Origin of the sequence: Nesterenkonia rhizosphaerae (genome assembly GCF_039544555.1) — a bacterium.
GTDB lineage: Bacteria > Actinomycetota > Actinomycetes > Actinomycetales > Micrococcaceae > Nesterenkonia > Nesterenkonia rhizosphaerae.
The window spans coordinates 684,836-740,908 of the sequence record NZ_BAABLW010000007.1 but is presented as its reverse complement, the minus strand read 5'-3'; the positions used below and the strand labels follow the sequence as shown (position 1 = coordinate 740,908).

Annotated in this window: 55 protein-coding genes, 2 tRNA genes and 1 other RNA gene (2 of these 58 only partly in view); 35 read left to right on the top strand and 23 right to left on the bottom strand. The window is 62.8% G+C overall.

Annotated features, from left to right (window positions below):
• Positions 1-818 carry the beginning of a phosphoenolpyruvate carboxykinase (GTP) gene (locus ABEA23_RS09095; protein WP_425577156.1) on the bottom strand. It extends 1,051 nt beyond the left edge of the window, so the window shows 818 of its 1,869 coding nt (coding positions 1-818); it begins with the start codon at positions 816-818; the stop codon falls past the left edge of the window.
• 359 nt (positions 819-1,177) lie between these two features.
• On the opposite strand from ABEA23_RS09095, the gene ABEA23_RS09090 reads away from it, so the two are divergent.
• Positions 1,178-1,254: transfer RNA gene (locus tag ABEA23_RS09090), tRNA-Arg, on the top strand.
• A gap of 94 nt (positions 1,255-1,348) precedes the next feature.
• Here the strand turns inward: ABEA23_RS09090 and ABEA23_RS09085 are convergent.
• The 3 genes from ABEA23_RS09085 to upp all read right to left on the bottom strand — a co-directional run bounded on the left by ABEA23_RS09085 (position 1,349) and on the right by upp (position 3,427).
• The gene (locus tag ABEA23_RS09085; RefSeq protein ID WP_345477718.1) at positions 1,349-1,855 is read right to left on the bottom strand and encodes a SixA phosphatase family protein; all 507 of its coding nucleotides are present in this window, start codon (positions 1,853-1,855) and stop codon (positions 1,349-1,351) included.
• Positions 1,856-1,871: 16 nt separating this feature from the next.
• The gene (locus ABEA23_RS09080) at positions 1,872-2,651 is read right to left on the bottom strand and encodes a winged helix-turn-helix domain-containing protein (RefSeq protein WP_044493144.1); all 780 of its coding nucleotides are present in this window, start codon (positions 2,649-2,651) and stop codon (positions 1,872-1,874) included.
• A 140-nt stretch (positions 2,652-2,791) separates the two neighbouring features.
• Positions 2,792-3,427, bottom strand: coding sequence for a uracil phosphoribosyltransferase (gene upp, locus ABEA23_RS09075; RefSeq protein WP_260072716.1), 636 nt, complete (start codon positions 3,425-3,427; stop codon positions 2,792-2,794).
• 87 nt (positions 3,428-3,514) lie between these two features.
• Between upp and ABEA23_RS09070 the strand changes: the two genes are divergently transcribed.
• Positions 3,515-3,952 carry a nucleoside deaminase gene (locus tag ABEA23_RS09070; protein ID WP_345478659.1) on the top strand — a complete coding sequence of 146 codons (438 nt, stop codon included), beginning with the start codon at positions 3,515-3,517 and terminating at the stop codon, positions 3,950-3,952.
• Between the two features lie 49 nt (positions 3,953-4,001).
• A tRNA-Ser gene (locus ABEA23_RS09065) sits at positions 4,002-4,092 on the top strand.
• A gap of 76 nt (positions 4,093-4,168) precedes the next feature.
• Here the strand turns inward: ABEA23_RS09065 and ABEA23_RS09060 are convergent.
• Positions 4,169-4,603 (bottom strand): HIT family protein, encoded by a 435-nt coding sequence (locus ABEA23_RS09060; RefSeq protein WP_345477717.1) that lies wholly within the window; start codon positions 4,601-4,603, stop codon positions 4,169-4,171.
• A gap of 49 nt (positions 4,604-4,652) precedes the next feature.
• Between ABEA23_RS09060 and ABEA23_RS09055 the strand changes: the two genes are divergently transcribed.
• Entirely contained in the window at positions 4,653-5,075 is a 423-nt protein-coding gene (locus tag ABEA23_RS09055; protein ID WP_044493149.1) for a Fur family transcriptional regulator, read from the top strand.
• Between the two features lie 23 nt (positions 5,076-5,098).
• Here the strand turns inward: ABEA23_RS09055 and ABEA23_RS09050 are convergent, their stop codons facing one another.
• From ABEA23_RS09050 to guaB1, 6 genes are all read right to left on the bottom strand, one after another.
• Complete coding sequence (locus tag ABEA23_RS09050) at positions 5,099-5,989, bottom strand: metal ABC transporter permease (protein ID WP_260072713.1); 891 nt, start codon at positions 5,987-5,989, stop codon at positions 5,099-5,101.
• Complete coding sequence (locus ABEA23_RS09045; protein WP_260072712.1) at positions 5,982-6,791, bottom strand: metal ABC transporter ATP-binding protein; 810 nt, start codon at positions 6,789-6,791, stop codon at positions 5,982-5,984. The genes ABEA23_RS09050 and ABEA23_RS09045 overlap by 8 nt, the downstream gene beginning before the upstream one ends.
• Positions 6,784-7,734: a metal ABC transporter solute-binding protein, Zn/Mn family gene (locus ABEA23_RS09040; RefSeq protein ID WP_345477716.1), complete on the bottom strand. Its 951-nt coding sequence runs from the start codon at positions 7,732-7,734 to the stop codon at positions 6,784-6,786. The genes ABEA23_RS09045 and ABEA23_RS09040 overlap by 8 nt, the downstream gene beginning before the upstream one ends.
• Before the next feature lie 54 nt (positions 7,735-7,788).
• Positions 7,789-8,862 carry a hemolysin family protein gene (locus tag ABEA23_RS09035; RefSeq protein WP_345477715.1) on the bottom strand — a complete coding sequence of 358 codons (1,074 nt, stop codon included), beginning with the start codon at positions 8,860-8,862 and terminating at the stop codon, positions 7,789-7,791.
• Positions 8,859-10,274 (bottom strand): hemolysin family protein, encoded by a 1,416-nt coding sequence (locus tag ABEA23_RS09030; protein ID WP_345477714.1) that lies wholly within the window; start codon positions 10,272-10,274, stop codon positions 8,859-8,861. Before ABEA23_RS09030 ends, ABEA23_RS09035 begins: the two co-directional genes overlap by 4 nt.
• Positions 10,275-10,428: 154 nt before the next feature.
• Positions 10,429-11,901 carry a GMP reductase gene (guaB1, locus tag ABEA23_RS09025; RefSeq protein WP_345477713.1) on the bottom strand — a complete coding sequence of 491 codons (1,473 nt, stop codon included), beginning with the start codon at positions 11,899-11,901 and terminating at the stop codon, positions 10,429-10,431.
• Between the two features lie 133 nt (positions 11,902-12,034).
• On the opposite strand from guaB1, the gene ABEA23_RS09020 reads away from it, so the two are divergent.
• The 3 genes from ABEA23_RS09020 to ABEA23_RS14245 are packed head-to-tail and all read left to right on the top strand — an operon-like array spanning position 12,035 to position 16,650.
• On the top strand, positions 12,035-15,898 hold the full coding sequence (locus ABEA23_RS09020; RefSeq protein WP_345477712.1) for a multifunctional oxoglutarate decarboxylase/oxoglutarate dehydrogenase thiamine pyrophosphate-binding subunit/dihydrolipoyllysine-residue succinyltransferase subunit: 3,864 nt from the start codon (positions 12,035-12,037) through the stop codon (positions 15,896-15,898).
• 19 nt (positions 15,899-15,917) lie between these two features.
• The gene (locus ABEA23_RS09015) at positions 15,918-16,532 is read left to right on the top strand and encodes a GDSL-type esterase/lipase family protein (protein ID WP_345477711.1); all 615 of its coding nucleotides are present in this window, start codon (positions 15,918-15,920) and stop codon (positions 16,530-16,532) included.
• A gap of 43 nt (positions 16,533-16,575) precedes the next feature.
• On the top strand, positions 16,576-16,650 hold the full coding sequence (locus tag ABEA23_RS14245) for a 50S ribosomal protein bL37 (RefSeq protein WP_014300525.1): 75 nt from the start codon (positions 16,576-16,578) through the stop codon (positions 16,648-16,650).
• Between the two features lie 81 nt (positions 16,651-16,731).
• On the opposite strand, the gene rsrA is transcribed toward ABEA23_RS14245, so the two are convergent.
• Together rsrA and ABEA23_RS09005 are read right to left on the bottom strand one after the other, a co-directional pair.
• Positions 16,732-17,010, bottom strand: coding sequence for a mycothiol system anti-sigma-R factor (gene rsrA / locus ABEA23_RS09010; protein WP_044493162.1), 279 nt, complete (start codon positions 17,008-17,010; stop codon positions 16,732-16,734).
• Positions 17,010-17,645, bottom strand: coding sequence for a sigma-70 family RNA polymerase sigma factor (locus ABEA23_RS09005; protein ID WP_345477710.1), 636 nt, complete (start codon positions 17,643-17,645; stop codon positions 17,010-17,012). The genes rsrA and ABEA23_RS09005 overlap by 1 nt, the downstream gene beginning before the upstream one ends.
• 163 nt (positions 17,646-17,808) lie before the next feature.
• Here ABEA23_RS09005 and ABEA23_RS09000 point away from each other — a divergent pair, with 163 nt between their 5' ends.
• The 11 genes from ABEA23_RS09000 (at position 17,809) to ssrA (ending at position 26,831) form a co-directional block, all read left to right on the top strand.
• On the top strand, positions 17,809-18,447 hold the full coding sequence (locus ABEA23_RS09000) for a DoxX family membrane protein (protein ID WP_044493164.1): 639 nt from the start codon (positions 17,809-17,811) through the stop codon (positions 18,445-18,447).
• A 5-nt stretch (positions 18,448-18,452) separates the two neighbouring features.
• Positions 18,453-19,868, top strand: coding sequence for a 3-phosphoshikimate 1-carboxyvinyltransferase (aroA, locus tag ABEA23_RS08995; protein ID WP_345477709.1), 1,416 nt, complete (start codon positions 18,453-18,455; stop codon positions 19,866-19,868).
• Positions 19,865-20,992, top strand: coding sequence for a ribosome small subunit-dependent GTPase A (rsgA, locus tag ABEA23_RS08990; protein ID WP_260072705.1), 1,128 nt, complete (start codon positions 19,865-19,867; stop codon positions 20,990-20,992). Before aroA ends, rsgA begins: the two co-directional genes overlap by 4 nt.
• Positions 20,993-21,113: 121 nt before the next feature.
• Positions 21,114-21,932 carry a histidinol-phosphatase gene (hisN, locus tag ABEA23_RS08985; protein ID WP_044493172.1) on the top strand — a complete coding sequence of 273 codons (819 nt, stop codon included), beginning with the start codon at positions 21,114-21,116 and terminating at the stop codon, positions 21,930-21,932.
• Positions 21,933-22,066: 134 nt separating this feature from the next.
• On the top strand, positions 22,067-23,023 hold the full coding sequence (locus tag ABEA23_RS08980; RefSeq protein WP_345477708.1) for a metal ABC transporter solute-binding protein, Zn/Mn family: 957 nt from the start codon (positions 22,067-22,069) through the stop codon (positions 23,021-23,023).
• Positions 23,016-23,801 carry a metal ABC transporter ATP-binding protein gene (locus ABEA23_RS08975; protein ID WP_345477707.1) on the top strand — a complete coding sequence of 262 codons (786 nt, stop codon included), beginning with the start codon at positions 23,016-23,018 and terminating at the stop codon, positions 23,799-23,801. Before ABEA23_RS08980 ends, ABEA23_RS08975 begins: the two co-directional genes overlap by 8 nt.
• Positions 23,798-24,664, top strand: coding sequence for a metal ABC transporter permease (locus ABEA23_RS08970; RefSeq protein WP_345477706.1), 867 nt, complete (start codon positions 23,798-23,800; stop codon positions 24,662-24,664). Before ABEA23_RS08975 ends, ABEA23_RS08970 begins: the two co-directional genes overlap by 4 nt.
• 10 nt (positions 24,665-24,674) lie before the next feature.
• Positions 24,675-25,373 (top strand): metal-dependent transcriptional regulator, encoded by a 699-nt coding sequence (locus ABEA23_RS08965; RefSeq protein ID WP_345477705.1) that lies wholly within the window; start codon positions 24,675-24,677, stop codon positions 25,371-25,373.
• Positions 25,373-25,963 carry a fluoride efflux transporter FluC gene (locus ABEA23_RS08960; RefSeq protein ID WP_345477704.1) on the top strand — a complete coding sequence of 197 codons (591 nt, stop codon included), beginning with the start codon at positions 25,373-25,375 and terminating at the stop codon, positions 25,961-25,963. Before ABEA23_RS08965 ends, ABEA23_RS08960 begins: the two co-directional genes overlap by 1 nt.
• Positions 25,960-26,352 (top strand): fluoride efflux transporter FluC, encoded by a 393-nt coding sequence (locus ABEA23_RS08955; RefSeq protein WP_345477703.1) that lies wholly within the window; start codon positions 25,960-25,962, stop codon positions 26,350-26,352. The genes ABEA23_RS08960 and ABEA23_RS08955 overlap by 4 nt, the downstream gene beginning before the upstream one ends.
• Positions 26,353-26,456: 104 nt before the next feature.
• Positions 26,457-26,831: a transfer-messenger RNA gene (gene ssrA, locus ABEA23_RS08950) on the top strand.
• A 78-nt stretch (positions 26,832-26,909) separates the two neighbouring features.
• Here ssrA and ABEA23_RS08945 read toward each other — a convergent pair.
• Positions 26,910-27,113, bottom strand: coding sequence for a DUF6199 family natural product biosynthesis protein (locus ABEA23_RS08945; protein WP_345477702.1), 204 nt, complete (start codon positions 27,111-27,113; stop codon positions 26,910-26,912).
• Positions 27,114-27,326: 213 nt separating this feature from the next.
• Between ABEA23_RS08945 and ABEA23_RS08940 the strand changes: the two genes are divergently transcribed.
• From ABEA23_RS08940 to ABEA23_RS08915, 6 genes are all read left to right on the top strand, one after another.
• Positions 27,327-27,458 (top strand): hypothetical protein, encoded by a 132-nt coding sequence (locus ABEA23_RS08940; RefSeq protein WP_345477701.1) that lies wholly within the window; start codon positions 27,327-27,329, stop codon positions 27,456-27,458.
• Positions 27,459-27,560: 102 nt separating this feature from the next.
• The gene (locus ABEA23_RS08935) at positions 27,561-29,213 is read left to right on the top strand and encodes an AlkA N-terminal domain-containing protein (RefSeq protein WP_345477700.1); all 1,653 of its coding nucleotides are present in this window, start codon (positions 27,561-27,563) and stop codon (positions 29,211-29,213) included.
• Complete coding sequence (locus ABEA23_RS08930; protein ID WP_345477699.1) at positions 29,210-29,776, top strand: methylated-DNA--[protein]-cysteine S-methyltransferase; 567 nt, start codon at positions 29,210-29,212, stop codon at positions 29,774-29,776. The genes ABEA23_RS08935 and ABEA23_RS08930 overlap by 4 nt, the downstream gene beginning before the upstream one ends.
• A gap of 151 nt (positions 29,777-29,927) precedes the next feature.
• Positions 29,928-32,513, top strand: coding sequence for a bifunctional metallophosphatase/5'-nucleotidase (locus ABEA23_RS08925; protein ID WP_345477698.1), 2,586 nt, complete (start codon positions 29,928-29,930; stop codon positions 32,511-32,513).
• A gap of 230 nt (positions 32,514-32,743) precedes the next feature.
• Entirely contained in the window at positions 32,744-36,400 is a 3,657-nt protein-coding gene (locus ABEA23_RS08920; protein WP_345477697.1) for an ExeM/NucH family extracellular endonuclease, read from the top strand.
• A 106-nt stretch (positions 36,401-36,506) separates the two neighbouring features.
• Positions 36,507-37,445, top strand: a complete 939-nt coding sequence (locus ABEA23_RS08915) for a DNA-methyltransferase (RefSeq protein ID WP_345477696.1) — start codon at positions 36,507-36,509, stop codon at positions 37,443-37,445.
• A gap of 40 nt (positions 37,446-37,485) precedes the next feature.
• On the opposite strand, the gene ABEA23_RS08910 is transcribed toward ABEA23_RS08915, so the two are convergent.
• Positions 37,486-38,625: a GuaB3 family IMP dehydrogenase-related protein gene (locus tag ABEA23_RS08910; RefSeq protein WP_345478658.1), complete on the bottom strand. Its 1,140-nt coding sequence runs from the start codon at positions 38,623-38,625 to the stop codon at positions 37,486-37,488.
• A 7-nt stretch (positions 38,626-38,632) separates the two neighbouring features.
• The gene (guaB, locus tag ABEA23_RS08905; protein WP_345477695.1) at positions 38,633-40,153 is read right to left on the bottom strand and encodes an IMP dehydrogenase; all 1,521 of its coding nucleotides are present in this window, start codon (positions 40,151-40,153) and stop codon (positions 38,633-38,635) included.
• A gap of 395 nt (positions 40,154-40,548) precedes the next feature.
• Here guaB and groES point away from each other — a divergent pair, with 395 nt between their 5' ends.
• From groES to ABEA23_RS08890, 3 genes are all read left to right on the top strand, one after another.
• Positions 40,549-40,845 (top strand): co-chaperone GroES, encoded by a 297-nt coding sequence (gene groES / locus ABEA23_RS08900; protein WP_044493193.1) that lies wholly within the window; start codon positions 40,549-40,551, stop codon positions 40,843-40,845.
• Positions 40,846-40,883: 38 nt separating this feature from the next.
• The gene (groL, locus tag ABEA23_RS08895) at positions 40,884-42,488 is read left to right on the top strand and encodes a chaperonin GroEL (RefSeq protein WP_345477694.1); all 1,605 of its coding nucleotides are present in this window, start codon (positions 40,884-40,886) and stop codon (positions 42,486-42,488) included.
• 127 nt (positions 42,489-42,615) lie between these two features.
• The gene (locus ABEA23_RS08890; protein WP_345477693.1) at positions 42,616-43,398 is read left to right on the top strand and encodes a CPBP family intramembrane glutamic endopeptidase; all 783 of its coding nucleotides are present in this window, start codon (positions 42,616-42,618) and stop codon (positions 43,396-43,398) included.
• A gap of 4 nt (positions 43,399-43,402) precedes the next feature.
• Here the strand turns inward: ABEA23_RS08890 and ABEA23_RS08885 are convergent, their stop codons facing one another.
• Together ABEA23_RS08885 and ABEA23_RS08880 are read right to left on the bottom strand one after the other, a co-directional pair.
• A complete protein-coding gene (locus tag ABEA23_RS08885; protein WP_345477692.1) occupies positions 43,403-43,957 on the bottom strand; it encodes an arsenate reductase/protein-tyrosine-phosphatase family protein in 555 nt (184 codons plus the stop codon).
• Position 43,958: 1 nt separating this feature from the next.
• The gene (locus tag ABEA23_RS08880; protein WP_345477691.1) at positions 43,959-44,516 is read right to left on the bottom strand and encodes a GNAT family N-acetyltransferase; all 558 of its coding nucleotides are present in this window, start codon (positions 44,514-44,516) and stop codon (positions 43,959-43,961) included.
• A gap of 109 nt (positions 44,517-44,625) precedes the next feature.
• On the opposite strand from ABEA23_RS08880, the gene ABEA23_RS08875 reads away from it, so the two are divergent.
• Genes ABEA23_RS08875 through ABEA23_RS08860 form a run of 4 tightly spaced genes read left to right on the top strand, consistent with a single transcriptional unit; the run spans position 44,626 to position 47,776 of the window.
• Positions 44,626-45,489 carry an ABC transporter ATP-binding protein gene (locus ABEA23_RS08875; RefSeq protein ID WP_345477690.1) on the top strand — a complete coding sequence of 288 codons (864 nt, stop codon included), beginning with the start codon at positions 44,626-44,628 and terminating at the stop codon, positions 45,487-45,489.
• A gap of 5 nt (positions 45,490-45,494) precedes the next feature.
• Positions 45,495-46,139: an ABC transporter permease gene (locus ABEA23_RS08870; RefSeq protein WP_345477689.1), complete on the top strand. Its 645-nt coding sequence runs from the start codon at positions 45,495-45,497 to the stop codon at positions 46,137-46,139.
• Complete coding sequence (locus ABEA23_RS08865) at positions 46,136-46,795, top strand: ABC transporter permease (RefSeq protein WP_345477688.1); 660 nt, start codon at positions 46,136-46,138, stop codon at positions 46,793-46,795. The genes ABEA23_RS08870 and ABEA23_RS08865 overlap by 4 nt, the downstream gene beginning before the upstream one ends.
• A 57-nt stretch (positions 46,796-46,852) precedes the next feature.
• On the top strand, positions 46,853-47,776 hold the full coding sequence (locus tag ABEA23_RS08860) for an ABC transporter substrate-binding protein (RefSeq protein ID WP_345477687.1): 924 nt from the start codon (positions 46,853-46,855) through the stop codon (positions 47,774-47,776).
• Positions 47,777-47,793: 17 nt separating this feature from the next.
• Here ABEA23_RS08860 and ABEA23_RS08855 read toward each other — a convergent pair whose 3' ends face one another.
• From ABEA23_RS08855 to ABEA23_RS08840, 4 genes are all read right to left on the bottom strand, one after another.
• Complete coding sequence (locus tag ABEA23_RS08855; RefSeq protein WP_345477686.1) at positions 47,794-49,389, bottom strand: DEAD/DEAH box helicase; 1,596 nt, start codon at positions 49,387-49,389, stop codon at positions 47,794-47,796.
• Between the two features lie 17 nt (positions 49,390-49,406).
• On the bottom strand, positions 49,407-49,640 hold the full coding sequence (locus ABEA23_RS08850; RefSeq protein WP_345477685.1) for a DUF3107 domain-containing protein: 234 nt from the start codon (positions 49,638-49,640) through the stop codon (positions 49,407-49,409).
• Between the two features lie 100 nt (positions 49,641-49,740).
• Complete coding sequence (locus ABEA23_RS08845; RefSeq protein ID WP_345477684.1) at positions 49,741-50,367, bottom strand: TetR/AcrR family transcriptional regulator; 627 nt, start codon at positions 50,365-50,367, stop codon at positions 49,741-49,743.
• 22 nt (positions 50,368-50,389) lie between these two features.
• A complete protein-coding gene (locus tag ABEA23_RS08840; protein WP_345477683.1) occupies positions 50,390-51,241 on the bottom strand; it encodes a PHP domain-containing protein in 852 nt (283 codons plus the stop codon).
• 22 nt (positions 51,242-51,263) lie between these two features.
• On the opposite strand from ABEA23_RS08840, the gene ABEA23_RS08835 reads away from it, so the two are divergent.
• Together ABEA23_RS08835 and ABEA23_RS08830 are read left to right on the top strand one after the other, a co-directional pair.
• Positions 51,264-52,805 (top strand): aminopeptidase P family protein, encoded by a 1,542-nt coding sequence (locus ABEA23_RS08835; protein WP_345477682.1) that lies wholly within the window; start codon positions 51,264-51,266, stop codon positions 52,803-52,805.
• Positions 52,806-52,919: 114 nt separating this feature from the next.
• Positions 52,920-53,192 carry a GlsB/YeaQ/YmgE family stress response membrane protein gene (locus tag ABEA23_RS08830; protein ID WP_345477681.1) on the top strand — a complete coding sequence of 91 codons (273 nt, stop codon included), beginning with the start codon at positions 52,920-52,922 and terminating at the stop codon, positions 53,190-53,192.
• Positions 53,193-53,399: 207 nt separating this feature from the next.
• Here the strand turns inward: ABEA23_RS08830 and ABEA23_RS08825 are convergent, their stop codons facing one another.
• On the bottom strand, positions 53,400-54,260 hold the full coding sequence (locus ABEA23_RS08825) for a YflT domain-containing protein (protein ID WP_345477680.1): 861 nt from the start codon (positions 54,258-54,260) through the stop codon (positions 53,400-53,402).
• A gap of 77 nt (positions 54,261-54,337) precedes the next feature.
• Here ABEA23_RS08825 and ABEA23_RS08820 point away from each other — a divergent pair, with 77 nt between their 5' ends.
• Both ABEA23_RS08820 and ABEA23_RS08815 read left to right on the top strand, forming a co-directional pair.
• Entirely contained in the window at positions 54,338-55,468 is a 1,131-nt protein-coding gene (locus tag ABEA23_RS08820) for an Mrp/NBP35 family ATP-binding protein (RefSeq protein WP_345477679.1), read from the top strand.
• 205 nt (positions 55,469-55,673) lie between these two features.
• Positions 55,674-56,073, top strand: the start of a protein-coding gene (locus ABEA23_RS08815) for a TAXI family TRAP transporter solute-binding subunit (protein ID WP_345477678.1). The gene runs 611 nt beyond the window's last position; the window shows 400 of its 1,011 coding nt (coding positions 1-400); its start codon is at positions 55,674-55,676; its stop codon lies off the right edge, out of view.

Below are 56,073 nucleotides of genomic sequence, written 5' to 3'. Positions count from 1 at the left end.
GGGCTGGTGAGCTTGAGGATGAGCATATGCTCGGCCAGCCAGCCTTCATCCCGGGCCATCACCGAGGCGATGCGCAGCGCATAGCACTTCTTTCCCAGCAGCGCGTTGCCTCCGTAGCCGGAGCCGTAGGACCAGATTTCCCGCTCTGAAGGGAAGTGGACGATGTACTTCTCCTCATTGCAGGGCCAGGGCACATCCTGCTCTCCGGGCTCCAGCGGTGCACCCACGGAGTGCACTGCGGGTACGAAGAAGGCGTCGAGCTCTTCGATCTTGCGCAGGACGTCTGTGCCGATACGCGCCATGATGCGCATGCTGGCCACCACATAGGCCGAGTCGGTGATCTCGACACCGAACTTCGGGTCATCAGCCTCAAGGTGCCCCATGACGAAGGGGATCACGTACATCGTGCGTCCGCTCATCGCGCCGTCGAAGACACCCTTGAGGGTCTGCCGCATTTCTGTTGGGTCCACCCAGTTATTGGTGAAGCCAGCATCGCGCTCACGCTCGGAGCAGATGAACGTTCGGGACTCCACTCGGGCGACGTCGGCGGGATCCGAAAACGCCGCGAAGGAGTTCGGGAAATCTGGGCTGGTCAGACGGGTAAGAGTTCCCGCTTCCACTAGCTCATCGGTGAGCTTGGTGTATTCGGCCTCGGAGCCATCCACCCAGTGGATATTCTCCGGCCGAGTCAGCTGGGCGATCTGGGCGACGAAATCGATAAGTGGCTGGTGCGTGGTTGGAGCATCTGCAGCGATGTTCTGGGCCAGCTTGTCAGCACCGGGCGCCGTTGCAACGGTGGTCACTGTTTTTCCCTCCATTGGGTACAGGTTCTGATTGCTGCCTCTCCCGATGTGCCGACATATCGAAGGGTTTCGGCACCGGCTGGAGTCGAAGTACGGACCGCACTGTTCGCACTTACCCCTTCTCTATTTCGCTGTGCACAGCAGGAGAAGCAGTTGTTCCAACTGTAACGGCAGAAGATCACACTCCTGCGAATGCGAGCAGAAATGTGGCTGGATTCACACGATGGCAGCCGACAGGGTGAGCCCAGAAATCGCCACAGTCCCGCGACGCTGAGCGGGCTAGAGCCCTCCAAACCAACGATTTGGCAGACGAGAGAAAACCCGTGTATAGTCTTCTAGGTCCGGGGCGCGGAAACGCGAACCACACAGGACATGCGCCTATAGCTCAGCTGGATAGAGCGTCGGTCTACGGAACCGAAGGTCAGGGGTTCGAATCCCTTTGGGCGCACCACTAGAGAAAGCCTCGCAACTCCCATGACATGGGGCGCGAGGCTTTCTTGCTATTTCCTCACTTTGCCTGGCAGATACGGGCGGCCTGCAGCAGCTCAGCTGCGGAACTGTGTCAACACAGCGTCCCGGCCGTCGAGCTCTGCCCAGGGCTTGTGCACCTCAAGAATAGCCATCCCGGCCGTAGGCCAGTGCTGGGCCATATCCAGCACGGCGCGCTCATCGGATTCAACGCTGGCCAGCTCCATGGTCAGCTCCTGCACCCCCGGCATATGCGCGATGATCAAGAGCGTCTCCACTGTTTCCGGAGTCTCGTTGATCACCGAGAGCATGCGGCGCGGCGCCGCCAGGTACAGCCGAGAGTCCAGGTAGGCGGTGGCGGCCTTCTCCCCCAGCTCATGCCCGATCCAGATGCAGGTCTGCCGGGTGCGCATCGCATCGGAGACCACCGTGGACTCAGGCCAGTGTCCGCTATCGAGCAGCAAGCGCCCCATCTGACGCGCCTGAGCCTGGCCACGCTGGGTCAGAGTCCGGGAATGGTCATCCCCGGTGAAACTGTGCCCGGCTTCTGCATGACGGAGGATGAGCAGTCGTTTAGGCGCCACGAATCTGTTGCCTGGATCAGATGGAGTATTCCGGGGCGGCCCACACGGTGACCTCGGGATGCTCGTAGAACCGGTATCCCTGACCGCGTACGGTGCGCACAGTGTTCGCTAACCGCCCCAGCTTGGACCGCAGCCGCCGGATATGCACGTCAATCGTGCGCTCATTGGGCATCTGCGCCTGATCCACATTGCGCCACAGTGTCTTCAGCAGTTCAGTGCGACCCACGGTGCGTGAAGCATTGTCCACTAAGTAGTTGAGCAGCTCGAACTCTTTATAGGTGAGGTTGAGGTTCTCGCCGTCGAGTTTGACCTCTCGTCGCGCCAAATCGATGAGCACCCCAGAGCTCGACGGCGCCGGAGAACTGTGCACCGGCGATTCAGATACGCGGTGGGTCACTGTGGGATCACCCAGCGCCTGGCGCACCACCTCGAGGTCAGAACCCTCGGCTGCGGCCGAGGCCATCGCCATTGCAATATGAACCTGGGACTCTGGAGCAATGTGCTCCACATAGTCACGCAGCTCAGTGGCGATCTTGTGCAGCGAGGTGCCCGCGGCACTGGCAGTGTCTTCATCCAGTCCCACATAGATGACGAACCCACGGGCCACCACATCAGGGGGCACTACCTGGGTGCCGCCGGAGGGCGCAATCACCGGCACCGGAGCGGTGCGCGGATAGCCGGCGGCAGCCCCTGTCCCGTTTCGCATGCGCCGCGCGATCTCGGCTCGACGGGCTGCGTTTCTCACGGAGACGTGGACGTAGCCTGGATTATGGGCCGGATTAAGCGGTGCGGACATCGGGATCGTTACTCTTCCTGGCTTGCGGCCGGACGATTGGCCCTCTCATCGTCCCCGTAATATTTCAGAAACGCAAGTAATAAAACCCGAAAAATTCCACTATTTGAGACCTGGACCCCCAATAGTGACGCAACACACGTTTATTCGGCGAGACCGTAGAGTCGGTCGCCTGCATCGCCGAGTCCCGGGACGATGTAGGACTTCTCGTTGAGCTTCTCGTCGATGGCTGCCAAGTAGAGCTCGATGTCCAGATCGCCCACTTCGCCGCGCAGCCTCTCGATACCTTCCGGTGCAGCCAGCAGACAGATGCAGGTCACCTTCGCTGCGCCCGCCTTCTTCAGGAACCGAACGGCTTCGGCGAGGGTTCCGCCGGTGGCCAGCATCGGGTCCAGAACAAAGACATGGCGTCCAGTGAGGTCATCTGGGAGCCGTTCAGCGTAGGTGACGATGTCCAGGGTTTCCTCATTGCGCGCCATGCCTAGGAATCCGACTTCCGCGGTGGGAATCATGGCGGTCATGCCATCGAGCATCCCCAGTCCGGCACGGAGAATCGGCACCACAAGAGGCTTGGGGCCGGCCAGCCGAGTCCCGGTCATCTGAGCCACCGGGGTCTGGATCTCCACCGGCTCGGTGGCGATGGAGCCGCTGGCCTCGTACGAGAGCAGGGTCACCAGTTCTTTGGTCAGCTCACGGAAGACGTTAGATGTGGTCTCGACCCGCCGCAGGTGGGTGAGTTTGTGGGCAATAAGCGGGTGTTCGACAACCTGTACGCGCATGGACTCAAGGTATCAGCACGATCCGCCCCCACGTAGGCTGTAGGCGTGTCATTTTCCCCACGTGATCCGCAGATTCAGCGCAATCTGATGGAACAGTGTCTGCAGTTGGCCGCGCGAGCTCCGCTTTCCGGAGACGTGCCGGTGGGCGCCGTCGTCCTCTCCCCCACCGGAGAGGTTCTGGGCGAAGGCTTCAACACCCGGGAGCGCGACGACGACCCAGCAGGTCATGCAGAGATGAACGCCCTGGGCGCCGCGGCGGCACAGCTGGGCAGCTGGCGTTTGGATGGCTGCGTGTTGGCGGTGACCCTGGAGCCGTGCCCGATGTGCGCTGGGGCGATCAGCCAGACCCGCATCGGTCAACTGATCTTCGGCGCCTGGGATGAGAAGGCTGGTGCTGCTGGCAGTGTGTTTGACGTGCTGCGCGAGCCGCGCCTGAACCACTGGGTGGAAGTGCATGCTGGAGTGCGCGCGGAGGAATGCGCCGCTGTGCTGCGAGAATTCTTCGAGCAGTTCCGCGGGTCATGATGACGCGCTTTGAGCCCAGCGCTGTCTCTCCCGTATAGTGGTCAGGCCTGGTGACGTGTCCGAGCGGCCGAAGGTGCAGCACTCGAAATGCTGTGTACGGTAACCCCGTACCGTGGGTTCAAATCCCACCGTCACCGCCAGAGCACTAAGGGGCGCCCCGCATGATTGCGGTGGCGCCCCTTAGTTTTTGCTCGTGCTACCTGGCTGCGGACCGGCTCAGCCCTCCTCAGCAGGGACGTAGTCGCTCTCTCCCATCAGGCGCAGCGCCACCCGCAGTTTCTCAGCGGCTTCTTCCATCTGCTCCTGATCCGGGTTGTCCATGGTCTTCGCGAAATCGAAGTCGGCCATGGAGTTCGAGGGCCAGACGTGAATATGCATATGCGGCACCTCATAGCCGGCGATCGCCACTCCAGCACGCTGGGAGCCGAAAGCCTCCACCTGGGCTTTGCCGATGCGCTGGGCCACATGGCTCATATGCGCCAGCAGCTCGCCGTCGGCGTCGGTCCACTTATCCACCTCGGTGCGTGGAACTACCAGCGTGTGTCCGTAGGCCAGCGGGGCAATCGAGAGGAATGCCACACAGGTCTCGTCCTGCCAGATGAATCGGCCCGGGAGTTCGCCGTTGATGATCTTGGTGAAGACGGTGCTCATGGCCACCACTCTAACCCCTGAAATCCCGCGGTGTTAGGCTTGAGCAAGCATGAATGAGACCCCTTCCGCCCCCGTTATCCGCGGCCGCTCCACACGACAGAAGCGCGCTGTGTGGTCTGCGCTGAATTCACTGGACGACTTCGTCTCGGCGCAGGACCTGCATCGGCTGCTTTCTGACCGCGGCGAGAAAGTCTCTTTGGCCACGGTGTACCGCGTGCTGCAGGCTCACCAGGAGGACGGCCTGGTGGATGTGCTGCGTCCCGACGACGGTGAAGCGATCTTCCGGCTCTGTGCCCGCGAGGAGCACCACCATCACTTGGTGTGCCGCTCTTGCGGCCTGACGGTGGAGTTCGAGGCCCCGGACATCGAGTCCTGGGCGGGCGAGCTGGCTTCCAAGAACGGCTTTACCGAGGTACGCCACACTCTCGAGATCTTCGGGCTCTGCGCTTCCTGCTCGGCCGCGGCAGACTAACTCCTGCCCTCCCCCGGGCCGCTCTAGGAGACAGTCATCACCTGGGCTGCTTCAGCACGACGACGGCGCCTACGCCCGCGCCCGATCAGCAAGCAGATCAGGTAGATCAGGAAGCTGATAGTGGTGATGTAGGGACTGATTGGCACAGTGCCGGTAATGGCCAACATGATCCCGCCCACCGCAGCAATCAGCGCGAAGGACATAGACAGCAGCACCACGCTCAGCGGGCTGACGCTGACTTTCAGCGCGGCCGCTGAGGGGACCACCAGCAGCGAGAGCACCAGCAGCGCACCCACCACCTGCACGGACATGGCCACGGCCACACCCAGCAGGATCATGAACACGATAGCGAGCGTCCCGACGCGCACACCACGGGCCGCCGCTAGCTGGGGATCCACTGAAGCGAACATCAGCGGGCGCCAGATCAGCACCAGCACGATGGTGATCAGCACGGCACCGGTGACCAGGGTGCGGGTCTGCATGTCATCAACGCCCACGATCTGACCGGTCAGCAGGCCGAATCGGTTGGCGCTGCGCCCCTGATAGAGCGAGAGAAACAGGATGCCCAGGCCCAGGCCGAAGGGCATGAGCACGGCGGTCACCCCGCCGACATCCTTATCCTTCAGTGAGAGCACGCCGATCAGCAGTGCGGCTGCCACCGCTCCCAGCGCCGAGCCAGCCACCACGTCCACACCGGCCAGCAGCGCCAGGGCCGCTCCGGCGAAGGAGATTTCGGCGATGCCGTGGACCACCAGTGCGGTGCGGCGCAGCATGATGAACACGCCGATGACACCGCCCATCAGCCCAAGCACCGCGGCGGTGATGACGGAGTTGCGCACCAGAGAGAACAGCTCCCAGTAGCCGTCAAGGGTGAAGGAGTCGGTGATCTGCTGGATGAGTCCAAGCTCAGTCATGATCGTGATACCCCTCCAGGTGGTGGGACATGACAACAAGTTTGCCCTGGTGCTCGATGACATCCACCGGGGCCTGGTACAGCTCCGAGAGCACCTCTGAGCGCATCACGTCATGGACCGAGCCGATCCGGTACTGACCGCGGGCGAAGTAGAGCACCCGGTCGACGTGTTCGATCACCGGATTTATTTCGTGAGTGACGAAGACGACGGCAGAGCCCCGCTCCACTGCTTGCCTGCGGATGAGCTCGGTGACTGCCTGCTGGTGGTGCAGGTCCAGGGAATGCAGCGGCTCATCGCAGAGCAGCAGCGCGGGATTCGAAGCCAGGGCCTGAGCGGCACGCAGGCGCTGCTGCTCACCGCCGGAGAGCAGCCCCACCGGCATCTCGGCGTAATCTGCAGCACCGACTTCCTCCAGCAGCTCATCAACCCGGGTGCGCAGTGCGCGCGGTTTCAGCCGCAGTCCGAATCGGTGTCCGTCCAGGCCCAGCGCCACAAGGTCCCGTGCGCGCAGCGGGGTCTCCTCCGGCAGTGTCTGCTGCTGGGGGATGTAGCCGACGGCGGCGGATCCGCGGCGCACTGGGTGTCCGGCGATCTCCACCGAGCCGCTGGTGAGCTTCTGCAGCCCCAGCAGCACCTTCAGCAGTGTGGATTTTCCGGCCCCGTTGGGACCCAGCACCGCCAGGAACTCTCCGGGCTGGAGGTCCAGGTCCAGGTCCTGCCACAGGGTACGACCGTCAAATCCCACCGCGGCTTGCTTCAGGGAGGCAGCGGGAGCGCCGGTACTGCGGGCGGGCTCAGCCACGCAGGTCCTCCACCAGGGCTTCGACTGTCGAGATGTTCTCGCTCATCCATTCAGTGTAGGAGTCGAAGCCATCGGGGAAGGTCTCGCTGAACTCCAGTACCGAGACTCCGGAGTCTTCGGCTGCCTGCCGAATCCGGGCGGACTGGTTGGTCTCGGTCTGCGGGTTGTAAGCCAGAAGATCGATCTCGTCTCCGGTGGCAACGTTCAATGCCTGCTGGTACAGCCGGGGGGAGACATCATCGCCGTGTTCCACCGCGGAGAGGAACTGCAGTTCGGTGAGGTCCTCGAATCCGGCGTCCTGAAGCAGGAAACCAGATACAGCCTCGGTGGCCAGATAGCTCATGCCCTCAGCCTCGATCGCGCGGTTCCGCTCGTCCAACTCATCGATCTCTCCGGCAAGTGCCTGGGCGTTCTCGGTGTAGAGCTCGGCATTCTCTGGAACCAGCTCCCCCATGTACTCGCCAAAATCGGTGACGAAGGCGCTCATGTACTCCAGGTCATACCAGATGTGCTCGTTCTCGTAGCTGCCGTCCCATTCGTGGGAATGGTGGTTTTCTCCGTCGATGAGCTGGTAGACACTGTCATCAGCGTCAGCAGCCGAAGCGAGCAGCGTAATGAAGGAGTCGTAGCCGCCGCCATTGGCGATGATCACATCGGCCTGGTTCACCACCAGCCGGTCCTGCGGAGTCGCCTCGTAGGAGTGGGGATCCACCGCAGGGTTATCCACCAGTGCCTGGACTTCAGCCGTATCGCCGACCACTTCAGTGGCAAGGTCTGCGTAGACGTCAATAGAGGTCACGATCAGCAGGTCGGTCTCCACGCCGTCCTGAGGCTCAGATGCGGGCGCATCCTCTGCACCGCAGGAAGCAGCCAGCAGTACGACGACGCCGCCCAGGCCCAGTGAACGCAGGGCACGTGAAGGGGCAGAGGTGTTTTTTCGCATGCATGCCAGCGTACTGCTATTGCAAACAGTTCTCAAAATCAGCGTTGCTTAGCTCTACACTTCTGCCACTGTGTGCCGACGCCGGGAGTCACGAGCCTGCGTGGCGTCATGAATCTCCCCCACCAGCACCTCCAGCACGTCCTCGAGGAAGAGGATGCCGCGGGTCACCCCGTCCGCATCGAGCACTCGGGCCAGATGGGACCCGGTCTGCTGCATCCGCTCCAGACAATCATCAAGGGCATCACCGGGACCCATATTCCCCAGCGAACGCACCACTGTGACCGGAATGGGTTCCCGGGCAGCACGCTCCGGAAGGGCCATGACGTCCTTCAGGTGGATATAGCCGGTGTGGGCGCCGTCGTTCTCCGCCACAATGAAACGGGAGAAGCCAGTTTTGCCCACCGCCTTCTCCACCTGCGCCGGAGTGACACCGGAGGGGACGGTCACCAGCTCGTCCACCGGCACCATGATCTCCTCAGCGGTGTGCTCACTGAACTCCAAAGCTCCGGTGATGATCCCGGCGTCATCGCGCACAGTGCCGCCACGTTTGGACTCGGCCACGATCGATTCCATCTCCTCCAGGGTGAAGGTGGAGATCACCTCATCGCGCGGGGTGACGCCGAAGGCGCGCAGCACGAGGTTGGCGGACATATTCAGGACCCAGATCAGCGGCATCAGTATGCGGTAGAGGAACACCATGGGCGGAGCTAGCAGCAGCACAGCTTTGTCAGCCACAGAGACCGCGAAGTTCTTCGGCACCATCTCGCCGATGGTCACATGCAAGAAGCTCACAAAGGCCAGGGCGATGATGAATGCAATCACCGAAGCCGCAGCGTAGCTCAGGCCCAGTGCCGTGAGCGGGGTGGTGAGCAGATGGTGAATCGCCGGCTCGGAGACTAACAAGATCAGCAGCGAACAAACGGTGATGCCCAGCTGAGCGATAGCCAGCATCTGGGAGACGTGCTCCATGGCGTAGAGCGCTGTCTTGGCCCGCGCTGATCCAGCTTCGGCTTTCGGTTCAATCTGGCTGCGCCGAGCACTCATCACCGCGAACTCCCCGGCGACGAAGAAGGCGTTACCGGCCAGCAGAACAATCAGCCACAGGATGCCTAAGAGATCGGAGCTCATCGAGGGCCACCTTTCTCTGCGCTGACCCGCAGCACAGTGCGCTCATGCTCAGCGCGTTCCTCCGCGAGCCTGGCCGCGCGCTCGGCAGCGGCTTCTTGAGCCGCCCGGCGGGCTTCGGGGTCTGGAATAAAGCGCAGCCGGTCTATGCGGCGACCATCCACCCCGGCCACCAGCAGCCGTCCGCCCGGTACCTGAACTTCGTCTCCGATACCAGCGACTCGGCCCAGTTCGAAAAGGACGTAGCCTGCGGAGGTTTCATACGCAGGATCCTCAGGGATCTGCAGTTCAAGAATCTGGGAGTTGATCTCATCCGGGCGGAGCAGGCCAGGAAAGTACCACTCACCATTTGCCGCCTGCAGGACGCCCGGGGTCAGCCGGTCGTGCTCATCGGCCACATCACCGACGATCTCCTCAATCAGATCTTCCAAGGTCACCATGCCAGAGGTACCCCCGTACTCATCCTCCACAATGGCCGCCTGAAGCGGTGCCGCACGCAGCACCGAAAGCAGCGCGTCAAGATGAATGGTCTCCGGCACCCGGGTGACCTCGCTCATCAATGTTGCGGCCACCAGCCCCTCGCGCTTGTCGCGCGGGACCGCCACCGCCTTTTTGACATGGATCAGGCCACGCACCTCGTCAATCCCGGCTTCACCCAGCACAGGGAAGCGGGAGTAGCCGGTACGGCGGGCAAGATCGATCACTTCCTCCAAGGAAGCCCCGGCATCTACGGTGAGCATCCGTGGACGCGGGGTCATCACATCAGCTGCGCTCTGCTCCGAAAAATGCAGAGTGCGGTCAAGGAAGGTCGCGGTTCCTTCATCGAGGGTGCCCAGCATGGCCGAGCGCCGCACCATAGAAGACAGTTCCTCCGGAGTCCTCGCACCGGAGAGCTCCTCCTTGACCTCAAGGCCGAAACGATGCAGGACCTTATTGGAGAAACCGTTGAGCACCACAATCAGCGGACGGAAAAGCGCAGTGAAGAACAGCTGTGCCGGGGCCAGGAAGCGCGCGACGACGAATGCCTCGGCGATCGCCAGGTTCTTCGGCACTAGCTCGCCGATGAGCATGGTGACCATAGTGGCGATGAGCATAGCCAGTGTCAGCGAAATGGCGCCTGCGGCCGCATCTGGCACCCCGAGAGCTTCAATGGGTCGCTCCAGCAGGGCGCCAAGTGCAGGTTCAGCCACATAACCGGTCAGCAACGTGGTCAGGGTGATGCCCAACTGACATGCGCTGAGCTGAGTGGAGAGGGACTTCAGGCACTTCAGAACTGATTCAGCCCGCGTATCTCCGCGGGCAATAGCACGCTGGACCGTCGGCTGGTCAAGAGCGACTAGTGAGAATTCGACGGCGACAAAGAAGCCAGTACCAAGAATCAGCAGGAAACCAAGACCCAGGAGCAGCCATTCCACCTAGGCTCTGCACCCCCGAATAGCGGGCAGACCTGTGAAGGCCGGATAAGAGACAGAAATCAAAAGCTGGCTCAAGCCAGGTTGTCGATACTCCATAAGATCTCGGATTCTACAGCAAGGACTCAGCTCTGCGGGCGGGGACCCCCGCCCCCGGCTACCAGGTCTGTGAGACCGGCTTGCCTTCTTCATAGCCGGCAGCTGATTGCACACCGGCCACAGCACGCTGGCGGAACTCCGCCTGAGTCGCCGCGCCCGCATAGGCGAAGGATGAACGGACTCCAGCAGTGATGGAGTCAATGAGGTCCTCCACACCGGGCCGCTCCAGGTCCAGGAACATCCTCGAGGTGGAAATGCCTTCCTCGAAGAGGCCTTTGCGGGCCCGGGCGAAAGCACCCTCGCTGGCTGTACGATGCTGCACCGCCCGAGCTGAGGCCATCCCGTAGCTCTCCTTGTACCTGCGGCCATCGGCGGCGGTGAGCAGATCCCCGGGCGACTCGTAGGTTCCGGCGAACCAGGATCCGATCATCACCTGCGAAGCGCCGGCTGCCAGCGCGAGCGCAATATCCCGCGGGTAGCGGGCTCCGCCGTCGGCCCATACGTGTTTACCCAGCTCGCGCGCGGCGGCAGCGGACTCCAGCACCGCGGAGAATTGCGGGCGGCCCACCGCGGTCATCATTCGGGTGGTGCACATCGCACCTGGTCCTACACCGACCTTGACGATATCCGCGCCGCCTTCAATCAGCTCGCGGGTTCCATCGGCTGTCACCACGTTTCCGGCGACCACCGGAATCTCAAGTCCTGAGGCGTCCACCACCCTGCGCACCACGGCCAAGGCCTGGAACATCTTCTCCTGGTGTCCATGGGCGGTGTCTACCACCAGGACGTCCACTCCGGCCTCCAACAGCGCCTCAGCTTTGCCCTGGACATCACCGTTGATGCCCACTGCAGCAGCTACCTTCAGCTGGCCGTCGGCGTCGGTGTTCGGAGTGTAGATCGTAGAGCGCAGCGCGCCTTTGCGAGTCAGCACCCCAGTGAGCAGCCCATCAGCAGAGGTCACCGGCGCGTAGTCGGAACCTGCGGCATCCATGGTCTCGAAGGCGCGCTGCAGCGCCTCGGCGCGAGAGCTTTCTTCTTCGAACTCTTCAGCAGCCAGCTGCACCTGAGGCATGCGCATCACTGCACCCACTGATGAGAACCGGTCAACGCCTTCGCCATCGGCCTGAGTCACCACTCCCGCCAGGCGGCGATCCTCGTCAACAACGCAGACCGCTTCGTGATTGCGCTTATCCAGCAGATGCAGCACATCAAGAACCGTGTGCGAGGGTGTGACTTTCAGCGGCGTCTCCATCACCGGGTGACGCTGTTTGACCCAGTGCGCCACTTCGCGGATGACTTCGACCGGGATGTCCTGCGGCAGCACCCCGAGACCACCGCGGCGCGCCATGGTCTCCACCATGCGCCGTCCGGTCACCGCTGTCATATTGGCCGCCACCAGTGGTGTGGTCGAGCCGGTGCCGTCTTCGGCAGAGAGGTCTACGTCGAAGCGCGAAGCTGTCGCAGAGCGCGAAGGAACCAGGAAGACGTCGGAATACGTCAGCTCGTGGGTGAGGTCATTGAGAAAGCGCATCACTGACACGATACCGCCTGCGCTGGCACCACGGGTAGGAAAGTCACTATGCTGGAGCGGAGGTGACACAAGCAGAGCACAATGCAGTGCCAGCAGACCGCTACAGATCACATATGGAAGAGGCGTATCCACAGTGCCAGAGCTAACGTCCAGCCGTCTCGCGGAGGAATTTCCCGGAAACGAATGGTTGGTCGCCGACATATATGACAAGTACAGGGAGAACCCCGATTCCGTAGATCGGAAGTGGGCCGACATCTTCAAGCGGCTGGAGTCTGATTCGCCGTCGGGAAGCGACGGTGCTTCTAAGAAAAACGACGCATCCTCCGCCTCGTCAGCGAAGCCGGCAACCCAGAAGCCGAAAGAGACCGCTGCCAAAGAGGCTCCGAAGTCTCAGGTGGACTCCCCTAACGCTTCGAACCAGAGCAGCAAGGAGCAGACCACTCCTTCCACCGCCAAGCCAGCTGAGCCTGAGTCGGCGCAGAAGGCCCGGAGCGAGAAGCCCGTGGCACCGAAGTCTCCGGTGACTCGCAAGTCTGACAACGCCGGGGCAGCGATCCCGTCGGAGCCGGCTAAGCCTGAGCTGGGAGACAAGACCAGCGAGCGCGAGGATGAGGTCACCCCGCTGCGCGGTATCTCCAAGGCCATTGCGGCCAATATGGATGCCTCCCTCGAGGTGCCCACTGCCACCACCGTGCGTGCAGTGCCTGCCAAGCTGCTGATCGATAACCGTACGGTCATCAACAACCATCTCAAGCGCACCCGCGGTGGCAAGGTCTCCTTCACCCATCTCATCGGCTATGCGATGATCCGTGCCCTGCGCGCGCATCCCTCCATGAACGTCACCTATGACGTCAAGGACGGCAAGCCGGTCATGATCACCCCGGCACACGTGAACTTCGGCCTGGCCATCGATATGCCTCGCCCCGACGGCACCCGCGCCCTCGTGGTCCCGAGTATCAAGGCCGCCGAAGAGATGAACTTCACCGAGTGGTGGGCTGCTTACGACGACGTCGTCAAGCGCGCTCGGGACAATAAGCTCACTCCTGCCGACTACGCCGGCACCACGGTGTCGCTGACCAACCCTGGTGGCATCGGTACCGTGCATTCGGTTCCCCGCCTCTCCAAGGGCCAGGCGGTCATTGTGGGCGTTGGCGCACTGGACTACCCGGCGGAGTTCCAGGGCGCATCCGAGAAGACCCTGAACAACCTCGCAGTCTCCAAGGTCATCACCCTGACCTCTACCTATGACCATCGCGTCATCCAGGGCGCAGGCTCCGGCGAGTTCCTCAAGACCATCCACGAGCTGCTGCTGGGCAAGGACGGCTTCTACGAGGAGATCTTCGAAGCCCTGCGCATCCCCTACCAGCCCATCCACTGGTCTGCAGATATTCAGGTCAACCCTGAAGAGCAGATCAACAAGGTGGCGCGCATCCAGCAGCTGATCCACGCCTACCGCGTGCGTGGACACCTGATGGCCAGCGTTGACCCGTTGGAGTACAAGATGCGCTCCCACCCGGACCTGGATATCGAGAACCACGGCCTGACGCTGTGGGATCTCGACCGCGAATGGCCCACCGGCGGCTTCGGCGGCAAGTCCGCACTGCCGCTGCGCTCCATTCTGGGCGTGCTGCGTGATACCTACTGCCGCAACACCGGCATCGAGTACATGCACATCCAGTCCCCTGAAGAGCGCGAATGGTTCCAGAACGAGATCGAGCATCCCTACGAGAAGCCGACTCGCGACGAACAGTTCCGCATCCTGGGCCGGCTCAATGCGGCCGAAGCCTTCGAGACCTTCCTGCAGACCAAGTTCGTGGGCCAGAAGCGCTTCTCCCTGGAGGGCGGCGAGTCGCTGATCCCGCTGCTGGACACCATCATCTCCGAAGCGGCAGATGAGGGCATGGACGAGGTGGCCATCGGTATGGCCCACCGCGGTCGCCTGAATGTGCTGACCAATATCGCCGGCAAGACCTACGCGCAGGTCTTCCGCGAGTTCGAAGGCCGCGACGCCGGCACCGGCTCCGGTGACGTGAAGTATCACCTGGGCACCCGCGGCGCGTTCACCTCCGATAAGGGCAACTCCACCCGCGTCTACTTGGCGGCGAACCCCTCCCATCTGGAAGCGGTCAACCCAGTCCTTGAGGGTGTTGTCCGCGCGATGCAGGATCGCCTCGACCAGGGCACTGACAACCTCAACAGCTTCTCGGTGATGCCGCTGCTGATCCACGGTGACGCGGCGTTCGCCGGCCAGGGCGTAGTCGCTGAAACGCTGAATATGTCCCAGCTGCGCGGGTACCGCACCGGTGGCACTGTGCACGTGGTGGTCAATAACCAGGTCGGCTTCACCACTGCGCCGTCCTCGGCACGTTCGATGACCTACTCCACCGATATGGCCAAGGCCATCCAGGCCCCGGTCTTCCACGTCAACGCCGATGACCCGGAGTCCGTGGCCCGAGTGGGCCAGCTGGCCTTCCGTTATCGCCAGCGGTTCAACAAGGACGTGGTCATCGACCTGGTCTGCTACCGCCGTCGTGGCCACAACGAGGGTGACGATCCTTCGATGACCCAGCCGAAGATGTACAACCTGGTGGAAGCCAAGCGGACCACCCGCCGGCTCTACACCGAGGCGCTGGTCGGTCGCGGTGATATCACCCAGGAAGAGGCAGATCAGGCACTGCAGGACTACCGTCAGCGTCTGGAGCGGGTGTTCACCGAAACTCACGCCGCGCAGACCCAGCCGGTCTCCACCATCGAATCCGGTGGAGGCTCCTCCAACCCCGGCGTGGCTCCTACGGCTTCTGCTGAAGAGGACGAGACCCCCGCACGGGCCGCTGATGACACGTCTATCTCGGAGCAGGCGCTGGCCCATATCGGTGAGGTTCACATGAACATCCCCGAGGGCTTCACCCCGCACCCGAAGCTGAAGTCGCTGCTGGAGAAGCGCGCCAAGATGGCCCGCGAAGGCGGCATCGACTGGGGCTTCGCTGAAGTGGCTGCCTTCGGTTCGCTGCTGATGGAAGGCACCGAGGTTCGCATGTCCGGTCAGGATTCGCGCCGCGGCACCTTCGTGCAGCGCCACGCGGTCTTCCATGACCGGGCCAACGGTGACGAGTGGTACCCGCTGAAGAACCTCACTGAGGATCAGGCCCGCTTCTTCATCTACGACTCATTGCTCTCTGAGTACGCAGCGCTGGGCTTCGAGTACGGCTATTCGGTGGAGAACCCGAACTCGCTGGTTCTGTGGGAGGCGCAGTTCGGTGACTTCGTCAACGGTGCCCAGATCATCATTGACGAGTTCATCGCCACCGCAGAGCAGAAGTGGGGCCAGCGCTCCTCGCTGGTCATGCTGCTGCCCCATGGCTACGAAGGCCAGGGCCCGGACCATTCCTCCGGACGCCCAGAGCGCTTCCTGCAGCTGTGTGCAGAGGACAATATGACCGTAGTCATGCCGTCCTCCGGTGCCAACTACTTCCACCTGCTGCGCCGTCAGGCTGTGGCACGGCCGCGCCGGCCCCTGGTGGTCTTCTCCCCCAAGCAGCTGCTGCGTCTTAAGGCTGCTGCGAACAAAGTGGAGGACTTCACCACCGGCACCTTCCAGGAAGTCATTCCGGATGCCGCTGTGGATCCAGCGAAGGTCAAGCGCGTACTGGTGGTCTCCGGACGCCTGTACTACGACCTGCTGGCCACCCGGGCAAAGCACAATGACGAGACCACTGCCATTATTCGCCTGGAGCAGCTCTACCCGATGCCGGTGGAGGAACTGCAGGCTGAACTGGACAAGTACTCATCTGCCACGGAGTTCGTCTACGCACAGGATGAGCCAGCCAACCAGGGGCCTTGGCCGTTCCTGGGACTGAATCTCCAGCCGCTGCTGAAGCAGGATCTGCAGCTGGTGGCGCGTAAGGAGTCCGCAGCGACCTCGGTGGGCCAGGCCAAGCGCCACGCCAAGGAGCTGGAAACCCTGCTGGCTCAGGCCTTCCCCCACCTGGAGCTGTAAGGGCTGTAAGGTTTCCTGAATGGAGATGCGACACCTACGGATCGCCGTCGTCGGCAATGAGCTTCTCACCGGCGTCGGCGATCCCCGTGGACTGGGCTGGGTTGGTCGAGTGATCTCGAAGACCCCGCTGGAAGGCATTGAGCTGCAGCACTATGTGCTGGCTGTTCCCGGGGAAGGCACTGAGGCGCTCTCGGATCGCTGGCAGACGGAGGCGTCGCTGCGTTTCAGCGACGCTGAGGACACTGAGAACTTCTTGGCGATCGCGCTCAATGACACCGACCTGGACAGCGCCACCTCTTCTGCCCGCTCACGGTTGAATCTGGCAAATATCCTGGATCGCGCGTCCCAGGAGGGTACCCGCTGTCTGGTGCTGGGGCCCACGCCCACACTGGATCAGGAGCGCAACCGCCGGATCGCTGAGCTGAACCGGGCGTATCAGGACGTGGCCTCCCGGCGCTCCCACACTTATGTGGACGCTTTCACTCCCCTGGTCAACCACCAGCAGTGGAGTGAGGACCTCGCGGCAAACGAAGGCCGCCCGGGCCAGGCAGCCTATGGTCTGATCGCTTGGCTGGTGCTCCACCGCGGCTGGTACCAGTGGCTGGGCGTCACTGAACCGGCGCCGTCGTCGTAATCGGTGTAAACTGGGCCGAGTTGTCTAGAGAAGGAGGTCTGCTATGAGCAAGCGCGGACGTAAGCGCAAGGACCGCCGCAAGAACAAGGCCAATCACGGCAAGCGGCCCAACTCCTGAGCTTCATATAGAGAAGGCCCTGGCGGAGAATCTCCGTCAGGGCCTTCTTGCATCCGGTGAGGCCGATAAGCCTCCCCGCTGCTACTCGTGTCCGGCTTCCACCCGGATCTGGCTGATCCGCTCAATGATGGTGACCTTCAGTGTCTCCGGTGCACGCTCCACGCAGGACCGCCGCACGGAGCTGCGAATCAGGCACTCCAGATCGTAATCGGAGGCGCATTCAGGGCAAGCCTGAAGATGAGACTGCACCTCTTCGATATCCTCCCGGGAGAGCGCCCCGTCCAGATATTCATAGATGCGCTCCAGTCGGGCGGAGGACTCTTCGCTAGTTTCACAGTCCTTGCAGTTCTCGGTGCTCATCACTTCCCCTCCCCTCGGTTGAATCCACGTTCACGCGCGTAATCGGCTAGCAGGCTCCGCAGCAGTTTCCGTCCGCGGTGCAACCTGGACATCACCGTCCCGATGGGGATGTTGAGAATCTCTGCAATCTCCTTGTAGGCGAAGCCCTCAACGTCGGAGAAATAGACAGCAAGCCGGAATTCCTCCGGGATCTGCTGCAAAGCGTTCTTCACATCACTATCCGGCAAGTGGTCCAGTGCCTCAGCCTCAGCAGAACGCAGCCCGGTGCTGGTGTGCTCAGCGGCCTGAGCCATCTGCCAATCCTCAACGGTGTCGGTATTGGCCTGCTGCGGCTGGCGCTGTTTCTTGCGGTAGATGTTGATATAGGTGTTGGTCAGAATCCGGTACAGCCAGGCCTTCAGATTGGTGCCGGGCTTGTACTGGTGGAACGCCGAATAGGCCTTGGTGTAGGCCTCCTGCACCAAGTCTTCAGCGTCCTGCGGATTGCGGGTCATGCGCATCGCAGCCGAGTAGAGCTGATCCACGTACTGCAGGGCTTCACGCTCAAAGCGAGCCCTGCGCGCTGCATCAGTCTCTTCAGCGACGTCGATCGCCTCCGCCACGGGTGCGGCAGTCTTTGCTGTGCGCTCAGTCATCGCATATGAGTCTACGCGCACGGCATGATCTCGTGTGGGAGTCAGAACTGCTGCTGTCATACCGAGAATAACGACGTCGCCCCCTGTCACATTCCTGCTGGCTTGGTAGATTGGTCCTTGGACAGTGCTTCAGCGAGTCAGCCAGCCGATCTAGGAGGATCCCATGTCCCTCATCCGCAAAGTCGCACGACCGCTGCTGGGTGCCAGCTTTATCGCCGGTGGTATTGACCGCCTGCGCAACAGCGAAGAGGCCACCGAGCAGTTGGAGCCCACGCTGCAGGAGATCGTTTCCTATGTTCCGCAGGCAGAGTTCCTCACTTCCAACACCAAGCTGACTGTTCAGGTTCTCGGCGGCGTGCAGGTAGCCGCTGGTGCTGCACTGGCTCTTGGAAAATTCCCCCGTCTTGCCGCACTGACCCTGTGTGGTGTGCATAAGTTCAACAGCTACGCCGAGTACCGTTCGGCTGAACTGGAGACCGAGGAAGACGTCACCGCTCAGCGTAAGACGTTGCTGAAAAACATCTCGATCCTGGGTGGGCTGGGCATCGCTGCGGCGGATTTGGCTGGCAAGCCTTCGCTGGCATGGCGAGCAGAACACCTCGCCAAGGACGCGAAGAAAAAGGGCACCAAGTTTGCCGATAAGACCGTGAAGTACGCCGAGGGTCTCGGCGATGACGCATCTAAGACCCTCAAGGCCTACGAAAAGGACGCCAAGAAGGGCTTCAAGAAGGCCGAGAAGGAAGCTCGCAAGGCTGTTGCTCGGGCCTCCAAGGAGGCTCAGAAGGCCAAGGACCTCGTCTAGCGAGCATGCCACATCTGAATACTGAATCACTGGTGCCCCCAGACCCTTCGAGCACCGCCGGTTGGCGCGCTCCCCGGGCGGGGGCACCAGTGCGTGGTCAGGTGACAGTGCCAGCCTCTAAATCCTTGACCAACCGATACTTGCTGCTGGCAGCTCTTGCCGAGGGCCCCTCAGTGGTGGTCAACCCGCTGCACTCCCGCGACTCACGTCTGATGCTGCAGGCCCTGCAGAGTCTCGGTGCCACTATCGAGCACCTGCAAGACTGGGAGGGCACCGGTGAAGACGCCGTGCGGGTCACGCCTCTGCCGACACAACTGCGCAGCGGCGAGGCCATGGTGGATTGCGGACTTGCCGGCACCGTCATGCGGTTCCTGCCTGCGGTAGCGGCGCTGACCGGTCTACGTACCGCTTTTGACGGCGACCCGGAGGCTCGTGTCCGGCCCATGGGCGCCGTGCTCGAGGGCCTGCGAGCACTTGGCGCTGAGATCACCGCTGAGGACACCGCTGGCTCTGCAGCGATTGAGTACCTGCCCTTTACCGTTCATGCACCGGAGGGCATCAGCGGCGGTGACATCACCATTGACGCGTCAGCCTCCTCACAGTTCGTCTCCGGGCTGCTGCTGGCCGCTCCGCGATTCGCACAGGGACTGACCCTCCACCACTCCGGCACCCAGGTGCCGTCTCTCGAGCATGTGGAGATGACACTGAGCGTGCTGAATGAACTCGGCGTGGAAGTCTCCTCAGAGTCCCCCTATACCTGGCGCGTTGAACCAGGCCCCATTCCGCCCTTTACCGTCCGGGTCGAACCGGATCTCTCCAATGCTGGACCTTTCCTCTGTGCGGCTGTCGTCACCGCCGGAGAAGTCACCATGCGCGGATGGCCCAAACGCTCCACGCAGATCGGCCGCCGCTGGATACAGCTGTTGCGGGACTTTGGCGCAGAAGTCAGTACTGCCGAAGAAGCAGGCGGCGACACCTTGACCCTCACTGTGCGAGGCCCGGAGAAGATCGTCTCACCGGGGACCGTGGACGGCACCGCAGAACTGACCCCCACCGTCGCGGCACTTGCTGCCCTGGCCGAAGGCGAAACGAAGTTCACTTCCGTCCAGCATCTGCGCGGTCACGAAACTGACCGCATCGCCGCCCTGGTGGCTGAGATCCGGCGCCTCGGGGGCGGCATCGAAGAGACCGACGACGGCTTCCGCATCTTCTCTCCGATCACCCATGGCGGCATGGTCAAAAGTTATGCCGATCACCGGATGGCAACATTCGGTGCGGTATTGGGTCTGGCTCTAGACGGAGTGACAGTGGAGGACATCAGCTGCACTTCCAAGACCATGCCTGATTTCCCCACCATGTGGCTGAAGCTGGTCCGCGGGGAAGCCGCTGATACCGCCGGCGTCGGCAATTTCGCCTCATGAGCCGCTGGGACAGCTGGGACGAATCTCGGGTGCGAGTACGCCCGAACAAGAAGGGTTCGCGTCCGCGCACCAAAGATACTCCTGATCACGCAGATGCTGAGCTGGCCCGAGTAGTTCAGGTCGACCGCGGACGCTATACCGTCTCCATGCTGGAGGACCAGCGGGTGGTCACCGCGATGCGGGCCAAGGCGATGCGCCGACACCCCGAGGGCCGCACACCCGTGGTTCCGGGGGATATTGTCGGCCTGGTGGGTGATACCAGCGGGGCCGAGGGCTCGCTGGCCCGGCTGGTGCGCATCGAAGAGCGTTCCAGCCTGCTGCGCCGCTCCGCCGATGACACCGATGACGCTGAGCGAGTCATTGTTGCCAATGCTGATCAGCTGCTGATTGTGGTGGCCGCAGCTGATCCTGAGCCGCGCACTGGTTTCATCGACCGCGCACTGGTGGCAGCATTCGACGCTGAGATCCGGCCCATCCTGCTGATCACCAAAGCAGATCTGGTGCAGGATCCCGTAGACCCCGCTGGCCTGGTAAGTCACTACCGGGAGCTGGAGCTGACCACGGTGATCTCCCAGCGTACCCAGCAGGACACAGCTGCCGAAGACCCCGCCCTCTCCCCAGCGGCGGTGACACAGCTGCGCCAGCTGCTGGCCGGCCATGTCACGGCTCTTATCGGGCATTCCGGGGTGGGAAAGTCCACTATGGTCAATGCCCTTACCGGCGCAGACCGGGCGGTGGGCGGGGTCAACGCGGTGACCGGTCGCGGACGGCACACCTCATCCTCAGCTGTGGCGCTGAATCTTGAGCCCGCCGGGGATCTCGATGAGACCGCTGCGCTGACATCGTGGGTAATCGATACTCCAGGAGTGCGGACCTTCGGGCTGGCGCATGTGGATCCCGACGATGTGCTTGCCGCTTTCGGAGACCTGGTGGAGGGCTCAGCTGACTGTGAGCCCGGCTGTCGGCACGAATCGCCGGAGGGAGGCTGCGCCCTGGACGCCTGGGTAGCCTCCGGTCGAGCCGGCACCCACGGCAGTGCGCGGCTGGAGTCCCTGCGCGGGCTGCTGGCCTCGCTGTCCGGTGAAGAGGACGGCCCCGAGGAGAAGACTCTCGGACGCAGCTGATACGCCGGCCCCCGGACTCGATCCTGTTCGGTCACGCGTTATGACGACATTTTCCGGCCGAAACGCCCCTGAACGGCGCGAACTGCCGTCATAGTGCGTGACCCTACGTAGAGTAAGCACTATGAGCCTGCACTCCAGCCCCTACACCGAAGACCTGCGCCTGGCGCATATGATCGCCGATTCTGTGGACTCGCAGACCATGCAGTCCTTCAACGCCCAGGATTTCGAGGTGGAGACCAAGCCGGATCTGACTCCGGTGACGGTGGCAGACCGCCAGGCTGAGGAGTACATTCGCGCCCAGCTGGGCCGGGCGCGCGGGCGGGATGCGGTCTACGGTGAGGAGTTCGGATCCTCTGGTTCGGGACCGCGGCGCTGGGTCATCGATCCCATTGATGGAACCAAGAACTTCATTCGCGGGGTGCCGGTCTGGGCCACCCTGATTGCGCTGATGGACCACGGGGAGCCCGTGGTGGGTCTGGTGAGCGCCCCTGCCCTGGGTCGTCGCTGGTGGGCGGCCAAGGATGGTGGGGCCTACACCGGCAAGTCCCTGTCTTCAGCCAAACAGCTTCGAGTTTCCAAGGTGTCTCGCATCGAGGACGCTAATTTCTCCTATTCCTCGCTCTACGGCTGGCGCGAGGCCGGGCGCAGCAAGAACTTCTTGGAGTTCACCGATACTGTCTGGCGCACCCGCGCCTTCGGTGACTTCTGGTCCTACTGCCTCGTGGCTGAGGGCGTGGTGGATGTCGCCGCCGAGCCCGAGCTGAATCTCCATGACATGGCCGCGCTTGTCCCCATCGTGCAGGAGGCCGGGGGGCGCTTCACCTCCTTGGACGGTGATCCCGGCTGCTCCGGATCCAATGGTCTGGCCACCAACGGGTTGCTGCACGAGGCCGCTATGGGCGCCCTTGCTCTGGACAGCGCAACTCCCATCCAGGACTGAGACTCCCCTTAAGGGGTTGCGCCGCGAGCAACCGGGACCCACAGCGGAGTGAAAACCGCACTGCACTCCCGCCGACGCTGAATGAACGAACCCCCTCCTTGCAGTTTTAGGCACACCTAAACTATGGTTTCGGCATGGCCCATTCCCAGACCTCGAAGCGGCGGTCCCTCCTGGCCCCTACTGTGCTGGGCCTGAGCCTTACGCTGACTGCATGCTCCGCCGGTGCAGCCGATGACCCATCAGAGACCCCCGTGGTGCTGACGACCTTCACCGTCCTGCAGGACATGACGGCCGCCGTCGGGGGCGAACGCGTAGAGGTCCGCTCCATCACACCCTTGGGCGCGGAGGTTCACGAATACGATCCGGTGCCCAGCGATGTCCGCGACGCCGCGACTGCCTCCCTCATCCTGGCCAACGGCCTCGGGCTGGAGGAATGGTTCGAGCAGTTCACCCAGCACTCCGATGCCCCCACCGTGACGCTGACCGAAGGTGTCGACACCCTCCCAGTCACCAGATTGCCTGGCCACCCCGAGGCCGCTGACAGCGCAGACATGCCAGTGAACCCGCATGCGTGGATCTCACCGGTGCGGGCGTTGACCTATGTGGACAACATCGAGGAAGCACTCAGCGAGCTCTCCCCCGAGGATGCCGAGTACTTCACCGAGAATGCTGAACAGTACCGGCAGCAGTTGCTGGAGCTAGATGAGCGATTGCGCACGCGAATCGAGGAGTTCAACGGCGAGATCCACTTAGTGACCTGCGAAGGTGCCTTCAGCTACCTCGCCGAGGACTATGGACTGGGTGAGCACTACCTGTGGCCCCTCAACGCCGAAGACGAGGGCACGCCGGCCCAAGTAGAGGCACAGATCCGCTACATCTCGGAGAACCAGGTGCCCACCGTTTTCTGCGAATCCACTGTCAACGACTCTGCCCAGAGCAGCGCAGCCAGCGCCGCGGGGGCCGCTCTCGGCGACCCATTGTATGTGGACTCACTCTCCGAAGGCGACGGCCCGGTGCCCAGCTATCTGGAGATGCTCGAATACGATATCGAGCTCATCCTCAATGGAGCGGAGGGCAGATTCAGTGACTGAAAGCCAGCACGACGCCGTCGTCGTCGAGTCCCTGACTGCCGGATACCCAGGGGTCACTGCACTGGAGGAGGTCAGCCTACGCCTGCGCCCAGCACGGATCACGGCCCTGTTAGGCGCCAACGGATCAGGCAAGTCCACCCTCTTCGCTGCCTTGCTGGGAATGCTCGGTAAGCAGTCCGGGGCGCTGCGCAGCGGAGCTGTGCGCATCTTCGGCACCGCCCCGGGGCAGGCGCGGAAACAGAACCTGGTGAGCTTTGTGCCCCAGCATGACCACATCGATACCACTTTCCCCATCACCGTGGAGCAGACAGTTCTGACCGGCCGCTATGGGCATATGGGCTTCACCAGGCGCGCCCGCCCTGAGGACCATCGGGCCGTGGATCGGGCGCTTGAGCAGGTGGGGCTGAGTCAGCTGCGTAGCCGCAGCATCGGAGCCCTCTCCGGAGGCCAGCGCAAACGAGCTTTTGTGGCCCGGTCCATTGCTCAGGGCGCGCCCTTGATGCTGTTGGATGAGCCTTTCGCCGGCGTGGACCGCGGCAGCGAGGAACTGATCAGCACCGTCTTGAAGGACCTGGCCGCGGCAGGCACCACCGTGCTGATCTCCACCCACCACTTAGAAGGCGTGGCGGCTCTTGCGGATGACGTCGTTCTGCTGCACCGGCGGGTGCTGGCTGCAGGCCCGGCAGAAGATGTGCTGACCCCGCAGCAGCTCAGCGCTGCCTTTGGCAGTGTGTTCAGCGCGGGGTTCAGCAATCCCGGCCCCGGGGGAAACCCATGATCGATTCACTGTTGCAGCCGTTAAATTACGAGTTCATGCAGAACGCGCTGCTGGTGGCCGTCATCGCCTCAACCATCTGCGGGATGCTCTCAGCCTGGCTTGTGGTGATGGGCTGGTCCCTGATGGGTGAAGCAGTGGCGCACTCCGTGCTGCCGGGTGTAGTGCTGGCCTATATTTTTGGCGCCCCACTGGCCGTTGGAGCATTCGTCTTCGGGATGCTGGCAGTGGGACTGATCGGAGGGCTGGGCCGTTCCACTGTCCTCAAACGTGACACGACGATCGGAGTGGTCTTCACCTCGCTCTTCGCTTTAGGGCTGGTGCTGATCTCTCGTACCCCCAGCCAGACCCATTTGCAGCACATCCTCTTTGGCAATGTCCTGGGCACCTCACGCACCGATCTGCTCCAGGTGGCCGCGCTGGCGCTGCTGACAGCGGTGGTTCTGCTGTGCAAGCGCCGGGACTTTACACTGCTGACCTTCGATCGCACCCATGCACATGCCATTGGACTGCCGGTGGCCGCCTTGAGTGCCACACTGTTGGTGCTGCTTGCCCTCACCACGGTGACTGCGCTGCAGACCTTAGGTGTGATTCTGGTGGTGGCGATGCTGATCATCCCCGGTGCTACAGGGTTTCTGGTAGCTCGTACTTTCCCCGTGATGCTGGGAATCTCAGCAGCAGTGGGGGCGGCTGCCGCCGTCGTCGGGGTGTATGCCAGCTGGTGGTGGGATATCTCCACCGGTGGTGCGATCGTGCTTTCGGCTTCAGCGTTGTTCACCTGTGCGTATCTCTTCAGCCCGCACCGGGGCGTCCTGCCGCGCGCCATCAGGAGCCGAATGCCCCAGGCAGCTCAGCCGTCCTCGTAGAATGGGGCCTATGCCACGCACTTCCGCCCAGGGCCGCTCCACGGCCACGGCGTCTGCCACTACCAGTGTGGAGGACTATGCCAAGACCATCTATGGTCTGGCGGAGTGGGAAGGTGCGGCCGTCACCGCCAGCGCCCTGGCGAAGAATCTCGGCGTATCGAATCCTTCGGTGACCCTGATGGTCCGCAAGATGGCGGATCTGGGACTGGTTGATCACCAGCCCTACGCACCTATCCGGCTCACCGAAGAGGGTCGCAGATTGGCGCTGGCCATGGTGCGCCGCCATCGGCTGATTGAGACCTGGCTGGTCAGGGACCTTGGCTACAGCTGGGATGAAGTTCATGATGAGGCCGAACGCCTGGAGCACTCTGTGTCCGAGCTCTTCGTGGAACGTCTAGCGGAGAAGTTGGGGCACCCTGAAGTGGACCCCCATGGCGACCCGATTCCAGCGAAGGATCTTTCCATGCGCTATCCCCAGACAGTCCTGCTGTGCCGCGTGCCCGAGGACGCCCAGGTCCGGCTGGAGCAGGTCGATGATTCGGTACCGGAAGCCTTACGACTGTTGGCTGAACAGCACTTGGAAATCGGCGCGCAGCTGCGCGTGGTCTCCAGCAATTCTGGAGATGTGGTGCTCCACCTGCCTGAGGGTTCCCCGGTGACTATGGAGCACGAAGTGTCCCACGCAGTGCGGGTGAGCATCGCCGCCTGATGAACTCTGTGAGTGAACAGCATGCTGCCGGTCAGCCGCGCAGCGCCGACGACGACGCCCCCCGCACGCCCTTCCGGCGACTCATCCTGCTGCTGGGCTGTGTGGCTCTGGCCGGTGCGGCCGGTGCTCTGCTGCGCTGGCTGCTCGGGGAGTTGATTCCTGAACAAGGCATGAAGTTCCCGTGGGTGACTTTTGCCATCAATGTGGGCGGCTCGGCGTTGCTGGGTCTGCTGGTGGGAATCGTGCACGCCCTGCCGCGAACTCCCGGATGGGTCATGCCGACTCTGGGCACCGGACTGTTGGGATCCTTCACCACGTTCTCCTCAGTCATGCTGGCCGCAGTGGACTCTATGAGACTCCCGACCAGTCCAGAGCTGAATACTCCCCGTGAGCTGATTGACCCGGCACTGCTGGACACCACGCAGATGGGTATCGCCTTTGCCCCCTCCCCCACGGTGGAGTGGATCGCTTATCTGGTCATCTCCATACTGCTATGCAGTGGAGCGGCAGCAGGGGGCATCACCGTGGGGCATGCGATCTTCGGCTGCGACGCACCTGAGGATGAGGGCTCGAAGGGGGCCAAGAGATGATCTCAGCAGATTTGCTGCTCGTCGCAGTAGGGGTGGGTTTCGGTGGCGCATTAGGAGCCTCCGCCCGTTATCTGCTGGACCGTTTTCTCCCCGGTGGAGTGCTGCTGGCCAATGTGCTGGGCTCACTGCTGATCGGCCTGCTCTTCGGCGCATTGGATGAGGTGACGACGGCGGATGGGCCGCCTCCGATGCACCCGGCACTGTTAGCGATGATCTCGGTTGGCCTGTTGGGTGCGCTGAGCACCTTCGCTACGGTCTCTTTGCGGGCAGCGCAGCTGTGGATGCGTCGTCGTCGGCTCCGGGCTGTGGGAATGTGGTGTGCTCATGCAGTGTTGGGATTGGCCGCAGCCGTGCTGGGCATTTGGGCGGGGCATCTGCTGATGTCGTGACGCTCCCCGGGAATCTTGCGCCGCCCAGCGTGGTTGGATAGACTGATGAGTCCCGCTTCTGGCGGGATGTGCACCCCGGTGACGGGGCTTTGACAACAAAACACGGGGACGATCGGTTTCGACGATCTGAGTTGATCATGGGGAAGCGGGTCGTGGACGCCAAGTGACCACGTAAATACCCCTTGTGCAACCCAATAAGTGCCGAATCTAAGCGCACTGACTTCGCCCTCGCTGCCTGAGCAGCGACCGCGAGTCTGTCAGCCTGAGTTTGCTATCGACTCAGTGCCTGGCATCAGCTAGATAGCCACTGGGGTGACCTTCTTGTCGTGGGAAGGTCGCCCGAGATTTAACACGACTGAGCCCGTCAGGCGCTTGTCTGCGTGACGCCTGGGGCCGAGAAAATCTGTCAGCAGACTGCACCCGGAGAAGTCCATGTGAATCCAGATCGGACGCGGGTTCGATTCCCGCCGTCTCCACTTGTTGACCCCCGTCTGGCCAGGCGCGTTCCTGGCCGGGCGGGGGTTTCTTTGTGCCTTCCAGCCCTGACTGCGGCGCGTTTAGCTCGCCTGCAGCTGGTGCCACGCTAGCCCTGCAGAAACTAGCAAAAAGACGATCCCCTGCATCCGCAACAGGACCAGGGACAAGCGACTAGGTTCCGCCCCTGACTCCACTTTCCAGAAGTTGGCCAGCCACCATCCGGCAACCGGGGACACCACTTGCAGCAGCCCGAGAACCAGCAGCACCACCACAAAAATCCACATACCCAACGCCCCTGACTTCTCGTCAACACACCCACCGCGAAGCCTGAAGCTGAGTCACCCCCAGGATGACAAAGTTAGCCGCGTCACACTTTCTCTACCCTATGCGATGTCAGGCACGGCGCATCAGTTGCCCATTTCTCCACCCGCAGGCTGAGTCAAAGATCAGCCCGGGCTCCGATGCCGGGCCCGCGACTGCTGCGTAGCGTGTGAGGTATGGAAAATATCCTCAACGCCCTCACCAATGCAGCAGAGTTCTCAGTCGTCATCTTCGGCGTCATGGTCATCACCGCGATGGCTCTGGCCTCTGTCAGCACCTACGTGCGCGGTCGCCGTCGTCACCTATGAACACGCCATGGCGGGCCCTGTCCTAAGACACTCACCGCTGGCGGCTCACGTCATGTCCGATTCCCGCTAGCTTTCTCGCCGCCGACGCGATGAGATGGTGCCATGACATCGGACCGCACGCTGCCCCGGCTAACCCAGCCTGACGCTGAGTTCGCTGAGCGCTATCGCGCCGTGCAAGCCGGAGATAAGCGGTTCGACGGCCAGTTCTTCACCGCAGTCTCGTCAACCGGCATCTATTGCCGACCGTCCTGCCCTGCACTCACCCCGAAACCAGAGAACGTCACCTTCTACCTGACCTCCGCAGCTGCACATGCCGCCGGGTACCGGGCATGCAAGCGCTGCCTGCCTGAAGCGTCCCCGGGCACCCCGCAGTGGAATCTGCGCCAGGACCTGGCCGCACGCGCTATGCGGCTCATCAGTGAAGGGATCATGAACGACGGCGGGGTCCAGGCTCTCAGCGAGCGGCTCGGCTATACCAGTCGTCATCTGCATCGCACACTCATCAGCGAACTAGGTGCCAGTCCCGTGGCACTAGCCAGGGCCCACCGCGCACAGATCGCCAGAACTCTGTTGATATCCACAGATCTTCCCGCCGCCGAGGTGGCCTTCGCCGCGGGCTTCCACTCCCTGCGCCAGTTCAACCACACCATGCAGGAGATCTTCGCCGCCACTCCCCTGCAGATCCGCAGAACCTCCCGCAAACCCGGCACGGTTGACTCCCGCTCGGCGGGAGAATCGACCGCTGCCTCGTTCACAGATCCAGCAGCGAACCGCCTGCACCTTCACCTGGCCCTCCCCACCCGCCAGCCCTATGACGCCCCGGGGATCTTCAGCTTCTTGGCCGAACGCGCGCTGCCCGGTGTGGAAACCGCCGAACTCACCGAGGCGACGCTGCGATACGCGCGGACGCTGCAGCTGCCTCACGGTCCGGCCGCGGTAGAGGTCACGGCAACCGCCGGGCAGGCCGGCTGGCAGCTGAGCATGCACTGTGAAGTCAGCTCGCTGGCTGATATCCCGTTACTGGTGGGCCGGATCCGACGCAGCTTCGACCTCGACGCTGATCCTGTGGCAGTAGACTCCGCGCTCAGCACCGACGCTGTTCTCGCACCGCTGGTGGCTGCGAGACCCGGCATCAGGCTGCCTGGTGCCCTCGACGCACAGGAGTACCTCACCCGTGCCGTGGTCGGCCAGCAGATCTCCGTGCGCGCTGCCCGTACCCATCTGAGCCGACTCGTCCAACTGCTCGGCACCCCCTACGCCTCCAGCATTCCCGGCCTCACCCTGCTCTTCCCCACCCCGCAACAGCTGCTCGACGGCATCCCCGAGCCCGCAGCTGAGCAGGGCCCTTCAGACCCAGAGCGTCCGCTGCGGCTGCCAGCTCGTTCGGTTCGCACCGTACGCAGCCTCGCCTCCGCCGCGGTGAACGGAGACCTAACGCTGCATACCGGCACAGACCCCGAGACTCTTCGGGCTCAACTGTGTGCAATGCCCGGCATCGGCGAATGGACAGCCTCTTATCTGCTGCTGCGTGTGCTCAGCCCACCGGATATCTGGATGACCGGGGATGTGGCGCTTGTGGCTGGGGCTCGCCGGCTGGGGCTCATCAGCACCAGTACACCGACGACGACGGCCCATCGGCTGCTGCGGGATCATGCCAGAAGATGGTCACCATGGCGTTCCTATGCCGCCATGCACCTCTGGAGCGCCGCAGCCGTACCCGATCGCCATCACCGCAGTGAAAGGTCCAGCACATGACCACCACCGAAGTCCAGGCCACGCCTGAGAGCGCCCTCCCGAGCACCTCCGTGCAGACTCCGGACGGGATCTTCAGCATCATCGCGGGCCACTCGGCGGTGCTCGCCGCCGGGTGGACTGCTGATCTGCAGTCCCTGGAGCTGCTCATCCACCCCAGCCTGCGCAGCATCGGAGACCCGGGCCTGGCACCCACATCTACGCGATATGAGGACCTGGGCGCCGACGTCGTGCTCTCTCAGGCGGTCAAAGCAGTACAGGAGTACTACGACGGCGACCTGACCGCGATCAGCGCCGTCCCGGTGCATCAAAAGTCAGGACCCTTCCGGCAGAAGGCCTGGGATGTGCTGCGCGAAGTGGGACCGGGGAAACCGGTGACCTACCGCGAATACGCGGCGGCAACCGGCAGTCCCACGGCTGTGCGTGCAGCCGCAGCGGCATGTGCCATGAATGCCGCCGCGCTCTTCGTCCCCTGCCACCGGGTCATTCGCAGTGACGGTACCCTCGGCGGATTCCGCTACGGTCTGCCCCTGAAGCAGGATCTGCTGCTGCGCGAAAGCCGATAACTACCGGAGTCTTCGCCGTATAGCCGCTGAAAGTCACCGCGCTCAATTCACCCACATGTCTTCCAAAGTTCACCTGAGGCTGTTTGGATCAATTCCGGCAGACCCTGCCGTGGTGTGCCACATCTTATTCGCACTCCTGCTGAGGAAACCCATGACCGGATTGCCTGAATACCCCGAGCCCGCGCGCCGCCGCGGCCTGACCCTGACCGCCGCCGGTCTCTCCGCTGCCCTGCTGATCGGGGCGCCGGTAGCCGCCGCCGCCACTGTGACCGACCAGGACCAGGACGCCACTGACGATCAGCACACCGAACAGCTCAGCTCAGCCGATGACGCCGCCTCTGCCGAGCAGAGCTCGGATGACTCCGCTCAGGAGATTGAGAGCCCGGTGGAGGCCGAGCTAGCCGAAGATCCCGCCGAGGACGCGGACAACGTCGCAGAAGACCTCGATACCGTGGCCCCCGGTGCAGAGGGCCCCGCTGCGGAGGACCCCGCTACGGAGGCACCCAGTGCAGAGGCCCCCGAGCTCGCAGCGGAGCAGGATGCCGATGACGCTGCCGAAGAAGCACTCTTGGAGACTGGCGACGCCGCTGAGGAGAGCAGCGACTCCATTGTGGAGCTGCAGATCATCTCGGATAACGACTTCCACGGCCGGCTGGAACGCAGCGGCGATGTTGCCGGGGTGGAGATCATGGCCTGCACCGTGGACTACTTCCGCGAACAGAACCCCAACACCCTCTTTGTCGGTGCCGGTGACCACATCGGTGCCTCCACCTTCACCTCGTGGGCTACCGATGATGAAGCTGCCATCGAGGCGCTGAACCTGATGGGTCTGGACATCACCTCAGTGGGCAACCACGAATTCGACCGCGGATGGGCTGACCTGCGTGACCGCGTCATGCCGCTCTCAGATTTCCCTTGGCTGGCAGCCAATGCCGTAGACGCCGCTACCGGTGACCCGATCCTGGATCCCTATCAGGTGCTGGAAGTCGGCGGCGTGCGGATCGCGTTCATCGGTCTGAACACCACCGATATGCCGCGCCTGGTGTCCCCAGACGGCATCGCCGGCATTGAGTGGCATGACCTGGATGCCACCGCGAACTACTGGGCTGAGCACATCGCGGAGAACGACGAAGCCGACCTCACCATGGTGCTGGTCCACGACGGAATCGCCGGCACCGAGCTCTCCCACGCAGGCGGCCAATTCGGGAATCTGGTCAATAACGCTCACGAAGATATTGCTGCCATCATCTCCGGACACACCCACCGCGAGTACGCGCTGCAGACTGAGTCGGGCATGTGGGTCACCCAGACCGGTGAGTACACCCGCAATATCGGCCAGATGGTCATTCAGTACGACACCGCTACCGGCGAGATCGTCTCCTCGGAAGCTCTGATCCTTCCGCTGATCTCAGAAGACGACGAGCCGATCTACTGCAATGAGGGCGACCGTCCGGACCTTGCTGCCCTTGTCGCCGACGCTCAGCAGACGGCAGAGGAGATCGGCAATGTGGTGATCGGCTCAGTGGAGCCTGGATTCGCCCGTGCGCAGAATGCCGAAGGCACCGAGAACCGCTCAGCGCGCTCCACCCTTTCGGATCTGATCGCAGATGCTCAGGCCTGGGCGGCCCGGCAGTCCAGCAATGAGGTGGACTTCGCTCTGATGAACCCCGGCGGTGTGCGCGCTGACCTCCCTCCGGGGTCTGACGGTGCCGGTGGGGAGATCACCTACCGGGATCTGGCCACCATCCAGCCCTTCGGCAACCTGATCAACTCCGTGGAAATCACCGGCGCAGGCATCAAGGAAGCACTGGAGCTGCAGTGGCGCGAGGGCCGGGACCTCATGCTGGGCACCTCGGCTGAGTTCCACTACAGCTATGACCCGCAGGCCCCTGAAGGCGACCGAATCACCGGAATGTGGCTCAACGGAGAACCTCTCGACCTTGAGGCCACTTACCTGCTGGCCATGAACTCGTTCCTCGCCGCCGGCGGTGATGGTTTCACGCCCTTCGCTCCTGGCAACCTCGGTACCACCGGCCAGGTGGATATGGACGGCTTCATTCAGTACTTCGAGGAGCACGGAGAACTTGCCCCGGATCTGGCCAAACGCTCCGTGGGCGTGACCTGGGTCAGTGAAGAGGACGCTGTCTACGCTCCGGGTGAGGAGATCGCCGTCGACCTAGCTGGCCTGAACTGGTCGGTGCCCGGTTTGCCGCAGGGCGAATCGGTGCAGGTGACTCTGGCCGGTATCGACGTCGGAGAAGCTGAGATCGACCAGGACTGGGTAGATCTGGGCGAGGACAACGACCTGCGCGGCCGCGCCGAAGTTCGGGTGAACGTTCCGCAGGAGATCCTCTGGGACGCAATGTTCCAGCCGGGTCTGGGTGCGGGCTTCAGCGCTGTCGGCACCCCTGAGCTCACTGAGCTGCAGGTGCCGCTGGTGATCACCGAGCCCACCACCGGGCTCGAGATCACCCTAGCTGTGACCGTCCTGGCAGCTGACGCCGACGCCGGTGCCGAGACTCCTCCGGACCCCACCGAACCCGCTGACACACCGTCCCCCTCGGCACCTGCGGCTGGAGGAGACGCCGGAGCCGGACAAGGCCCCCAGGCTGCACCGGCCGGTGGACTGGCTCAGACCGGTGCCACCGTGGCAGTCATCAGCCTGCTGGCGGTGCTGCTCCTGGCGGTCGGCGCATTCCTAGTGATCCGGCAGCGCCGGGCCACTGCACGGAACTAGTCTCACCGAGGCACTCATCACGCGGGGGTGCGGAAGGACACTGATCCTTCCGCACCCCCGCGTGATCCTTATGTAGCAATCCGCTGCCCCAAGGCATCAAGGTGAACGGCGGTTTGCCCAGCCATGTTGCATTGCGTTCATCTAGGCCTGCTTGGATGGGACCTGGATCACGCAGCCAGGACAGTTTTCACCTGCCTGTTTTGCTGCCCGCACTGATGAGAAAGAAAAATATGAGCACACCACCACTGCCTTCCCAGAACGCAGGCCGGCTCGGTTCTCGCATAAGGCGTTCACTAGCGGCGCTGGGACTTACCGGCGCTCTTTTAGGATCGGCCCTCGCTCCCGCGCAGGCGGAACCAACGGCTCACGCTGATTCGGCCGAGACTGACTGCGTTGTCATCAACGAGGCATTTCCCAATGGCGGATCCGGCTCGGCTGCGCTGTTGAATCGCTATGTTGAGCTGTACAACACCTGCGACGACGCGGTCTCGGTTGACGGTTGGTCCCTGCAGTACCGGGCTCAGGGCAGCACCGGCACACCCAGTTCCACAGTGGCGCTCAGCGGCACGGTGCCTGCAGGTGGTCACTACCTGATCCAGGGCGGCGGCAACTCCGGTACCGGACAGGCTCTGCCAGCAGCTGATGCCCAAACCGGAGCAGCAATCGGCGCAGCAGCCGGCGGTACCTTCATCCTGGCCTCCACCTCCCAGGCGCTGAGCGATCTGGGAACCGGCTCGGTCACCGAGCATCCACAGGTCGTGGACCTGCTGGGATATGGCGGGTCCAACACCTTCGAAACCGCCGTTGCCATCGCCGGCACCAACACGCAGAGCCTGCACCGCACGAACGCAGCAGACACTGACGACAACAGCGCCGATTTCAGTCGGCAGGCCCCCTCCCCCACCAACTCCCGCGGAGAGACCCTCTCTGGCTCTGAACCGGAGCCCACTCCGACACCGGAACCAACCCCAGAGCCCACTCAGGAACCGACTCCCGAGCCGACACCCGAACCCACCGCGGAACCGACCCCAGAGCCTGACGATGATCATCCCACCGTGGTCATTAACGAGGTCTATGCTCAGGGTGGAGGCGCCGAGGCAGCCTTCTCGCAGCGGTTCATCGAGCTCTACAACTACGGCACTGAGCCGGTCTCTCTGGACGGCTGGTCACTGCAGTACCGACCGGCTACCCGAGCCGAAACCAACCTGAGTCCCTCCGGAACAGTTGCCCTCGGCGGCACCATCGACGCTGGCGGCTACTACCTGATCAGCAACCAGGGACTCAGCGGCGGCAACGGTCAGCAGCTGCCTGCACCGGATAGCCACCTCAGCAGCGGCATCGCCACCTCCAACGGGGTGATCTGGCTGGCCTCCACCACTGAGCGTCTGCAGGTCCCCCTCGGAGACGTGCAGGAGGCGGAGAACGTCGTCGACCTCCTCGGCTACGGCACCGCCAATACCTTTGAATCTGCTCCGGCCCGTTCGGGCAGCACCACCGAGGTCCTCTCCATGGCCCGCGTGGAAGACGGCGTGGACACCAATGACAACGCCGCTGACTTCCAGTTGAGCGAACGGATCTCCCCCACCAACTCCAGCGGCGAGCAGATCGTCCACGAACCAGCTCCGCGTGGGGACGTCCAGGAGGTCGAGATCAATGAGATTCCTCGGGAGACCTCCGCGGCCGAGAACCCGCTGTTGAACCAGCCGGTCACCGTACGCGGCGTAGTCACCGCCACCTACCCAACGGGCGGCCTCGGCGGCTTCGTCATTCAGACCCCCGGCACCGGCGGGGATATCGACCTGGACACCCACGTGGCCTCCGACGGGATCTTCGTCTACTCCCCGCAAGAGGCCCGCAATGTTGAGTCCGGGGACCTGGTGGAGCTCACCGCTGATGTGACCGTCTACAGCGGCGCTGTCCAGCTGAACCTGGACACCCGTTCGGCTGGTCCCGAGGAGCATGAGCTGCTGATCATCGAGGATGAGCCCTTCGAGGCAATCAAGCCTGTCGTCATTGACGAGTTTCCCGAGACCTCCGATGAGCGGCTGACCCTGCAGCATATGCTGGTGGACCCCCAGGGCGACTGGACTGTCACGGACCACTACACGCTGAATCAGTACGGTGAGGTCGGGATCGTCACCGGCACCGAGCCGCTGCGCAACCCCACCTCGGTGGTGCTGCCCGGCGAAGAGGCACAGGCCATGGCGTCCCGCAATGCCGAGCGGGTCATCTACCTCGATGACGGCTCCTCAGCCAGCTGGGCCTTTGGCAACGAGAACGTGCACAACCGGCTGCCCTATGTGTACCCGGATGCCCCTGTCCGGGTAGGTGCCAGCGTGAACTGGGAAACCCAGGTGATCCTGGACTACCGCTTCGACCAGTGGCGCTTCCAGCCGCTGGGTCATTACAACGTGGATACCGGCTCAGAGGATGCGCGCCCCGCGACCTTTGAGAACACTCGCAGCGAGATCTCCGCACGTCAGGGAGATATTCGCTTGGCCGGTTTCAACGTGCTGAACTACTTCGTCTCTCTCGGCGAGGACGAACCGGGCTGCGAGTACTACTCCGACCGCCACGGCGAACCGACCACCACGAACTACTGCGACGTCCGCGGCGCCTACAGCGCCGAGAGCTTCGCCCGGCAGCAGTCCAAGATCGTCTCGGCGATCCTGGGCATGGACGCTGATGTGCTGGCCCTGCAGGAGATCGAGAACTCCAGGCACTTCTTCGACGACGGCGGGCGCGATCATGCCCTGGCGAATCTGGTCCAGGCGCTCAACAGCGAAGCCGGCACCGAGGTCTGGGATTATGTGGCCTCCCCGCAGGCTGTCCCTGCGGCGTCGTCGGAAGATGTGATCCGTAATGGATTCATCTACCGCAGCGACCGGGTAGCACCTGTGGGCGACTCCTACATCCTCTTTGATGAAGGCATCGAAGAACTCAACGGAGACCATTTCGTAGGACTGGATCTGACGGCTATCTACTCCAACGCCCGCGAACCGCTGGCCCAGGAGTTCCAGCCGGTGGCCGGCGGTGAAGAGGACCGGTTCATCGCCATCGTCAATCACTTCAAGTCGAAGGGCTCGGCCCCCAGCGGAAGCACCAACCCCAACCGGGATACCGGTGACGGCCAGGGTGCATGGAATGCCGACCGAGTTGAGCAGGCCCACGGCCTGGCCGCGTTCTCCCAGGCTCTGACCGAGCACACCGGCACCGAGTCCGTCTATCTGATGGGCGACTTCAACTCCTATGAGCGTGAAGATCCCATCCGTGTCCTGGAGGACTCAGGATTCACCAATACCTCCGGGGACTTGGGTCAGTGGAGCTATATGTTCTCCGGCCGAGTCGGGTCCCTGGACCACGTGCTGACCACCGAAGCGGCAGCCGAGTCCATCGTTCACGCCGAGATCTGGTCGATCAACGCCGCTGAGCCGATCGCCCTGGAGTACAGCCGGTACAACGGCACCGCCTCCCAGCTGCATTCTCCTGATCAGTGGCGTTCCTCGGACCATGATCCGATCGTGGTGGATATCGCCCTGCGCGACGCTCCTGAAGAGCCGGGCGAGGAGCCTTCTGAGTACCCGGCGTGGTCGTCGTCGACGGTCTACACCGGCGGGGAAACCGTGGAGCATCAGGGCCGGGTCTTCACCGCCCTGTGGTGGACCCAATACCAGGAGCCCGGGTCCTCCGTGTGGAGCGCATGGGCCGAAGTGGGAGAGTCCACCCAGTGCGCCGGCGAGGTGCTGCCTGCATGGGCACCCAGTACCGAGTTCCGTGGCGGAGAGACGGTGGTGCACCGCGACACCATCTACACCGCCAAGTGGTACAGCCGCAACCAGCAGCCCGGGGAACAGTGGGGCCCCTGGGAGCCGCAGGGCAGTTGCTAAGCGTGTGACTGATCCGGCTGGCTAGCCGGGACTATCCTCGGGGCCCAGGGAAACGGCGAAAGCTGTCCCTGGGCCCCGGGCGTATCACGCATAGACTTGACCCACCATGACCATCACTGAACAGGAAAGTCCCCACCAGCACACGGACCTTCCCCAGACCGGCCAGCCGCTGGAAGAGACACCCCGGGACTTCCCGGAGCTGGACTTCTCCTCAGCAACCAACTACGTCATCCAGGGCGATAACTCCCAGCTATTGCCGCAGCTGCCGGATGAGCAGTTCCAGCTGATCTATATTGACCCGCCGTTCAATACCGGCGGTACCCAGCTGCGCCGAACCCTGAAAGTCAGCCCCGCCCCTGAGGACGGCAGGCGCACTGGTTTCGGCGGCAGGCGCTACCACACCGAAGAGACCCGCCGGATGGTCTTCCTCGACGTCTACGACGATTACCTCAGCTTCATCGCTCCACGGCTGGAAGAGGCGCATCGCCTGCTCCACCCCACCGGCACCTTGTACTTCCACATCGACTACCGGGAAGCCCACTACTGCAAGATCCTGCTCGATGAAATCTTCGGGCGTGAGAATTTCCTCAATGAGATCATCTGGGCCTATGACTACGGCGGACGCTCCAAGAGTCGTTGGCCGGCCAAACATGACACCATCCTGGTCTATACCAAAAGCCAGAAAGGCTACTACTTCAACCAGGACTCGATCGAGCGAATCCCCTACATGGCTCCGGAACTGGTCAGTCCGGCAAAAGCTGCCCGCGGCAAGCTGCCCACAGATGTCTGGTGGCACACAATTGTGCCTACCAACGGCAAAGAGAAAACCGGCTACCCCACCCAGAAGCCCCAAGGCATCCTGAGGAGAATCCTCCAGCCCTCCTCACGTCCAGGAGACTGGGTCCTTGACTTCTTCGCAGGCAGCGGCACCGCAGGCGCCGTCGCCCAGCAGCTAGGCCGGCGTTTCGTCATGATCGATTCCAACCCCGAAGCCATGGAGATCATGCGCGCCCGGCTGGGCGAAGAGAATATCCAGTACCTCTGAAGACCAGTCCAGCGGAAGACCAGCCCCTCTGAAGATCAGCCTAGAAGCTGCCAGCGGCCGGGGTGACCGTGACATCGACCCGCTGGAAAGACTTCAGGTCCACATACCCGCATGAGGCCATAGCGTGACGCAGCCCGCCCATCAGGTTCGAGGAACCATCGGTGTGATGCCCGGGGCCCACCAGGACTTCCTCCAGCGGCGCCACTGTGCCCACCTGGGTGCGGTGGCCGCGCGGGAAGTCCGGATGCACCGCCTCCAGTCCCCAGTGCCAGCCGCGGCCGGGGGCCTCTTCAGCACGGGCCAGTGTGGCACCGAGCATCACCGCATCAGCACCCATAGCTAGGGCCTTCACGATGTCCCCGGAGCTGCCCAGTCCGCCGTCGGCGATGACATGCACATAACGACCACCGGACTCATCCAGGTAGTCACGGCGTGCAGCTGCAATATCTGAGATGGCAGTGGCCATCGGGATGCGGATCCCCAGGGCCCGCCGGGTTGTGGTGGCAGAACCGCCGCCGAAGCCCACCAGAACACCGGCGGCACCAGTGCGCATCAGATGCAGAGCCGGAGTGTAGCCGGCAGCTCCACCCACGATCACCGGCACATCGAGTTCGTAGATGAACTCTTTGAGGTTCAGCGGCTCACCCTGCTGGGCCACATGCTCGGCAGAGACAGTGGTGCCGCGGATGACGAACATGTCCACCCCGGCATCGACCACGGTCTGGTAGAACTCCTGGGTGCGCTGGGGCGTCAGCGAGCCGGAGACCACCACACCTGCCTCGCGGATCTCAGCCAGGCGGGCCTTGATCAGCTCAGCCTTAATGGGCTCAGAATAGATCTCCTGAAGACGCCGGGTGTTATCCGGGGAGACTTCCTTCGCCTGCAGGTGAGCGATTTCCTCAAGCACCGGCTCCGGGTTCTCATACCGGGTCCACAGTCCCTCAAGGTTGAGCACACCCAGCCCGCCCAGTCGGCCCAGCGCAATCGCAGTGGCCGGGGACATCACGGAGTCCATGGGCGCACCGATCACCGGCATGGAAAAGGTGTAGGCGTCGATCTGCCAGTCCAGGCTGACATCACGCGGGCTGCGGGTACGTCGGGAGGGGACCAGCGCGACGTCGTCCAGTGCCCAGGCACGGCGTCCGGACTTGGCCATGCCGATGGAGATCTCGTTCACGATTTCGGGCTCACTTCCGGCCGTAGTTGGGGGCTTCTACGGTCATCATGATGTCATGCGGGTGGGACTCTTTGAGCCCGGCTGAGGTGATCCGCACGAACTTGCCCTTGGCCTTGAGCTCCTCAATGGTGTGGGCACCGACGTAGAACATGGTCTGGCGCAGGCCGCCGGTGAGCTGATGCACCACCGCCGAGAGCGGTCCGCGGTAGGGCACCTGGCCCTCGATGCCTTCGGGGATGAGCTTCTCATCATCAGGGACATCGGCCTGGAAGTAGCGGTCCTTGGAGTAACTGGTGTTCTTGCCCCGGGTCTGCATCGCCCCGAGCGAGCCCATCCCCCGGTAGGCCTTGAACTGCTTGCCCTGATAGAAGACCAAGTCCCCCGGAGACTCAGCGGCACCGGCGAGCACCGACCCAAGCATCACGGAGTCGGCACCGGCGACCAGCGCCTTGCCGATATCTCCGGAGTACTGCAGACCACCGTCGGCGATCAGCGGCACTCCAGCCGGGATGGCGGCCTTGGCCGATTCGTAGATGGCGGTGATCTGCGGAACGCCCACGCCTGCCACCACGCGGGTGGTGCAGATCGAGCCGGGGCCAACGCCTACCTTGATGGCATCGGCACCGGCGTCGATGATCGCCTGAGCCCCGGCGCGAGTAGCTGCCTGGCCGCCAATGACATCAACACCCTTTGCGCCTGGCTCGGCCTTGAGCTTGGCGATCATGTCCAGCACACCGCGGGTATGACCATTGGCAGTGTCCACCACCAGGACGTCCACCCCGGCCTCGATCAGTGTCATGGCGCGTTCGAAACCCTCGCCGAAGAAACCGACAGCAGCACCGACCCGAAGCCGACCCTCGTCGTCTTTGGTGGCCTGCGGATACTTATCGGCCTTATCGAAGTCCTTGATGGTGATCAGGCCGGTGAGGATGTCATGGTCATCAACCAGCGGCAGCTTCTCCACACGGTGCTTGGAGAACAGCGCCAGCACCTCGGCATTGGAGATGCCCTCCTGCGCGGTGATCAGCGGCTGGGGGGTCATCTTCTCGTAGACCTTGGTGGTCAGGTATTCCTCAGGCGGCACAAAACGAATATCGCGGTTAGTAATGATGCCCAGCAGCTTGCGGTTCTCGTCCACCACCGGCAGTCCGGAGATCTTGTAGTGCGCGCAGATCGCGTCAAGATCGGCAATAGTGGCATCCGGGGTGATGGTGACCGGGTCAGTGATCATGCCGGATTCACTGCGCTTGACCTGATCCACCTGCTTAGCCTGCTCCTCAATGGAGAGGTTGCGGTGGATGATCCCGATACCGCCCAGGCGGGCCAGGCTGATAGCCATAGGCGCTTCGGTGACAGTGTCCATGGCGGCGGAGACCACCGGAGCGCTGAGCGTGATGTTCCTCGTCAGGCGTGTAGTGGTATCGGCATCCGATGGAATGACATCGGTCTCGCCCGGAAGAAGCAGAACATCGTCATAGGTCAGTCCGACAAAGGCGAAGGGATCGTGCCCCTCAGCATGGGTGTGGCTCACGTGCGGTGCCTCTCAGTGGTATCGCGGCTGATGCGGTGGACAGCGACAACAAGTCTACTTGCCGCACAATTCCGCAGTGACCACGTGAGCTGCACCATGACACGTGAATATTAAGTGAACTTTTTCTCAGACACGCATGACACCCCCTGGCTCTAGACAGCGCTGGGCGCGCCCGAGGTTTCAGCTCTTAGCACTCTTCTTGATCGAGTGCTAAGAGGGTCTTATAGTTTGTCTTAGCACTCGGAGTGTCCGTGTGCTAACGATTTCGCGGGCCGTCACCCGCGCAAATCCATAAGCCTGAAGGGGCACCATCCGGCACCCGCGACGACGGTTGGTCACTCCCGCAAGGCGAGCAACCTGTACCGATTCACCCTTAAGCAAAGGAGAGTACTGACGTGTCAGTCTCCATCAAGCCCCTCGAGGATCGTATTGTTGTCCGCCCCCTGGAGGCCGAGCAGACCACCGCTTCCGGCCTGGTCATCCCGGACACCGCCAAGGAGAAGCCGCAGGAGGGCAAGGTTGTCGCCGTCGGCCCGGGTCGCGTAAGCGATAAGGGCGAGCGTCTGCCCGTGGACGTTGCCGAGGGCGACGTCGTCATTTACTCCAAGTTCGGCGGCACCGAGGTCAAGGTAGGCGGCGAAGAGTACCTGGTGCTCAACGCTCGCGACGTCCTCGCCAAGGTCGAGAAGTAAACACTCACCCGCTCGACTTACACAAGGAGTAGGAACCTATGGCAAAAGAGCTTCTCTACGACGATGCCGCTCGCCGCGCGCTGGAAGCCGGCATCGACAAGCTCGCCGACACCGTCAAGGTCACCCTGGGTCCCAAGGGCCGCAATGTGGTCCTGGACAAGTCCTGGGGTGCCCCGACCATCACCAACGACGGCGTGACCATCGCCCGCGAAGTTGAGCTGGAGGACTCCTACGAGAACCTCGGCGCTCAGCTGGCCAAGGAAGTCGCCACCAAGACCAACGACGTCGCTGGCGACGGCACCACCACCGCAACTGTGCTGGCACAGGCACTGGTGAAGGAAGGCCTGCGCAATGTGGCCGCCGGTGCAGCTCCCGGCGAGATCAAGCGCGGCATTGAAACCGCTGTGGCCGCGGTGACCCGCCGACTGCGCGAGAACGCCCGCGAGGTCTCCGGTCAGCAGGAAGTCTCCTACGTCGGTGCGATCTCCGCACAGAACGACGAGGTCGGCGAACTGCTGGCCCGCGCGTTCGACGCCGTGGGCGCTGACGGTGTGATCACCATCGAGGAGGGGTCAACGACCACCACCGAGCTGGAGATCACCGAGGGCATGCAGTTCGACAAGGGCTTCCTGTCCCCGCACTTCGTGACCGACGCTGAGCGTCAGGAAGCTGTGCTGGAGGATCCGCTGATCCTGATCCACCAGGGCAAGATCTCCAACATGGCAGAGTTCCTGCCGGTGCTGGAGAAGGTGCTGCAGGCCAAGAAGCCGCTGTTCATCATCGCCGAGGACGTTGAGGGCGAGGCCCTGTCCACGCTGGTGGTCAACAAACTGCGCGGCACACTGCAGGCCGTTGCCGTGAAGGCACCGGGCTTCGGCGATCGCCGCAAGGCAATGTTGGAAGACATTGCTGTGCTCACCGGCGCTCAGGTCATCACCCAGGATCTCGGCCTGAAGCTGGACCAGGTTGGCCTGGATGAGCTGGGCACCGCACGCCGGGTGACTGTCACCAAGGACGCCACCACAATTGTGGAGGGTGCAGGCTCCAAGGAGGACGTGGAGGGCCGTGTGGCTCTCATCAAGTCCCAGGTGGAGGCTACCGATTCCGAGTGGGACCGCGAGAAGCTCCAGGAGCGTCTTGCCAAGCTCGCCGGTGGCGTGGGTGTCATCAAGGTCGGCGCGGCCACTGAGGTGGAGCTGAAGGAGCGCAAGCACCGCATTGAGGATGCTGTCTCCTCCACCCGCGCTGCGCTGGAAGAGGGCATCGTCGCCGGTGGTGGCACCGCCCTGATCAACGCACTGTCCGTTCTGGATGAGGACGAGGAGGTCAAGGCCCTTGCAGGGGATGCTGCCGCTGCTGTGGGCATCGTCCGCCGTGCACTTGTCCAGCCACTTCGCTGGATCGCCCAGAATGCCGGCGCTGACGGTTATGTGGTCGCTTCCAAGGTCGCTGAGCTGGAGCCCAACCACGGCTTCAACGCCAAGACCGGCGAATACGGCGATCTGATCGCCGCCGGCGTGATCGACCCGGTGAAGGTGACCCGCTCTGCGCTGCAGAACGCCGCCTCCATCGCCGCCCTGGTTCTGACCACCGAGACCCTGGTGGTGGAGAAGAAGGACAACGAGGACGAACACGATCACTGATCGCTGACTCCCCTTTCCCTGCTGAGGCCCTGCTCCTTATGGAGCGGGGCCTCAGTGCGTCAGGAGCCCCGCTCTGGACTGGCGGGGCGAATACCAAGTCAAAGGTCATAATGGGCAGGTGACGACGATGGCGACCACCAGTTCGGAACAGCAGCTCAGCCGAGGCTTCCTCAGCTGGGAGCTCGGCATTGTGCTGGCACTTTCTTTAGGCCGCAGTGCGATCTACGCGGTGCTGCAGTTGGCGGAGCGGCTGAGAGTGGCGCCGCTGAGCCAACAGAGCGCCACTGTTCAGCGGTCACGTTCGCGAGCCGAGTTTTTCGATGCTGCGTTTCAGGTGTTGGATTCGCTCTTCGCGCTCGTCCCGGTAGCGCTGGTGGTCTATCTCGTCTTCCTCCATGGGGGAAATCCCTTCCGACGCTGGGGTCTGGACTTCCGGCGGCCCGGGCGCGACTGGCTCTACGGTACGGGGCTGTTTATCCTTATCGGACTGGGCACACTGGCGGTCTACTTTGCCGGTCGAAGCCTGGGCGCAACCGTGCGCATCGTTCCCGCCGATGTCACCGAGTACTGGTGGAGCGCCCCGGCACTGCTGCTGGCCGCACTGCGCCATTCGCTGCTGGAGGAAGTCATCATGATCGCTTACCTCTTCGACCGGGCACGCCGCATCTGGCCGCGCACCAGCATGTGGGTGATTATTGCCGCGGCCTCCGTGCTGCGCGGGGCCTACCACCTGTACCAGGGTTTCGGTCCCGGGCTGGGGAATCTGGCTATGGGGATCATCTTCGGCTGGGCGTACCTGCGCTACGGCCGAGTCATGCCCTTGGTCATCGCGCATTTCTTGCTCGATGCGGTTGCTTTCCTCGCCTTCCCGCTTGTGCTCAGCAGCTTCGGCATGGAAAGCCTACTCTGAGGACCTAGCGCCCCAGCACACCCCGGAGAGTCTCGATCGGCTCCCGGATCTGCTGGAAGGACTCGTCATAGACGTCATCGGGCAGCATGTAGGGGTCGACGATGTCGTCGTTCTCCCCTGCCGCCTCGCGCTGCTGATCCGCCAGGTCAGCGAGGGCGTGCAGCTTTTGACCCACACTAGCTCCGTGGATCTCAGCGTCATCCAGGTTCTTCAGGATCCGCCCGAACTGCCGCAGGGTGAAGGTGCGCGAGGCTGCGGCAGGAACTTCGGCCAGGATGTCCTCTACATGTACCCGGGTGGCGGCGAGAATGAGGTCACTGGATTCGATCATCTCAGTGGTCAGCTGAGTTGCGGTGAACCCCTCAGTTGAAGCCCCGAAGTCGGTGATCCGCTCCTTCATCTCCGGCTGTATGTCCTCCCCCACGTGAGCGTGAGTACCGGCCGAGAGAATCTTTGTGCCGGTGTCATCACCTACAAGCTGGGCCAAAAGACGTTCCATGGCTGGTGAACGGCAGATATTGCCGGTGCAGACAGCCAGGACTGTGTATTTTTCGCTCATGTCACACCTTTCGGATGAAGAACGGGAAACGGGCCTTCTTCTCGGGCAGATCCAGGATGAAATCGCGCTCGGGAACTTCCACGAAGCCTTCAGAACGGTAGAGGGCATGGGCGGCAGTCATGCTGGTGAGGCTGCACAAGGTGACGGCGTGAATATCCTCGCGCGCCTGTGCCAGAGCAATGATGTGGCGGACCATCTGCCGAGCGATTCCGCGTCCTTGGTACTCCGGCGCAACCGCGAGCATACGGAACTCCAGCTCCCCAGGCTGCGAGACCTCAGCATAGGGGCCGCCGTAGTCGGTGATCGCCACTGAAGCCGCAACTTCACCGTCCACTTCGGCCACCAACAGCTGAGCACCCTGAGCCCGGGAGGCGGCATCGCGCAGCTGTACCACATAGGAGTCCTCCAGTGAGAGGAACCCGCCATCCACATAAGCGCTGACCGTCAGCTCTCCGATACGCCCATATTCCGCTGGCACAGCCTGGCGGATCACGAGCGAATGCATGCCACTGACGGCAGCGTATGAGGGCGAGGCGATCATGGGGTGTTCAGAACTCATCACTGGCATCTTCCCACATCACATGACCGCGGAGTGCGCACAGACCCAGCCCACCGATAGGCTGAAACTAACCGTCATAGCTGGGACAAACAAAGAAGGCAAGGACTTCATGCCGATCGACTTCCGTCAGGTGACCAAGACTTATGACGATGGCACCGCGGCGGTGCAGAAGTTCAGCCTGCATATCCCCTCCCATACCGCCACAGTGCTGCTGGGTTCTTCTGGTTGCGGCAAAACGACATTGCTGCGCATGGTCAACCGTATGGTGGACCCGACGTCAGGGTCAGTGCTGATTGATGACGAGGACGTGGCCCGGGCCGCACCAGTAGCGCTGCGTCGACGCATCGGCTATGTCATGCAGAACGCGGGGCTTCTTCCGCATCGCAAGGTCATCGACAATATAGCCACCGTGCCCCGGCTCAATGGAGTTTCCCGCGGCGCAGCGAAGCGGCGAGCTTATGAGCTGATGGAGATTGTGGGCCTGGACTACACCTTGGCGCTGAAATACCCCGGGCAGCTTTCAGGAGGCCAGCAGCAGCGTGTGGGCGTAGCCCGGGCGCTGGCGGCAGATCCGAATATCCTGCTCATGGACGAGCCCTTCGGTGCAGTGGACCCCCTGGTGCGCATCGAGCTGCAACGCGAGTTGAAGAGAATTCAGACCGAGCTGCGCAAGACCATCATCTTCGTCACCCACGACGTTGATGAAGCGCTCACGTTGGGAGACCAGATCGTGGTGCTGAAAAAGGGTGCGGAGGTGGCGCAAGTGGGGACGCCGCAAGAGATTGTGGAGAATCCTGCAGATCAGTTTGTAGCCCAGTTCCTGGGACTGGATTCCCAGCGCAGGACGCTCTCGGCCCGGCCACGGGCAGGAGGTGGCTGGTTCATCTCCGATGCTCGCGGCAAGCCGCTAGGAGTTGTCGATCAGGCTCCCAGTGATCAGGCTCCCATTGACCGGGCGCCCGAGACGGACTGAATGCCATGGGGTGGATTCTCAATAACAGCAGCCGGATTCTCGAGCTGACGCTAGATCATCTGCTGCTCAGCGCGCCGGCCATCGTGGCCACTTTCATCCTGGCCGTGCCGCTGGCTTTGGTTGCCAACGCCGTACGCCCACTGCGTGAAGTAGTCATCTCCGGCACCGGATTGCTCTACGCGATTCCGTCCTTGCCGCTGTTCATTGTGCTACCACTGATTCTGGGCACTGGAGTGCGGGATCCTTTGAATGTCGTGGCGGCGCTGACCCTCTTCGGACTAGCTCTGATGGTCCGTTCCGCAGCAGACGCCCTGCAGTCAGTGCCTCAAGAAGTCCGGTTGTCCTCCACTGCGCTGGGACACTCCCGGCTCGGCCGATTCTTCACCGTGGATCTTCCCCTGGCTGGACCGGGACTTTTGGCTGGTCTGAGGGTAGTTTCAGTCTCCACTATCTCACTGGTTTCGGTCAGTGCGGTGCTCGGTGTTCGGTCGCTAGGCTCACTATTCACTGACGGCTTTGAGCGAAATATTGTGCCCTCTATTGTGGCCGGGATTCTCTGCACAGCTGTGCTTGCGTTAGTGCTAGACCTGCTCCTAGTGGCTGCTGGCCGACTCCTGATGCCGTGGGCACACCGAGGTGGTCGAGCATGAATCACCTTCTCGACGCGCTTGAGCTGCTTGGCGATGCCGAGTCTTGGCAGGGATCCGGCGGCTTCGGTGCTCGCGCCTTGGAGCACCTCTGGTATACCGCGGTGGCAGTCGCAACCTCTGCACTGATCGCCCTGCCTCTTGGGCTCTACGTGGGACACACCGGAAAAGGCCGGAATCCCGCAGTACTGAGTTCGGGAGTAGTCCGGGCCCTGCCGACCCTGGGCGTGATCACACTCGCTGCACTTTTTCTCGGCATCGGACTGACCGCCCCCATGATCGCTTTCATAGTGCTGGCCGTACCGAGCATTATCGCTGGGGCATATTCCGGGGTTGAGTCGGTCAGTCAGGTCACGGTGGATGCTGCGCGCGCCCAGGGGATGACCCCTTGGCAAGTGCTGTTCCAGGTGGAGATTCCGCTGGGACTTCCGCTGATCCTCGGCGGCCTACGATTGGCCACCCTGCAGGTGGTGGCTACTGGGACGCTGGCTGCCTATGTGGGCGCCGGCGGGTTAGGCCGTCAGCTTTTCCTTGGTCTGCGAACACAGGACTATCCCCTCATGCTGGCTGCTTCAGTGCTGGTGATTCTGTTGGCGATCGCGCTGGATGTCGTCTTCAGCCTCTCCCAACGTGCTGCCCGGCTCAGAACCGGCCATTAACTTCTCTATTTCAGCCGCGCTGATCCTGCTGACCACCCTCACCCGAAAGGTAAGACCATGAGACTCATCCCCCATATCCTGGCAGTATCAGCTGCTGCGCTGCTCATGCTGAGCGCCTGCAGTTCTGCTGACCCGCTCACCGGGGAGAACAACGACGCCGCGGACTCTGGTGACGAGCCGCGTGAAGAACTGGTCATCGGCTCCCAGCAGTACTACTCGAATACGATCGTCGCCGAACTCTACGCCCAGGTCCTGGAGGACCAGGCTTACAGCATTGAGCGGCAATTCGAGATCGGCCAGCGCGAGGTCTATGTGCCAGAACTGGAAGCTGGTGCCATTGATATCTTCCCCGAATACACGGGGAACCTGCTGCAGTACCTTGATTCCGATGCTCAGGCTTCCACCCCGAACGAGGTGCACTCAGCCCTGGGTGAGGCACTGCCGGAAGGCTTGGAAGTCCTTGACTTCGCTGAGGCCACGGATCAGGACAGTTATGTAGTAACTGACGAGTTCGCCCGCGAACATCATCTGACCAGCGTGGCAGATCTGGCGGAACTCGAAGATCTGCGGATCGCGTCAAACTCAGAATGGGAGGCGCGTCCCTACGGGCCTGCAGGACTGGAAGAGTTCTACGGAGTGGAACTGGCTTTGGTTCCGGTGGAGGATTCCGGTGGACCCCTGACGCTCAACGCGCTGCTGTCCGGCGATGTTGAGGTCGCCAACATCTACTCCGCCGATCCAGCGATCGAAAAGAATGACCTAGTCGCACTGGAGGATCCGGAATCCCTGGTGCTGCCTCAGAATCTGGTGCCGGTAGTCTCCGCAAACGTAGATGAACCCGCGCGTGCGGCTATTAATGAGCTTCAGCAGCGGCTGACGCAGGATGAGCTGCTGAAGCTTAATGCCTACTCACAGGACGAGCAGGCCAGCCCCTCCGATGTTGCCGCCTGGTGGCTGGAGGAGCAGGGCCTGCTCGACTGATCAGTGAGGCTGAAGGCTCAGCTGTCGCTGTCGCCGGCAACTTTGCGACGACGGCGACGACGCCGCCGCTGATCTGCAGAGCCGCCTTCGCTGCCGCTGGCTGCAGAGTCCGCTTCCTTCGGTGCGGACTGCGCAGTGTCCTTCGCGGCGCCGTCTGCTCGGCGGGCTTCAGAAGAATCACCGCCGCGACGACGATTGCGGCTGCGGCCTCCCGAACGGGACTGGCCCTCGCGGGATCCTCCGGAACGTTCACCGCGGCCCTGACGGTCCCGGCCGCCGGACTGCTTCTTCTCTGGGCCACCCAGATCTTCCAGAACCTCGTCGTTCAGACCGGTCTTGGAGCGCTTATGGCGCGGCAGCCGACCCTTGGTCCCGGCAGGGATGTTCAGCTCTTCAAAGAGATGCGGTGAGGAGGAGTAGGTTTCTACCGGCTCAGGCACGCCCAGGCCGATAGCCTTATCGATCAGCTTCCACCGGTGAAGGTCTTCCCAGTCCACGAAGGTCACCGCGGTACCCTTCTGCCCAGCTCGACCAGTACGGCCGATGCGGTGCAGGTAGGTGTTCTCATCCTCGGGCGCAGTGAGGTTGATGACGTGGGTGACATCGGTGACATCGATGCCGCGGGCGGCCACATCGGTGGCAACAAGCACGTCGATCTTCTCGTTGCGGAAAGCCCGCAGCGCCTGCTCGCGGGCCCCCTGCCCCAGGTCGCCGTGGATCGCACCGGCAGCGAAGCCGCGGTCCTGAAGCTCGGTGGAGAGCTTGTCGGCCTGGCGCTTGGTCTTGGTGAAGATAATGGTGCGGCCACGTCCCTCGGCCTGCAGGATGCGGGCGATGACCTCATCCTTATCCAGGTGGTGGGCGCGGTAGACAACCTGGCGGATGTCCTTCTTCACCACGCCGATATCCTCAGGATCTGCGGCACTGATGTGGGTGGGCTTGGACATGTAGCGCCGGGCCATATTGATGACCGGACCCGGCATCGTCGCGGAGAACAGCATCGTCTGGCGCACGGTGGGCACCGCTGCCAGCAGCGTCTCCACATCCGGGAGGAAGCCCAGGTCCAGCATCTCATCGGCCTCATCCAGCACCACGATGCGGATGTTCTTCAGGTTCAGATGCTTCTGGCGGTGCAGGTCGATCAGGCGCCCGGGGGTGCCCACAACGACCTCCACACCGCGCTGCAGCTCCTCGATCTGGGGCTCATAGGCCCGTCCGCCGTAGATAGTGGCAATCCGTGCGCCCAGCTTGGCACCGGCAGTCTTGAGGTCCTGTGCCACCTGCACGGCGAGCTCACGAGTAGGAGCGACAATCAGCGCTTGAGGGGCACCCGGTGCCGGCAAGTTCTGGAACTCATCGCTGTGCGGGGTGGTCACCCGCTGCAGAGCAGGGATGCCGAAGCCCAGGGTTTTACCGGTGCCGGTCTTGGCCTGGCCGATGATGTCGTGGCCGCCCAAGGCGATCGGCAGGGTTTCGGCCTGGATCGGGAAAGGCGTGGTGATGCCCTTCTCAGCCAGCGCCTCGACGATCTCGCTGCGGACGTCGAAATCTGCGAAGGTCAGGGTCGGCGTCGTCGTCTCAGCTGCTTCAGCCTCGGTGATCTGTTCAGTCATACGTACTTTCAGTAGGTTCAGGATGCGACGGCGGCAAAGCCCACCGTCTGCTTGGTGTCGGAGCCGATCTCCACGTATCCGATGGAGCTCACCGGGACGACCACCTTCTTATCGCGGCGGTCAGTCAGGCTCAGCAGGGGCTTGGAGCTCTCAATAGCCTCAGCGACGGTCTTCTCGATCTCCTCGGCGCTTGCCGCACTGTCGATGACGATCTCGCGGGCGACGTTCTGGACTCCGATGCGTACTTCCATGCCACTCCTTGTCTGAGGGCCCTCGCCTCACCGGTTCGACAGGCGCGCGAGGGCGGTTAAGCTTACGGCTCACCCTCGATAGTACAAGGGACTGACACCTTCAGCTCTCGTTCTCCTTGGGAAAGCCCGATATTCCTCTCCAGGCCAAACGCGAAGTCAACTGCGCTGAGACCCCAAGAGCCGGCCGCTCCGAGAGCCGACTCCAGTGCCGGGCGGCGGAGGTGGCCATCCCAATCAGGCCGTGGCCGAGCATCGTAGCCTCGGCCATGGGCTGCCCGGTGTCATCGACGATCACCTCAGCGATCGCGGTAGCCATTGCGTCATGAAACCGGTCCAGACGCTCGGAGACTTCCTCATCGTTATCCATCCCGGAGGCGAAGATCAGCCGGTAGGCCTCATCTTCCCTGGCGATGAACTCATAAAAAGCGGTGATGGTGCCGGTGACCCGCTGCTCGTTGTCCTGATGAGCGCTCAAGGCCGCGGTCAGCTCCTCACGCAGCTGCCCCAGCTGGGTCTCCAGTAAGTCGATGAACAGCTCATGCTTGCCTGGGAAGTGCTGATAGAGCACAGGTTTGGACACCTGTGCCACTTCTGCGATGTCATCCATGGATGCGGCGTGAAAGCCCTTGGCCACAAATACATGAAGCGCACAGTCCAGCAGCTGGATTCTGCGCTGCTCCCGCGGCAGCCGCTTGGCGCGCACGGCGACGGGCTCGGTCTCAGTCATGACTGAAGAGTGTAGAGCAGGCTCAGAGCCTGCCATAGGCCGGACTTCCGGTGGCTTCGCTGATAATCCGCTCCACCACCGAGGTGGGGCTGGAGTTCTCCCCGATCCGGTTGGGCTTGCCGGTACCGTGATAATCCGATGATCCGGTGGCGATCAGGTCATGTCGGGCGGCCAGATCCAGCAGAAGCCGTCGACCCGGCTCAGGATTATCGCGGTGCCAGACTTCGACGCCGGCTAATCCAGCCTCCACCATCTGCTCCAGCTGGGGGACGCTCACCGTACGGCCACGAGCAGAGGCCATGGCATGGGCGATCACCGGCACTCCCCCGGCGTCACGGACCAGCCGGATGGCTTCTATGGGGGTGATGTTCTCCTGGGAAACGTAGTACTTCGTGCCGGGATGGAGGTATTTCGCGAAGGCTTCACTACGGTCAGCCACAACTCCCACCGCCACCATCGCATCGGCCAGATGGGGGCGCCCGATAGTGGCATCGGGGCCGACATGCTCCACCACGATCTCCCAAGTGATCGGGAAGTCTTCGGCCAGCCGTTCACATATTCGTTTGGCACGCTCCACGCGACCCCCGCGGGCGGTAGCGATGGCGTCCATCAGCCCGACGTGGGCGGGGTCATGAAGGTAGCTGAGCAGGTGAACGCTGATGCCGTCATCTGTGCGGGTGGTGATCTCCATGCCCGGGATCAGCACCAGCTGCAGGGCCTGGGCGGCCTCGATCGCCGCTGTCCAGCCGGCGGTGGTGTCGTGATCGGTCAACGCCAGTCCGCGCAGCCCAGCCCGCTTTGCCGCGGCCACCACCTCTGCAGGAGGTTCGGTGCCGTCGGAAACCATGGAGTGGGTGTGCAGATCAAAGCTCATACCAACATGAAAGACTACCGCCATGAGTGATGCGCACAACGAACAGGAACTGAAGGACCGGGTCAACAATCGCTCCCAGCGCCCCAATTCGCGGGCGTTCAAGGAGTTCATGGCCTCCAGCTGGGCCCCTGCCCCTGCACTACGGCATGAGCGTGAGCAGGTGGCAGACTTTGCCGCCCGGCGTCGTCGTGCGCTCTCGGAGGACTTCCCCGGTGAGCGGCTGGTGGTTCCGGCCGGCCCGTTGAAGGTGCGTTCCAATGACACTGACTACCGTTTCCGTCCGCACTCTGCCTTTGCTCACTTGACCGGACTGGGTGTGGATCATGAGCCCGATGCTGTGCTGGTTTTTGAACCAGTGGATGAGGGCGCTGGCGACGACGGCGGCCACCACGAGGCCACTCTGTACTTTAAGCCGATGGCAGGCCGCGACTCCGAGGAGTTCTACGCCGATGCCCGGCACGGAGAGTTCTGGATAGGTCCCCGCCCGGGGCTGGAGGAGTTTGAGCAGAAGCTCGGGCTGGCCACTCGCAACCTCGATGAGCTGGAAGTTGCCGTCACCAAGAATGCCGGCGCTGTCGAGATCGGCGGGACACGTATCCGACTGCTGCGTGAAGTGGACCTCAACGTAGATGCGCTGGTGGACACGTCACGGATCAATACCGGCGTGGACCTTGAGGCATCCGATGCTCTTGACGCTCAGCTCACCGAGTTCCTCTCGGCGCTGCGTTTGGTGAAGGACTCATGGGAGATCACTCAGATGCGGCACTCGGTAGCCGCCACCATCTCCGGGTTTGAGGATGTGGTGCGCGCCCTGCCGCGCGCGGTCGGACACGAGCGCGGGGAGCGGATCGTGGAGGGTGCGTTCTTCGCCCAGGCCAGGCTCCAGGGCAACGACCTCGGTTATGACACGATCGCTGCCTCCGGCAACAACGCCACGATCCTGCACTGGATCCGCAATCACGGGCGAATCGACGACGGCGAGCTGCTGCTGCTGGACGCCGGTGTGGAGGCGGATTCGCTCTACACCGCAGACATCACCCGCACCATCCCGGTCAGCGGGACCTACTCGGAAGTTCAGCGCCGGGTCTATGAGGCGGTGCTTGCCGCAGCGGATGCGGCCTTCGCCGTGGTCAAGCCGGGTATCCGATTCCGCGAGATCCATCAGGCGGCGGTGACCGTCCTTGCGGAACATCTCGATGACTGGGGGCTGCTGCCGGTGTCCCTGGACGAGGCGCTCGCTCCTGAGGGTCAGCACCACCGGCGCTGGATGCCCCACGGCACCAGCCATCACCTTGGGCTCGACGTCCATGACTGTGCGCAGGCTAAGCGCGAGCTCTACCTGGACGGTGTCTTGGAGCCGGGCATGATCTTCACTATCGAGCCGGGCCTGTACTTCAAGCAGGAGGATCTTGCGGTACCTGAGGAGTATCGCGGAATCGGCGTGCGGATCGAGGACGATGTCTTGGTGACAGAGGATGGCTGCGAGAATCTCTCCGCCGCGCTGCCGAGGCGCGCTGAGGACGTTGAGGCGTGGATCACATCTCTTTGGCATCGACCGGCCTGATTCCGGGCACATGAGGTAAATTCCCAGCTGATTCAGGCTTCCGTAAGGCCAACATCCAGCTTCGCATGAACTGATATGTAGTGAACGTTTACACCACCGAATTGGAGGCAAAAAATGGGAATCATCGGTTGGCTCTTGCTCGGCCTGATCGCCGGAGCTATCGCCCGAGCCATTCTTCCCGGTAAGCAGCCCGGCGGCTGGATTGCCGCACTCATCACTGGTGTACTGGGCGCCCTGCTGGGTGGCTTCATCGCATCAGCACTGTTTGATGTCAATGTGAACGACGCATTCTTTGACCTTCCGACCTGGCTCTTTGCCATCGGCGGCGGCGTGATTGTTGCCTTCATCTGGCAGGCAATCACAGGTCGGCGCGGCACCAGAGCCTAACGCCTCACGGCGAGCGGCGTGTGAGCCGCTCAAGACTGCGAATCGGCTGATCCGCCGATTTCACCTCCGCCTCTCGGAAAATCCGGGTGCGGTTCGTGAAATCGGCGGATCAGCTGCGTCTAGGGCCCGCGCGTCTAGGGTCCTTGCGTCTATAGCAGCGACTGGTCCTGCCGCCGCGGCACCGAACCCAGACTCCACGCAGCGGGCTTAGCGAGGCTCACCATCTGCGCCCTCAGGGGCCTGAGCATCGCGCCCGCGCCGCTGCGTTCCAGCATCGGCTGCGTCTTCCTCCGCAGCACCCTGAGCCCTCGTAGCATCCTTATCCGGGCTGGAGGCCGGTTCAGCTGACTCAGCTCCTTCGGGCTCCGGCGCACTCTGCTGCGACTGGTTGGCGTTCTCGACATCCTCGCGACGGACGCCGTAACGCGGCCGGCCATCCGGAAGGGAGGCGTAGGCAACACCGGGGACTGAGCTGGGCTGAGCGGCAGGATCAACAACCGCCGCTTCAGGACCCGAAGTGCCCGGATGTGACCTCATCGGCGCCGCCCCGCCGAGTGCTGTGGTCTTACCTGTGGGATCGTTCCAGGCGTTGAGGCTATGAACCCCCGCACCGGCCACTAGGGCTCTAGCCCGGCCGGCGTGGCTGAAGTCGCAGACCACATCGTAGGTGGTGGCCACCATTTGGGTGGAGGAGGAAAAGTCCCGCTGACCACGGCGGATGGCGTATCCCACGACTCCCATGATCATCCAGATCGCCATGCCCAGCACCACGGACATCAGCAGGTTCAGCACCGGGGCCTCGGGGGCAAAGAGGAAGATCAGCAGTCCGATGAAGAAGCCGAACATCGCACCCTGCGCTGCCCCGGCACCGGCCACTCGGGGATAAGAGAGCCGGGAGCGGATGTACTCCACCGAGCGCAGATCGTTGCCCACAATACTGATGGCCTTGATATCAAAGCCCTCAGCCTGGGTCAGGTGGTCCACCACCTTCTGTGCATCCTCGTAGCTGCGGTAGCGGCCCAGCAGCTCACCACGGGGCAGTCCTCCGGCGTTTCTCTGCGCACTCATAGCCCTATTCTTGCAGGGCGCGGTGTGGGTACAAGCACATCAGGTGCTTACACATCATGCGGCACTAGACTAATCAGGTGTCTGATCCATCCATCATCGAGAGCATCCGCCGCCGCCTGGACGAGGTCATCGACCCCGAACTGCGGGTGCCCATCACTCAGCTGGGTATGGTGGGCGATATTGCAGTGGATCACGACGGCGCCGCCGCGCTGCAGATCAAGCTCACTGTAGCTGCCTGCCCGATGCGCAACCGCATTGTGGAGGACGTCACCGCCGCTGCAGTCCGCGCTGAAGGCGTACGCACCGCTGAGGTGCAGCTGGATGTGATGACCCCCGAGGAGCGCGCTGTCCTGAAGGAGCAGCTGCGCGGCGGGCAGGGCGGGAAGATCAACCGGTTCGCCCAGGCTGATTCTCTCACCAAGGTCTACGCGGTGGCCTCGGGCAAAGGCGGCGTCGGCAAGTCTTCGGTCACAGTCAACCTCGCCACCGCGCTAGCAGCACAGGGGTTGAAGGTCGGTGTGGTGGATGCCGATGTCCACGGCTTTTCTGTCCCGGATCTGATGGGCATCACGGCCAAACCGACCCGGCTAGACGAGATGATCCTGCCTCCGGTGGCACACGGGGTGAAGACCATATCCATCGGCATGTTCGTCGAGGGGAACCAGGCAGTGGCCTGGCGAGGGCCGATGCTGCACCGGGCCGTGGAGCAGTTCCTCACGGATGTCCACTTCGGCGATCTGGATGTGCTGCTCCTTGATCTGCCCCCCGGTACCGGCGATATCGCGATTTCGGTGGCTCAGCTGCTGCCGGGGTCGGAAATCCTCGTGGTCACCACGCCGCAGACCGCGGCCGCCTCGGTGGCTGAACGCGCCGGAGCGCTCAGCACTCAGACCGGGCAGCAGGTTGCCGGTGTCATCGAGAACATGGGGCCTATGACCATGCCCGATGGCACAGTGCTGGACCTCTTCGGCTCCGGCGGGGGCGAGCTGGTCGCCCAGCGTCTGAGCGAACAGCTGCAGACGGAGGTCCCTCTGCTGGGATCGGTGCCCCTGGATACCACCTTGCGCCAGGCAGGTGACGACGGCGCCCCCGTGGTCCTCTCGGCACCCGACTCCCCCTCCGGTACTGCCCTGCGCAACATCGCAGCAAAACTCGCCTCACGGGGCCGAGACATCAGGGGTCGTTCACTGCCGCTGAGCATCGCCTGAATCTCTATCGCCTGAACCTTTAGCGCTTGACCTTCGCCGCCTAAACCTTCTCCACCCTTGGCCGGTGGCCCCTCGTAATAGAAAACGCATCACATGATGCCGCTCACATACACTTGTGCCCTGCACCATATGAGCCGCTTCACACCCGCGCTCTTGTGACGCGGGCCTTAGCTCGCACCGTATGTACTCGAAGAGGGAGAAAACAATGACGTGGAAAACCCAGAGCCTACGGCTGGGCGGGTTGCTGGCAGCATCGGCGCTGCTGCTGACCGCCTGCGGAGATGGCGAGGGCAACGGTGACTCTGCAGGAGAGGCCGGCGAAGTCGGCAGCATGGACGCTGAGTTCATCACTATCGCAGCTGGCGGATCCTCCGGACCGTATTACCAGATCGGTGCCACGATGTCCGAGATTCTCGGCACTGAGCTGGACTCCGACACCTCCGTACAGGCCACAGGTGCCTCGGCGGAGAATATCAACATGATCTCCGACGGCGACGCCGAGATCGCATTTGTCATGGGAGACGCCGCGGTCCAGGCCACCGAGGGCACCGGGCCTTTCGAGGGCGATGCCCGCGAAGACCTCATGGCGATCATGACCATGTATC

Coding starts and splice junctions, on each gene's coding strand:
- ABEA23_RS09080 (WP_044493144.1), bottom strand. CDS start 2,651: ATGTCCGCACCGCTTAATCCGGCCCATAATCCAGGCTACGTCCACGTC.
- upp (WP_260072716.1), bottom strand. CDS start 3,427: ATGCGCGTACAGGTTGTCGAACACCCGCTTATTGCCCACAAACTCACC.
- ABEA23_RS09070 (WP_345478659.1), top strand. CDS start 3,515: ATGGAACAGTGTCTGCAGTTGGCCGCGCGAGCTCCGCTTTCCGGAGAC.
- ABEA23_RS09060 (WP_345477717.1), bottom strand. CDS start 4,603: ATGAGCACCGTCTTCACCAAGATCATCAACGGCGAACTCCCGGGCCGA.
- ABEA23_RS09055 (WP_044493149.1), top strand. CDS start 4,653: ATGAATGAGACCCCTTCCGCCCCCGTTATCCGCGGCCGCTCCACACGA.
- ABEA23_RS09050 (WP_260072713.1), bottom strand. CDS start 5,989: ATGACTGAGCTTGGACTCATCCAGCAGATCACCGACTCCTTCACCCTT.
- ABEA23_RS09040 (WP_345477716.1), bottom strand. CDS start 7,734: ATGCGAAAAAACACCTCTGCCCCTTCACGTGCCCTGCGTTCACTGGGC.
- ABEA23_RS09035 (WP_345477715.1), bottom strand. CDS start 8,862: ATGAGCTCCGATCTCTTAGGCATCCTGTGGCTGATTGTTCTGCTGGCC.
- guaB1 (WP_345477713.1), bottom strand. CDS start 11,901: ATGCGCTTTCTCAATGACCTCACCCACGAGCTGACGTATTCCGACGTC.
- ABEA23_RS09015 (WP_345477711.1), top strand. CDS start 15,918: ATGGAGATGCGACACCTACGGATCGCCGTCGTCGGCAATGAGCTTCTC.
- rsrA (WP_044493162.1), bottom strand. CDS start 17,010: ATGAGCACCGAGAACTGCAAGGACTGTGAAACTAGCGAAGAGTCCTCC.
- ABEA23_RS09005 (WP_345477710.1), bottom strand. CDS start 17,645: ATGACTGAGCGCACAGCAAAGACTGCCGCACCCGTGGCGGAGGCGATC.
- ABEA23_RS09000 (WP_044493164.1), top strand. CDS start 17,809: ATGTCCCTCATCCGCAAAGTCGCACGACCGCTGCTGGGTGCCAGCTTT.
- aroA (WP_345477709.1), top strand. CDS start 18,453: ATGCCACATCTGAATACTGAATCACTGGTGCCCCCAGACCCTTCGAGC.
- rsgA (WP_260072705.1), top strand. CDS start 19,865: ATGAGCCGCTGGGACAGCTGGGACGAATCTCGGGTGCGAGTACGCCCG.
- hisN (WP_044493172.1), top strand. CDS start 21,114: ATGAGCCTGCACTCCAGCCCCTACACCGAAGACCTGCGCCTGGCGCAT.
- ABEA23_RS08980 (WP_345477708.1), top strand. CDS start 22,067: ATGGCCCATTCCCAGACCTCGAAGCGGCGGTCCCTCCTGGCCCCTACT.
- ABEA23_RS08970 (WP_345477706.1), top strand. CDS start 23,798: ATGATCGATTCACTGTTGCAGCCGTTAAATTACGAGTTCATGCAGAAC.
- ABEA23_RS08965 (WP_345477705.1), top strand. CDS start 24,675: ATGCCACGCACTTCCGCCCAGGGCCGCTCCACGGCCACGGCGTCTGCC.
- ABEA23_RS08960 (WP_345477704.1), top strand. CDS start 25,373: ATGAACTCTGTGAGTGAACAGCATGCTGCCGGTCAGCCGCGCAGCGCC.
- ABEA23_RS08955 (WP_345477703.1), top strand. CDS start 25,960: ATGATCTCAGCAGATTTGCTGCTCGTCGCAGTAGGGGTGGGTTTCGGT.
- ABEA23_RS08945 (WP_345477702.1), bottom strand. CDS start 27,113: ATGTGGATTTTTGTGGTGGTGCTGCTGGTTCTCGGGCTGCTGCAAGTG.
- ABEA23_RS08940 (WP_345477701.1), top strand. CDS start 27,327: ATGGAAAATATCCTCAACGCCCTCACCAATGCAGCAGAGTTCTCAGTC.
- ABEA23_RS08935 (WP_345477700.1), top strand. CDS start 27,561: ATGACATCGGACCGCACGCTGCCCCGGCTAACCCAGCCTGACGCTGAG.
- ABEA23_RS08930 (WP_345477699.1), top strand. CDS start 29,210: ATGACCACCACCGAAGTCCAGGCCACGCCTGAGAGCGCCCTCCCGAGC.
- ABEA23_RS08925 (WP_345477698.1), top strand. CDS start 29,928: ATGACCGGATTGCCTGAATACCCCGAGCCCGCGCGCCGCCGCGGCCTG.
- ABEA23_RS08920 (WP_345477697.1), top strand. CDS start 32,744: ATGAGCACACCACCACTGCCTTCCCAGAACGCAGGCCGGCTCGGTTCT.
- ABEA23_RS08915 (WP_345477696.1), top strand. CDS start 36,507: ATGACCATCACTGAACAGGAAAGTCCCCACCAGCACACGGACCTTCCC.
- groL (WP_345477694.1), top strand. CDS start 40,884: ATGGCAAAAGAGCTTCTCTACGACGATGCCGCTCGCCGCGCGCTGGAA.
- ABEA23_RS08890 (WP_345477693.1), top strand. CDS start 42,616: ATGGCGACCACCAGTTCGGAACAGCAGCTCAGCCGAGGCTTCCTCAGC.
- ABEA23_RS08885 (WP_345477692.1), bottom strand. CDS start 43,957: ATGAGCGAAAAATACACAGTCCTGGCTGTCTGCACCGGCAATATCTGC.
- ABEA23_RS08880 (WP_345477691.1), bottom strand. CDS start 44,516: ATGAGTTCTGAACACCCCATGATCGCCTCGCCCTCATACGCTGCCGTC.
- ABEA23_RS08875 (WP_345477690.1), top strand. CDS start 44,626: ATGCCGATCGACTTCCGTCAGGTGACCAAGACTTATGACGATGGCACC.
- ABEA23_RS08870 (WP_345477689.1), top strand. CDS start 45,495: ATGGGGTGGATTCTCAATAACAGCAGCCGGATTCTCGAGCTGACGCTA.
- ABEA23_RS08865 (WP_345477688.1), top strand. CDS start 46,136: ATGAATCACCTTCTCGACGCGCTTGAGCTGCTTGGCGATGCCGAGTCT.
- ABEA23_RS08860 (WP_345477687.1), top strand. CDS start 46,853: ATGAGACTCATCCCCCATATCCTGGCAGTATCAGCTGCTGCGCTGCTC.
- ABEA23_RS08855 (WP_345477686.1), bottom strand. CDS start 49,389: ATGACTGAACAGATCACCGAGGCTGAAGCAGCTGAGACGACGACGCCG.
- ABEA23_RS08850 (WP_345477685.1), bottom strand. CDS start 49,640: ATGGAAGTACGCATCGGAGTCCAGAACGTCGCCCGCGAGATCGTCATC.
- ABEA23_RS08845 (WP_345477684.1), bottom strand. CDS start 50,367: ATGACTGAGACCGAGCCCGTCGCCGTGCGCGCCAAGCGGCTGCCGCGG.
- ABEA23_RS08840 (WP_345477683.1), bottom strand. CDS start 51,241: ATGAGCTTTGATCTGCACACCCACTCCATGGTTTCCGACGGCACCGAA.
- ABEA23_RS08835 (WP_345477682.1), top strand. CDS start 51,264: ATGAGTGATGCGCACAACGAACAGGAACTGAAGGACCGGGTCAACAAT.
- ABEA23_RS08830 (WP_345477681.1), top strand. CDS start 52,920: ATGGGAATCATCGGTTGGCTCTTGCTCGGCCTGATCGCCGGAGCTATC.
- ABEA23_RS08825 (WP_345477680.1), bottom strand. CDS start 54,260: ATGAGTGCGCAGAGAAACGCCGGAGGACTGCCCCGTGGTGAGCTGCTG.